Annotated in this window: 53 protein-coding genes and 1 riboswitch (1 of these 54 cut by a window edge); of the genes, 32 read left to right on the top strand and 21 right to left on the bottom strand. The window is 72.8% G+C overall.

The window, feature by feature from the left end:
* A protein-coding gene (locus tag ABTY59_RS09100) for a S8 family serine peptidase (protein ID WP_352018242.1) crosses the window boundary here: on the top strand, window positions 1-344 show its 3' end. Its footprint begins 646 nt before the window's first position; the window shows 344 of its 990 coding nt (coding positions 647-990); its start codon lies off the left edge, out of view; it ends in the stop codon at window positions 342-344.
* Window positions 345-349: 5 nt separating this feature from the next.
* Here the strand turns inward: ABTY59_RS09100 and ABTY59_RS09095 are convergent, their stop codons facing one another.
* Together ABTY59_RS09095 and ABTY59_RS09090 are read right to left on the bottom strand one after the other, a co-directional pair.
* Entirely contained in the window at window positions 350-1,213 is an 864-nt protein-coding gene (locus ABTY59_RS09095; protein WP_352018241.1) for an alpha/beta fold hydrolase, read from the bottom strand.
* A gap of 115 nt (window positions 1,214-1,328) precedes the next feature.
* Window positions 1,329-1,769: a MarR family winged helix-turn-helix transcriptional regulator gene (locus tag ABTY59_RS09090; RefSeq protein ID WP_352018240.1), complete on the bottom strand. Its 441-nt coding sequence runs from the start codon at window positions 1,767-1,769 to the stop codon at window positions 1,329-1,331.
* A gap of 91 nt (window positions 1,770-1,860) precedes the next feature.
* Here ABTY59_RS09090 and ABTY59_RS09085 point away from each other — a divergent pair, with 91 nt between their 5' ends.
* Entirely contained in the window at window positions 1,861-2,208 is a 348-nt protein-coding gene (locus ABTY59_RS09085) for a DoxX family protein (protein WP_352018239.1), read from the top strand.
* A gap of 127 nt (window positions 2,209-2,335) precedes the next feature.
* Window positions 2,336-3,964 carry a ribosomal protection-like ABC-F family protein gene (gene abc-f / locus ABTY59_RS09080; protein WP_352018238.1) on the top strand — a complete coding sequence of 543 codons (1,629 nt, stop codon included), beginning with the start codon at window positions 2,336-2,338 and terminating at the stop codon, window positions 3,962-3,964.
* Here abc-f and cobN read toward each other — a convergent pair.
* Window positions 3,961-7,572 carry a cobaltochelatase subunit CobN gene (gene cobN / locus ABTY59_RS09075; protein WP_352018237.1) on the bottom strand — a complete coding sequence of 1,204 codons (3,612 nt, stop codon included), beginning with the start codon at window positions 7,570-7,572 and terminating at the stop codon, window positions 3,961-3,963. The genes abc-f and cobN overlap by 4 nt on opposite strands.
* A gap of 38 nt (window positions 7,573-7,610) precedes the next feature.
* Window positions 7,611-7,738, bottom strand: a riboswitch (cobalamin riboswitch).
* Between the two features lie 78 nt (window positions 7,739-7,816).
* Here cobN and ABTY59_RS09070 point away from each other — a divergent pair.
* The 4 genes from ABTY59_RS09070 (at window position 7,817) to ABTY59_RS09055 (ending at window position 12,991) form a co-directional block, all read left to right on the top strand.
* Complete coding sequence (locus ABTY59_RS09070) at window positions 7,817-9,043, top strand: ferredoxin-like domain-containing protein (RefSeq protein WP_352018509.1); 1,227 nt, start codon at window positions 7,817-7,819, stop codon at window positions 9,041-9,043.
* Entirely contained in the window at window positions 9,040-9,693 is a 654-nt protein-coding gene (locus ABTY59_RS09065; RefSeq protein WP_352018236.1) for a precorrin-8X methylmutase, read from the top strand. Before ABTY59_RS09070 ends, ABTY59_RS09065 begins: the two co-directional genes overlap by 4 nt.
* Window positions 9,690-11,183: a precorrin-2 C(20)-methyltransferase gene (locus ABTY59_RS09060; RefSeq protein WP_352018235.1), complete on the top strand. Its 1,494-nt coding sequence runs from the start codon at window positions 9,690-9,692 to the stop codon at window positions 11,181-11,183. The genes ABTY59_RS09065 and ABTY59_RS09060 overlap by 4 nt, the downstream gene beginning before the upstream one ends.
* 104 nt (window positions 11,184-11,287) lie before the next feature.
* Entirely contained in the window at window positions 11,288-12,991 is a 1,704-nt protein-coding gene (locus ABTY59_RS09055) for a fibronectin type III domain-containing protein (RefSeq protein WP_352018234.1), read from the top strand.
* On the opposite strand, the gene ABTY59_RS09050 is transcribed toward ABTY59_RS09055, so the two are convergent.
* Entirely contained in the window at window positions 12,960-13,706 is a 747-nt protein-coding gene (locus ABTY59_RS09050; RefSeq protein ID WP_352018233.1) for a cobalt-precorrin-6A reductase, read from the bottom strand. The genes ABTY59_RS09055 and ABTY59_RS09050 overlap by 32 nt on opposite strands.
* Window positions 13,707-13,718: 12 nt before the next feature.
* Here ABTY59_RS09050 and ABTY59_RS09045 point away from each other — a divergent pair, with 12 nt between their 5' ends.
* Together ABTY59_RS09045 and ABTY59_RS09040 are read left to right on the top strand one after the other, a co-directional pair.
* Entirely contained in the window at window positions 13,719-14,837 is a 1,119-nt protein-coding gene (locus tag ABTY59_RS09045; RefSeq protein ID WP_352018232.1) for a cobalt-precorrin-5B (C(1))-methyltransferase, read from the top strand.
* A 41-nt stretch (window positions 14,838-14,878) separates the two neighbouring features.
* A complete protein-coding gene (locus tag ABTY59_RS09040; protein ID WP_352018231.1) occupies window positions 14,879-15,442 on the top strand; it encodes a GNAT family N-acetyltransferase in 564 nt (187 codons plus the stop codon).
* On the opposite strand, the gene ABTY59_RS09035 is transcribed toward ABTY59_RS09040, so the two are convergent.
* Window positions 15,427-16,104, bottom strand: a complete 678-nt coding sequence (locus ABTY59_RS09035) for a hypothetical protein (RefSeq protein WP_352018230.1) — start codon at window positions 16,102-16,104, stop codon at window positions 15,427-15,429. The two genes, ABTY59_RS09040 and ABTY59_RS09035, sit on opposite strands and share 16 nt — an antisense overlap.
* Window positions 16,105-16,201: 97 nt before the next feature.
* Here ABTY59_RS09035 and ABTY59_RS37640 point away from each other — a divergent pair, with 97 nt between their 5' ends.
* Complete coding sequence (locus tag ABTY59_RS37640; RefSeq protein ID WP_099895366.1) at window positions 16,202-16,276, top strand: 50S ribosomal protein bL37; 75 nt, start codon at window positions 16,202-16,204, stop codon at window positions 16,274-16,276.
* 24 nt (window positions 16,277-16,300) lie between these two features.
* Here the strand turns inward: ABTY59_RS37640 and cobM are convergent, their stop codons facing one another.
* Window positions 16,301-17,050 (bottom strand): precorrin-4 C(11)-methyltransferase, encoded by a 750-nt coding sequence (gene cobM, locus ABTY59_RS09030; RefSeq protein ID WP_352018229.1) that lies wholly within the window; start codon window positions 17,048-17,050, stop codon window positions 16,301-16,303.
* On the bottom strand, window positions 17,047-18,270 hold the full coding sequence (cbiE, locus tag ABTY59_RS09025; RefSeq protein WP_352018228.1) for a precorrin-6y C5,15-methyltransferase (decarboxylating) subunit CbiE: 1,224 nt from the start codon (window positions 18,268-18,270) through the stop codon (window positions 17,047-17,049). Before cbiE ends, cobM begins: the two co-directional genes overlap by 4 nt.
* A gap of 114 nt (window positions 18,271-18,384) precedes the next feature.
* On the opposite strand from cbiE, the gene ABTY59_RS09020 reads away from it, so the two are divergent.
* From ABTY59_RS09020 to ABTY59_RS09005, 4 genes are all read left to right on the top strand, one after another.
* On the top strand, window positions 18,385-19,461 hold the full coding sequence (locus ABTY59_RS09020) for an LLM class flavin-dependent oxidoreductase (protein ID WP_352018508.1): 1,077 nt from the start codon (window positions 18,385-18,387) through the stop codon (window positions 19,459-19,461).
* Between the two features lie 4 nt (window positions 19,462-19,465).
* Entirely contained in the window at window positions 19,466-20,089 is a 624-nt protein-coding gene (locus ABTY59_RS09015) for an FMN reductase (protein WP_352018227.1), read from the top strand.
* Between the two features lie 54 nt (window positions 20,090-20,143).
* Window positions 20,144-20,584 (top strand): universal stress protein, encoded by a 441-nt coding sequence (locus tag ABTY59_RS09010; protein ID WP_352018226.1) that lies wholly within the window; start codon window positions 20,144-20,146, stop codon window positions 20,582-20,584.
* A 93-nt stretch (window positions 20,585-20,677) separates the two neighbouring features.
* Window positions 20,678-21,049 (top strand): VOC family protein, encoded by a 372-nt coding sequence (locus tag ABTY59_RS09005; protein WP_352018225.1) that lies wholly within the window; start codon window positions 20,678-20,680, stop codon window positions 21,047-21,049.
* Between the two features lie 7 nt (window positions 21,050-21,056).
* Here ABTY59_RS09005 and ABTY59_RS09000 read toward each other — a convergent pair whose 3' ends face one another.
* The 6 genes from ABTY59_RS09000 to ABTY59_RS08975 all read right to left on the bottom strand — a co-directional run bounded on the left by ABTY59_RS09000 (window position 21,057) and on the right by ABTY59_RS08975 (window position 25,719).
* Window positions 21,057-21,920: an ABC transporter permease gene (locus ABTY59_RS09000; protein ID WP_352018224.1), complete on the bottom strand. Its 864-nt coding sequence runs from the start codon at window positions 21,918-21,920 to the stop codon at window positions 21,057-21,059.
* Entirely contained in the window at window positions 21,917-22,885 is a 969-nt protein-coding gene (locus ABTY59_RS08995) for an ATP-binding cassette domain-containing protein (protein WP_352018223.1), read from the bottom strand. The genes ABTY59_RS09000 and ABTY59_RS08995 overlap by 4 nt, the downstream gene beginning before the upstream one ends.
* A 15-nt stretch (window positions 22,886-22,900) precedes the next feature.
* Window positions 22,901-23,305: a hypothetical protein gene (locus ABTY59_RS08990; protein ID WP_352018222.1), complete on the bottom strand. Its 405-nt coding sequence runs from the start codon at window positions 23,303-23,305 to the stop codon at window positions 22,901-22,903.
* An 85-nt stretch (window positions 23,306-23,390) separates the two neighbouring features.
* Window positions 23,391-23,798, bottom strand: coding sequence for a RidA family protein (locus ABTY59_RS08985; protein ID WP_352018221.1), 408 nt, complete (start codon window positions 23,796-23,798; stop codon window positions 23,391-23,393).
* A 54-nt stretch (window positions 23,799-23,852) separates the two neighbouring features.
* Entirely contained in the window at window positions 23,853-24,332 is a 480-nt protein-coding gene (locus tag ABTY59_RS08980; protein WP_502995345.1) for an RrF2 family transcriptional regulator, read from the bottom strand.
* Between the two features lie 55 nt (window positions 24,333-24,387).
* Entirely contained in the window at window positions 24,388-25,719 is a 1,332-nt protein-coding gene (locus ABTY59_RS08975; protein WP_352018220.1) for an aminotransferase-like domain-containing protein, read from the bottom strand.
* A gap of 74 nt (window positions 25,720-25,793) precedes the next feature.
* On the opposite strand from ABTY59_RS08975, the gene ABTY59_RS08970 reads away from it, so the two are divergent.
* The 8 genes from ABTY59_RS08970 to ABTY59_RS08935 all read left to right on the top strand — a co-directional run bounded on the left by ABTY59_RS08970 (window position 25,794) and on the right by ABTY59_RS08935 (window position 33,504).
* Entirely contained in the window at window positions 25,794-26,591 is a 798-nt protein-coding gene (locus tag ABTY59_RS08970; RefSeq protein WP_352018219.1) for an alpha/beta fold hydrolase, read from the top strand.
* Window positions 26,592-26,628: 37 nt separating this feature from the next.
* Complete coding sequence (locus ABTY59_RS08965) at window positions 26,629-27,057, top strand: DUF7144 family membrane protein (RefSeq protein WP_352018218.1); 429 nt, start codon at window positions 26,629-26,631, stop codon at window positions 27,055-27,057.
* Between the two features lie 10 nt (window positions 27,058-27,067).
* Window positions 27,068-27,496 carry a hypothetical protein gene (locus tag ABTY59_RS08960; protein ID WP_352018217.1) on the top strand — a complete coding sequence of 143 codons (429 nt, stop codon included), beginning with the start codon at window positions 27,068-27,070 and terminating at the stop codon, window positions 27,494-27,496.
* A 5-nt stretch (window positions 27,497-27,501) separates the two neighbouring features.
* Window positions 27,502-28,476, top strand: coding sequence for an endonuclease/exonuclease/phosphatase family protein (locus ABTY59_RS08955; RefSeq protein ID WP_352018216.1), 975 nt, complete (start codon window positions 27,502-27,504; stop codon window positions 28,474-28,476).
* An 18-nt stretch (window positions 28,477-28,494) separates the two neighbouring features.
* On the top strand, window positions 28,495-28,737 hold the full coding sequence (locus ABTY59_RS08950; protein ID WP_352018215.1) for a DUF2630 family protein: 243 nt from the start codon (window positions 28,495-28,497) through the stop codon (window positions 28,735-28,737).
* A gap of 76 nt (window positions 28,738-28,813) precedes the next feature.
* The gene (locus ABTY59_RS08945) at window positions 28,814-30,766 is read left to right on the top strand and encodes an FUSC family protein (protein WP_352018214.1); all 1,953 of its coding nucleotides are present in this window, start codon (window positions 28,814-28,816) and stop codon (window positions 30,764-30,766) included.
* Window positions 30,767-30,982: 216 nt separating this feature from the next.
* Window positions 30,983-32,458, top strand: a complete 1,476-nt coding sequence (locus tag ABTY59_RS08940) for an APC family permease (RefSeq protein ID WP_352018213.1) — start codon at window positions 30,983-30,985, stop codon at window positions 32,456-32,458.
* 56 nt (window positions 32,459-32,514) lie between these two features.
* The gene (locus ABTY59_RS08935) at window positions 32,515-33,504 is read left to right on the top strand and encodes a hypothetical protein (protein ID WP_352018212.1); all 990 of its coding nucleotides are present in this window, start codon (window positions 32,515-32,517) and stop codon (window positions 33,502-33,504) included.
* A 29-nt stretch (window positions 33,505-33,533) separates the two neighbouring features.
* Here the strand turns inward: ABTY59_RS08935 and ABTY59_RS08930 are convergent, their stop codons facing one another.
* Window positions 33,534-35,597, bottom strand: a complete 2,064-nt coding sequence (locus ABTY59_RS08930) for a PhoX family protein (protein ID WP_352018211.1) — start codon at window positions 35,595-35,597, stop codon at window positions 33,534-33,536.
* 257 nt (window positions 35,598-35,854) lie between these two features.
* On the opposite strand from ABTY59_RS08930, the gene ABTY59_RS08925 reads away from it, so the two are divergent.
* Window positions 35,855-37,672 carry a VWA domain-containing protein gene (locus ABTY59_RS08925; RefSeq protein ID WP_352018210.1) on the top strand — a complete coding sequence of 606 codons (1,818 nt, stop codon included), beginning with the start codon at window positions 35,855-35,857 and terminating at the stop codon, window positions 37,670-37,672.
* Here ABTY59_RS08925 and ABTY59_RS08920 read toward each other — a convergent pair.
* Both ABTY59_RS08920 and ABTY59_RS08915 read right to left on the bottom strand, forming a co-directional pair.
* Window positions 37,669-38,757: a sensor histidine kinase gene (locus ABTY59_RS08920; protein ID WP_352018209.1), complete on the bottom strand. Its 1,089-nt coding sequence runs from the start codon at window positions 38,755-38,757 to the stop codon at window positions 37,669-37,671. The two genes, ABTY59_RS08925 and ABTY59_RS08920, sit on opposite strands and share 4 nt — an antisense overlap.
* Entirely contained in the window at window positions 38,754-39,410 is a 657-nt protein-coding gene (locus ABTY59_RS08915) for a response regulator transcription factor (protein WP_352018208.1), read from the bottom strand. Before ABTY59_RS08915 ends, ABTY59_RS08920 begins: the two co-directional genes overlap by 4 nt.
* A 71-nt stretch (window positions 39,411-39,481) precedes the next feature.
* On the opposite strand from ABTY59_RS08915, the gene metG reads away from it, so the two are divergent.
* Entirely contained in the window at window positions 39,482-41,089 is a 1,608-nt protein-coding gene (gene metG / locus ABTY59_RS08910) for a methionine--tRNA ligase (RefSeq protein WP_352018207.1), read from the top strand.
* A gap of 61 nt (window positions 41,090-41,150) precedes the next feature.
* On the opposite strand, the gene ABTY59_RS08905 is transcribed toward metG, so the two are convergent.
* The 4 genes from ABTY59_RS08905 to ABTY59_RS08890 form a co-directional block, all read right to left on the bottom strand.
* Window positions 41,151-41,504, bottom strand: coding sequence for a DoxX family protein (locus ABTY59_RS08905; RefSeq protein ID WP_352018206.1), 354 nt, complete (start codon window positions 41,502-41,504; stop codon window positions 41,151-41,153).
* Window positions 41,505-41,601: 97 nt separating this feature from the next.
* Window positions 41,602-42,168 carry a Uma2 family endonuclease gene (locus ABTY59_RS08900; protein WP_352018205.1) on the bottom strand — a complete coding sequence of 189 codons (567 nt, stop codon included), beginning with the start codon at window positions 42,166-42,168 and terminating at the stop codon, window positions 41,602-41,604.
* A 166-nt stretch (window positions 42,169-42,334) separates the two neighbouring features.
* Complete coding sequence (locus ABTY59_RS08895) at window positions 42,335-42,544, bottom strand: DUF397 domain-containing protein (protein WP_352018204.1); 210 nt, start codon at window positions 42,542-42,544, stop codon at window positions 42,335-42,337.
* A complete protein-coding gene (locus tag ABTY59_RS08890; RefSeq protein WP_352018203.1) occupies window positions 42,541-43,383 on the bottom strand; it encodes a helix-turn-helix domain-containing protein in 843 nt (280 codons plus the stop codon). The genes ABTY59_RS08895 and ABTY59_RS08890 overlap by 4 nt, the downstream gene beginning before the upstream one ends.
* Before the next feature lie 155 nt (window positions 43,384-43,538).
* Between ABTY59_RS08890 and ABTY59_RS08885 the strand changes: the two genes are divergently transcribed.
* The 7 genes from ABTY59_RS08885 to ABTY59_RS08855 all read left to right on the top strand — a co-directional run bounded on the left by ABTY59_RS08885 (window position 43,539) and on the right by ABTY59_RS08855 (window position 52,386).
* The gene (locus tag ABTY59_RS08885) at window positions 43,539-44,018 is read left to right on the top strand and encodes an ATP-binding protein (RefSeq protein WP_352018202.1); all 480 of its coding nucleotides are present in this window, start codon (window positions 43,539-43,541) and stop codon (window positions 44,016-44,018) included.
* Between the two features lie 218 nt (window positions 44,019-44,236).
* Window positions 44,237-45,109, top strand: coding sequence for a helix-turn-helix domain-containing protein (locus ABTY59_RS08880; protein ID WP_352018201.1), 873 nt, complete (start codon window positions 44,237-44,239; stop codon window positions 45,107-45,109).
* Window positions 45,110-45,144: 35 nt separating this feature from the next.
* Window positions 45,145-46,017, top strand: a complete 873-nt coding sequence (locus ABTY59_RS08875) for a hypothetical protein (RefSeq protein WP_352018200.1) — start codon at window positions 45,145-45,147, stop codon at window positions 46,015-46,017.
* A gap of 161 nt (window positions 46,018-46,178) precedes the next feature.
* Window positions 46,179-46,694 carry an SseB family protein gene (locus tag ABTY59_RS08870; protein ID WP_352018199.1) on the top strand — a complete coding sequence of 172 codons (516 nt, stop codon included), beginning with the start codon at window positions 46,179-46,181 and terminating at the stop codon, window positions 46,692-46,694.
* Window positions 46,691-47,335 carry a hypothetical protein gene (locus tag ABTY59_RS08865; protein ID WP_352018198.1) on the top strand — a complete coding sequence of 215 codons (645 nt, stop codon included), beginning with the start codon at window positions 46,691-46,693 and terminating at the stop codon, window positions 47,333-47,335. Before ABTY59_RS08870 ends, ABTY59_RS08865 begins: the two co-directional genes overlap by 4 nt.
* A gap of 3 nt (window positions 47,336-47,338) precedes the next feature.
* Window positions 47,339-51,913, top strand: a complete 4,575-nt coding sequence (locus tag ABTY59_RS08860; protein ID WP_352018197.1) for a putative T7SS-secreted protein — start codon at window positions 47,339-47,341, stop codon at window positions 51,911-51,913.
* Complete coding sequence (locus tag ABTY59_RS08855; RefSeq protein WP_352018196.1) at window positions 51,910-52,386, top strand: barstar family protein; 477 nt, start codon at window positions 51,910-51,912, stop codon at window positions 52,384-52,386. Before ABTY59_RS08860 ends, ABTY59_RS08855 begins: the two co-directional genes overlap by 4 nt.
* Window positions 52,387-52,458: 72 nt before the next feature.
* Here ABTY59_RS08855 and aspS read toward each other — a convergent pair whose 3' ends face one another.
* Window positions 52,459-54,267 (bottom strand): aspartate--tRNA ligase, encoded by a 1,809-nt coding sequence (gene aspS / locus ABTY59_RS08850; protein WP_352018195.1) that lies wholly within the window; start codon window positions 54,265-54,267, stop codon window positions 52,459-52,461.
* A gap of 169 nt (window positions 54,268-54,436) precedes the next feature.
* Between aspS and ABTY59_RS08845 the strand changes: the two genes are divergently transcribed.
* Window positions 54,437-56,554 carry an ATP-binding SpoIIE family protein phosphatase gene (locus ABTY59_RS08845; RefSeq protein WP_352018194.1) on the top strand — a complete coding sequence of 706 codons (2,118 nt, stop codon included), beginning with the start codon at window positions 54,437-54,439 and terminating at the stop codon, window positions 56,552-56,554.
* Window positions 56,555-56,563: the final 9 nt, after the last annotated feature.

The raw sequence follows: 56,563 nt of genomic DNA, 5'->3' as shown, positions 1-56,563 counted from the left end.
ACGAGAGCGGACGGCCGGCCTCCTTCACCAACTTCGGCGCGCGGAACGCCGTCTCGGCCCCGGGCGTGGACATCCTCTCGACGCTCCCGACGTACACGACGAAGGAGACCCTGAAGAACGGCTCGGGGTACGGGAAGCTGTCCGGCACCTCGATGGCCTCGCCGTACGTCTCCGCCGTGGCCGCGCTCCTGCACCACCAGGGCCTGGCCCCGGCCGCGATCATGCAGACGATCCGCGACACGGCCGCGAACCCGGGGCAGCTGCTCAAACTGGGCCTGGGGAACGTCGACGCGGCGGCGGCCGTGAACTCCGCCGCCGCGAAGACCGCCGCCGCCCGGAAGTAGCGGAATCAGGCCAGCGCCGCCCGCAGCGCCTCGGCGAACTCCGCCGGGGCGCCCTGCTGTCCGAACTCGCCGCCCAGGAAGCCGCCGTGGTGGCTCGGGAAGACGGCGAGCGGGGTGCCGAGCCCCTCGGCGACGCCGACCGCGGCGCGCGCGGCGAACGTGCCCTCGGACTCCTTGCCCGCGGCGATCACGATCCGGGTCGGCGCGGCGCGCAGCGCGGTGAAGTCGGGCCGGTAGGACGTGCAGCCGCGCATGTTCTGCCCGAGCAGCGGGTCGCCGCGCGAACCGTCGTCCTCGGCCGGCAGGCCGAACGCGGCCGGGGCGGGGGCGGGCTCCTCCGCCCAGTCCGCCGGGATCTCGCCCTGCCGCATCGTCAGCGCGAGGAACTTCGCCATCGCGGGGCCCCAGCCCTCCCGCAGATAGGTCGCGTGGACGTCCGCGCACATCCCGAGCGCCGCCTCCCGGTCCGGGACGACCTGCGCCGTCGGCGGCTCGTGCGCGACGAGCGTGTGCACCAGGTCGCCGCGGCCTGCCACCAGGGCCAGGGCGTTGACCGCGCCGCCGCTGCTCGCGAAGACGTCGACCGGTCCGGCGCCGAGCGCCTCGATCAGCCGGGCCAGGTCGTTGGCGTGCTCCTCGGGCCGGGTCTCCGCGGCGCCGTCGGTGCGCTCGCTGCGGGCCACCCCGCGCGGGTCGTACGTCACGACGGTCCGGTCGGCGAAGTGGGAGGCGAGGGTGGTGAAGCCGCCGGCGTCCATGGGGGAACCGATCAGCAGCAGGGGCCGCTCGTCGGTCCCGGTGCCGGGGCGCACGTCGTAGCGCAGGGTCGCGCCGACGGTGTCCAGGGTGCGGGTGTCGGTCTCGGCCATGGTGATCTCCTCGGTGGTGGGCCTGTCAGGGGGTGGACCCCCGGCCCCACCGGAACTCATCGGCCGCGACGCGACGATCGCGGCTCACCGGTCCCGCGGAGACGACCTACACGTCCTACTCGCCGCACTCATGGTCGGCAGCGTCCACCACGACCCGGTCCAGGAGGCCCCGCAGCACGGCCTGTTCGGCCTCGGTCAGGTCGCCGAAGAGCTGGCGCTCCGCCTCGCTGACGGCCGCGTCGACCCGTCCCAGGGCGGCCGCGCCGGCCTCGGTGATCTCCACGATGTGACGGCGCCGGTCGGCGGGGTCGCGCCGTCGCTCGGCGAGCCCGTCCGCCTCCAACTCGTTGAGGATCGAGACCAGTTGGCTGGGGTCCACCTCCATCGCCGCGGCCAGGTCCCGCTGGCTCATCGCCCCGGGCGCGAGCTGCATCAGCGTCATCGCGTTCCTCGGGTGCAGTCCCGCGACGCCCAGGGCGGCACGGATGCGCGCGCCGGTGAGCTCGCCGCGGAAGGAGAGGAGGAAACCGAGGCGGTCGGACGGGAGAGCTGCCATGCACCCACCGTAACAGCGGCTCCATTGTGGAGCGAGGACAATCGTTGATATCGTTCAACGATTGAGCCACTCGGACCATTGGAGCCTCCCCATGTTCATCGGCTATGCCGTCGTCGCCGCACTGCTCGCCTTCGCGCTCTCCGCCTCCGCCGTCATGACCTTCACCCGCAACCCGCAGATCGTGGGCAACATGACCAAGCTGGACGTGCCGGAGTCCTGGCTGCCCTGGCTCGCGACCGCGAAGGCGGCCGGCGCGATCGGCCTGCTGGCGGGGCTCGCCGTGCCGGCGATCGGCGGGGCGGCGGCGGTCGGCGTGATCCTCTACTTCGCCGGCGCCGTGATCACCCACCTGCGGGCGAAGGACTACGCGATGGCGCCGGCCGTGGTCCTCACCGTGCTCCCCGTGGCCGCGCTGCTGCTGCGCGTCGCGTCGGCCTGAACCCGGCCCCGAAATCGCGAGACGGAACGTCTTGCGAAGGGGGCGGGGGCGGCGTACCTTCATGCAAGCGAGACGAGACGTCTCGTATCGCTGCTGGGTCCTTGTCCCCGAGGTCAGGAGGTCGCCCTTGTTCCGTGCCCTGTTCACCGACGTCACCAAGCGCTACGACGACCGGTACGTACAGCACCGGACCGTGCTCGACCGGGTCTCCCTCACCGTCCGCCCCGGCGAACGCCTCGGCGTCGTCGGCGACAACGGCTCCGGGAAGTCCACCCTCCTCCGGCTCCTCGCCGGCCAGGAGACCCCCGACGCCGGCACCGTGACCGTCGACGCCCCCGGCGGCCTCGGCCACCTCGCCCAGACCCTCGGCCTCCCCGCGGACGCGACCGTCGGCGACGCCGTCGACCACGCGCTCGCCGACGTCCGGGACCTGGAGCGGGCGATCCGTACGGCCGAGACGGAGCTGGCCGCCACCGGCGACCTCGACGGATACGCCCGACTGCTCGCCGCCTACGAGGCGCGGGGCGGAGCCGGGGCCGACCGGCGCGTCGAGACGGTCCTCCGGCGGCTCGGCGAGCCCGGCCCGCTCGACCGCGCCCGGCCGCTCGGGACCCTCTCCGGCGGTCAGCGCTCACGGCTCGCCCTGGCCGCCGTCCTCGCCGCCGAACCCGAACTGCTGCTGCTCGACGAACCCACCAACGACCTCGACGACGAGGCCGTCGCCTGGCTGGAGGACCGGCTGCGCGCCCACCGGGGCACGGTCGTCGCCGTCTCCCACGACCGGGCCTTCCTCGACCGGGTCGCCACCGGCGTCCTGGAGGTCGACGAGGACCGCCACACCGTGCGCCGGTACGGCGACGGCTACCCCGGCTACCTCGCCGGACGCGCCGCCGAACGGGCCCGCAGACAGCGGGAGCACGAGGAGTGGAAGGCCGAGACCGCCCGCCACCGGACGCTCGCCGACACCCACATCGACCGCTTCTCCGCGATCCCCCGCAAGGCCCCGGCCGCGTTCAGCGGGGCCGGCGCCTTCCGGGCCCGGTCACGCGCGCACGGCGCGATGAGCAGGATCCGGGCCGCCCGCGAGCGGCTCGCCCGACTCACCGACCACCCCGTGCCCGCACCCCCGGAAGCCCTCCGCTTCCACGCGGCGATCGACGGCGAGGGCGCGCCCGTCGACCTCGCCGGCATCCGCGTGGACGGCCGGCTCCGGCTCGACGCCCTGCACCTCGACGCGGGCGAGCGGCTCCTGGTCACCGGGCCGAACGGCGCCGGGAAGAGCACCCTCCTGAAGGTGCTCGCGGGCGAACTCGTCCCGGACGCGGGCACGGTGAAGGCGCCCGCCCGGGTGGGCATGCTCCGTCAGGAGACGGCCCCGCCCACCGACCCCCGTACGGTGAGCGAGGCCTTCGGAGCGGACCGCACGGACGAGCTGCTCGCCCTGGGTCTCTTCTCCGCCGGGGACCTGAAGACCCCGGTCCGGTACCTGTCGACAGGACAGCGCCGGAAACTCGAACTGGCACGCCTCGTCACCGAACCGGCCGATCTGCTCCTCCTCGACGAGCCGACCAACCACCTGGCCCCCGGTCTGGTGGAGGAGATGGAGGCCGCGCTCGCCCGGTACCGGGGCACGCTGATCGTGGTCAGCCACGACCGGCGACTGCGGGAGGGGTACCGGGGCCGGTCCCTGGCACTGGAACCGGCCCTCGTGAAGGCCTGTTCCCCGGACGGGAACCGGCCCTCGTCGGACGCCTAGTCCTCGTCCTCGGGGCCTTCGAGGTCGCCCTCCGTCTCCAGGAACACCTGGCGCAGGGCCGCCAGGGTCTCCGGGTCCGGCTTCTCCCACATGCCGCGCGACTCGGCTTCCAGGAGCCGCTCGGCGATGCCGTGCAGGGCCCACGGGTTGGCCTCCTTCAGGAAGGCCTGGTTCGTCTCGTCGAGGACGTACTCCTGCGTCAGCTTGTCGTACATCCAGTCGGCGACGACACCCGTCGTCGCGTCGTACCCGAAGAGGTAGTCGACGGTCGCCGCCAGCTCGAACGCGCCCTTGTAGCCGTGGCGGCGCATCGCCTCGATCCAGCGCGGGTTGACGACGCGGGCCCGGAAGACCCGGGAGGTCTCCTCGACGAGCGTGCGGGTGCGGACGGTCTCCGGGCGGGTCGAGTCGCCGATGTACGCCTCCGGGGCCGTGCCCGTGAGCGCGCGGACGGTCGCGACCATGCCGCCGTGGTACTGGAAGTAGTCGTCCGAGTCGGCGATGTCGTGCTCGCGGGTGTCCGTGTTCTTCGCGGCCACCGCGATCCGCTTGTACGCGGTCTCCATCTCGGCGCGCGCCGGGCGGCCTTCGAGCCCCCGCCCGTACGCGTACCCGCCCCACACCGTGTACACCTCGGCCAGGTCGGCGTCCGTGCGCCAGTCCCGCGAGTCGATCAGCTGGAGGATGCCCGCGCCGTACGTGCCGGGGCGCGAGCCGAAGATACGGGTGGTGGCGCGCCGCTCGTCGCCGTGCTCGGCGAGGTCGGCCTGCGCGTGCGCCCGGACGTGGTTGTCCTCGGCGGACTCGCCCTCCAGGCCCGCCACGAGCCGCACGGCGTCATCGAGGAGCCCGATGACGTGCGGGAACGCGTCCCGGAAGAAGCCCGAGATGCGCAGCGTCACGTCGACGCGCGGACGGCCGAGCTCGGCGAGCGGGATCGCCTCCAGGCCGTTCACCCGGCGCGAGGCCTCGTCCCACAGCGGACGGACGCCGAGCAGCGCGAGCGCCTCGGCGACGTCGTCGCCGGCCGTGCGCATCGCGCTCGTGCCCCACAGGGAGAGACCGACCGAGGTCGGCCACGCGCCGTTGTCGTCGCGGTAGCGCGTGAGCAGCGAGTCGGCGAGCGCCTGGCCGGTCTCCCAGGCCAGCCGGGACGGCACGGCCTTCGGGTCGACGGAGTAGAAGTTGCGGCCGGTCGGCAGGACGTTGACCAGGCCCCGGAGCGGGGAGCCGGACGGGCCCGCCGGGACGAAGCCGCCGTTCAGGGCGTGCACGGCGTGCGCCAGCTCGTCGGTGGTGGCGGCGAGGCGCGGCACGACCTGCTCGCAGGCGAAGCGCAGCACGGCCTGGACCTCGGAGCCGTACGCGGCGGCGACCGCCGGGACCGCGTCCGCGGACCAGCCCGCCTCCTCCATCGCCTCGACCAGCTCGCGGGCCTTCGCCTCCGCCTCGTCGGCGGTGGTGCGGGTCGCCGCCGACTCGTCCAGGCCGAGGGCCTCGCGCAGACCGGGCAGCGCCTGCGTGCCGCCCCAGATCTGGCGGGCGCGCAGGATGGACAGGACCAGGTTGACCCGGGCCTCGCCCTCCGGGGCGCCGCCGAGGACGTGCAGCCCGTCGCGGATCTGGGCGTCCTTGACCTCGCACAGCCAGCCGTCGACGTGCAGCAGGAAGTCGTCGAAGCCGTCGTCCTCCGGGCGCTCCTCCAGACCGAGGTCGTGGTCGAGCTTGGCGGCCTGGATCAGGGTCCAGATCTGGGCGCGGATCGCGGGCAGCTTCGCCGGGTCCATGGAGGAGATCTGCGCGTACTCGTCGAGCAGCTGCTCCAGGCGCGCGATGTCGCCGTACGAGTCGGCGCGGGCCATCGGCGGCACCAGGTGGTCGACCAGGGTCGCGTGGACGCGCCGCTTGGCCTGGGTGCCCTCGCCCGGGTCGTTGACCAGGAACGGGTAGATCAGCGGGATGTCGCCAAGGGCCGCGTCGGGGCCGCAGGCGGCGGACAGGCCGGCGTTCTTGCCGGGCAGCCACTCCAGGTTGCCGTGCTTGCCCAGGTGGACCATGGCGTCGGCGCCGAAGCCGCCGTCCTCGGCGCGTGCGGCGATCCAGCGGTAGGCGGCCAGGTAGTGGTGGGACGGCGGGAGATCGGGGTCGTGGTAGATCGCGATCGGGTTCTCGCCGAAGCCGCGCGGCGGCTGGATGAGGACCAGCAGGTTCCCGCGCCGCAGGGCGGCGAGGACGATGTCGCCCTCCGGGTTGCGGGACCGGTCGAGGAACATCTCGCCGGGCGCCGGGCCCCAGTGCTCCTCGACCTGCTCGCGGAGCTCGGCGGGCAGCGTCGCGTACCAGCGCTTGTAGTCGGCGGCCGGGATGCGGACCGGGTTCTTCGCGAGCTGCTCCTCGGTCAGCCAGTCCTGGTCGTGGCCGCCGGCCTCGATGAGGGCGTAGATCAGCTCGTCGCCGTCTCCGGAGACGACACCGGGGAGGTCGTCGGCGGGCCCGAAGTCGTACCCCTCCGCCATGAGCCGGCGCAGCAGCGAGACGGCGGAGGCGGGGGTGTCGAGACCGACCGCGTTGCCGATGCGGGAGTGCTTCGTCGGGTACGCGGAGAGGACGAGCGCCAGCCGCTTCTCGGCGTTCGGGATGTGGCGGAGCCGGGCGTGCCGGACGGCGATCCCGGCGACGCGGGCCGCGCGCTCGGCGTCGGCGACGTACGCGGGCAGACCGTCGGCGTCGATCTCCTTGAAGGAGAACGGGACGGTGATGAGGCGGCCGTCGAACTCCGGCACGGCGACCTGGCTCGCGGCGTCCAGCGGGGACAGGCCCTCGTCGTTCTCCTCCCACGCGGACCGGGAGCCGGTCAGGCACAGGGCCTGGAGGATCGGCACGTCGAGCGCGGCGAGCGCACCCGCGTCCCAGGCCTCCTCGTCGCCGCCGGCCTGCGCCTCGGCCGGCTTGGTGCCGCCCGCCGCGAGGACGGTGGTGACGATCGCGTCGGCCGTGCGCAGCGTCTCGACGAGCTCCGCCTCGGGCGCCCGCAGGGACGCCACGTACAGCGGGAGGGCCCGCGCGCCCGCGTCCTCGACCGCCCGGCACAGGGCGTCGACGAAGGCGGTGTTCCCGCTCATGTGGTGGGCGCGGTAGTACAGCACGGCGACGGTCGGGCCGTCGGTGTCCTTCGCGGTCCGCTCCAGCGGGCCCCAGGTGGGCGCGGCGGCCGGGGCCTCGAAGCCGTGGCCGGTGAGCAGGACCGTGTCGGAGAGGAAGCGGGCCAGCTGCTCCAGGTTGGCCGGGCCGCCGTGCGCCAGATAGGCGTGCGCCTCGGTGGCGACGCCGACCGGGACGGTGGAGGCCTCCATCAGCTGGGCGTCGGGGGCCTGTTCGCCGCTGAGCACGACGACCGGCTTCCCGGCGGCCAGGATCGTGTCCAGGCCCTCCTGCCAGGAGCGGACGCCGCCGAGGAGCCGGACGACGACCAGGTCGACGCCGTCGAGCAGGGCCGGGAGGTCGGCGAGGGGGAGCCGGGAGGGATTGGCGAAGCGGTACTCCACCGGCCCTCCGGCCGCGCGGGCGCTGAGCAGGTCGGTGTCGGAGTGCGACAGCAGCAGGAGCATGGCGAGCTCAGGCCTTCCTCGGGGTTGTCCGCGCCCCGGGTGGTCAGATGGACGACGGGAGTTCCTGACTCACCCGCGGGTGCGGGCTCACAGTGGCGGGACCGCGCCGGATTCTCACCGGGCTTCCTCCCCGGGGTCCTGGGACCCCATGCCGATCTGCATCCTAGATCGTGACGTCGGCGGGCCCCAGGGAGCGGCGGGGTCGACCGGATCACACCCGGTGGCCGGGCGGTTCCCCGTGGGTATGCTCGCCGCCATGCCGCCCACCCCGCCCCCGACGCCCGCACCGGGCGACGTTCGCGTACGGGACCGTGGCGACGCCTGCCCCGGGGCGCTGCGCCTGCACCCCGCCGACGACGGACGCCTGGCCCGACTGCGCCTGCCCGCAGGACGCCTGACGCCCCCTCAGGCCGAGGTCCTCGCCCGAGCGGCCGAGACGCTCGGCGACGGGCGCATCAGCATCACCTCGCGCGGCAACGCCGAGCTGCGCGGCCTCTCCGAGGACTGCGGGGCGGACCTCGCGTCCCTGCTGGCCGGGGCGGGCCTGCTGCCCTCCCCCACCCACGAGCGCGTCCGCAACATCGTGGCCTCGCCCGGGGCGGGACTCGACGGACTCGGGCACGCCGACGTGCAGTTGTGGGCCCGCGACCTGGACGCGGCCCTGTGCGCCGAGCCGCGGGCGGCGTCCCTTTCGGGACGGTTCCTGTTCGTCCTGGACGACGGGCGCGGGGACGTCGCCGGGCTCGGCGGCGATGTGAGCTTGATCGCAGGACGGAACGGATCCGTCCGGCTGCTCCTCGGCTCCCGGGCCTTCCTCCTCGCCGCAGCCGACGCCGTCAGGGCCGCCCTCGCCGCCGCCCTCGCGTTCCTGAACGCGAGCGAGGCCGCCGGGACCGGGGCCTGGCGCCCGCACGAGCTGCCCGAGACGCACGTGCCCGACTGGGCCGGGGCGCTCGCGGAGGCCGGCATCACGGCGGAGCCCGTACCCGTACCCGCGCTCGCCGTGTCCCCGCCGCCCGCGCCGGGGCCGCTCGGCGACCGCGCCCTGCACGTCCTCGCCCCGCTCGGCCGGCTCACCGCCGCCCAGCTGCGGGCCCTGACCGACGGAGCCGGCGAACTCCGGCTCACCCCGTGGCGCGGGGTGGTCGCGGTGACGGCCCCCGGGGCGCTCCCGGCCCTGGAGGCCCACGGCCTGATCACCCGCGCCGACGCGCCCGGCGCCCGGGTCACCGCCTGCACCGGACGCCCCGGCTGCGCCAAGTCCCTCGCGGACGTCCGGGCGGACGCCCTCGCCGCGCCCCCGGGCCCGCTGCCCGTGCACTTCTCCGGCTGCGCGCGCCGCTGCGGCCACCCGCGCGGCACCTGGGTCGACGTCCTCGCCACCGGCGACGACAGCTACCTGGTGGACGGCGTCCCCACCTCCCGTACCGCCCTGCCCGAAGCAGTGACCAAGGCCCGCACGACGAGATGAGCGAGAGCACCAGGATGTTCGACTACGAGAAGGACGGGACGGAGATCTACCGCCGGTCCTTTGCCACGATCCGCGCCGAGGCGGACCTCGCGGACCTGCCCGCCGACGTCGCCCAGGTGGCGGTCCGGATGATCCACGCCTGCGGCATGACCGACCTCGTGCAGGACATCGCGTACTCCCCCCGGGTCGTCGCGAACGCCCGCGCCGCCCTCCAGGCCGGCGCGCCCATCCTCTGCGACGCCCAGATGGTCGCCAGCGGCGTCACCCGCAAGCGGCTGCCCGCCGACAACGAGGTCCTCTGCGCCCTGTCCGACCCGGCCGTCCCCGGTCTCGCCGCCGAACTCGGCACCACCCGCTCCGCCGCCGCCCTCGAACTGTGGCGCGACCGCCTCGAAGGGTCCGTCGTCGCCATCGGCAACGCGCCGACCGCCCTCTTCCACCTCCTGGAGATGATCGCGAAGGGCGCCGGGAAGCCGGCCGCCGTCCTCGGCATCCCCGTCGGCTTCATCGGCGCCGCCGAGTCCAAGGACGCCCTGGCCGAGAACACCCTCGGCCTCGACTACCTGGTCGTGCGGGGCCGGCGCGGCGGCAGCGCGATGACGGCCGCCGCGCTCAACGCCCTCGCCCACGAAGCGGAGATCCAGGCATGACGACCGTGACCGGAAAGCTGTACGGGGTCGGCCTCGGCCCCGGCGACCCGAACCTGATGACCGTCGCCGCCGTCAGGGCCATCGCCTCGGCCGACGTCATCGCCTACCACTCGGCCCGCCACGGCCGGTCCATAGCCCGCTCCATCGCCGCCGAGCACATCCGCGAGAACCACGTCGAGGAGCGGCTGATGTACCCGCTCACGGTGGAGACCACGGACCACCCGGGCGGCTACCGGGGCGCGCTGAACGACTTCTACGAGGAGGCCTCGGCCCGCCTCGCCGCCCACCTCGACGCCGGCCGCACCGTCGCCGTGCTCGCCGAGGGCGACCCGCTCTTCTACGGCTCGTACCAGCACATGCACAAGCGGCTCGCCGACCGCTACGACACCACCGTCATCCCCGGCGTGACCTCGGTCAGCGCCGCCGCCGCCCGGCTCGGCGAGCCGCTGTGCGAGGCGGAGGAGGTCCTCACGATCATCCCCGGCACGCTGCCGGAGGACGAGCTGACGGCCCGCCTCGCGGGCACCGACTCGGCGGTCGTGATGAAGCTCGGCCGCACCTTCCCGACCGTGCGGCGGGCGCTGGAGCGGGCGGGCCGCCTGGAGGACGCGCGGTACGTGGAGCGCGCGTTCATGACGGGCGAGCGCACGGAGAGGCTCAGTGACGTGGACCCGTCCTCGGTGCCGTACTTCTCCGTCGCCGTCCTGCCCTCCCGCGTCGACCAGGAGCCCCCCGTACGGGAGACGGGCGAGGTCACCGTCGTCGGCACCGGCCCCGCCGGGGCGCCCTGGCTCACCCCCGAGTCGCGCGGCGCCCTCGTCAACGCCGACGTCCTCGTCGGCTACACGACGTACCTCGACCGCGTCCCGGTCCTCCGCCCCGGGCAGATCCGCCACGGCTCCGACAACAAGGTGGAGTCCGAGCGCGCCGAGTTCGCCCTCGACCTCGCGCGGCGCGGGCACAGGGTGGCGGTCGTCTCCGGCGGCGACCCGGGCGTCTTCGCCATGGCGACCGCCGTCCTGGAGGTCGCCTGCGAACCGGCCTACGCGGACGTGCCCGTACGGGTCCTGCCCGGGGTGACCGCGGCGAACGCGGCCGCCGCCGCCGCGGGCGCCCCCCTCGGCCACGACTACGCGACGATCTCCCTCTCCGACCGCCTCAAGCCCTGGGACGTCATCGAGGCCAGGCTCCGCGCGGCGGCGGCCGCCGACCTGGTCATCGCCCTCTACAACCCGGGCTCCAGGTCCCGCACGCACCAGGTGGCCGCCGCCCGCGACCTCCTCCTGGAACTCCGCGCTCCGGAGACGCCGGTGGTCGTCGCCCGCGACGTCGGCGGCCCGGAACAGTCGGTCCGGATCCTCACCCTGAAGACCCTGGACCCCTCCGAGGTCGACATGCGCACCCTCCTGCTGATCGGCTCCTCGCAGACCCGCACGGCCGAACGGGGCGACGGCCGCACGATCACGTGGACCCCTCGGCGCTACGGCTGAGATCCGAGGTGGGGGCGGGGACAACCCTGCCCCCACCTCGTGAGTCACACAGGCGTTCCCCCGTTTCACCTGCCTCACATCCGGTCCGGAAAGGGCCCCTTCCTGTGCTGACTCGTCACCGGCTGAGCGCGCTGGCCACCACGGCCGCCCTCGCCGCCTCCAGCGGTCTGCTGACCGCCGGCCCGGCCTCAGCGGCCGTCACCTGCGCGTCCCCGGTGTGGAAGGCGGAGTACTTCGCCAACACCACCCTCACCGGCACGCCGAAGCTCACCACCTGCGACCTCGCGATCTCCGAGAACTACGGCCTCGGCGACCCGCCCGGCGTCACGCTGCCGAAGGACAACTTCTCCGTCCGCTGGTCCGTCACCCGGGACTTCGGCTCCGGCGGCCCGTTCACCTTCACCGCCGAGGCGCAGGACGGCATCCGCGTCACCCTCGACGGCGTCCGCAGGATCGACCTGTGGAAGAACGTCTCCACCACCCAGAGGAAGACGGTCGGCCTCGCCGTCCCCGCCGGCCGGCACACCCTCGTCGTGTCCTACGCGACGTGGACGGGCGCGGCGAACGTGAAGTTCGGCTACGCGCCCGTCACCTCGGCGACCTACGACAAGGTCCGCCCGCTGGCACCGGCCGGCGCCTCCGTCGCGTACGACCGCACGCTCGGCAGGGCCACCCTGAAGTGGGCCGCCAACAAGGAGATGGACCTCGCCGGCTACCGCGTCTACCGGCGCCTCGGCACCTCCGCCGCCTGGGCCAGGGTCAGCAGCGCCACCGCCGCGGTCACGACCACCTCGTTCGTGAACTCCCCGCCGCCCACCGGCCAGACGTACCTGTACGAGCTCCGCGCCGTCGACCGGGCCGGCAACGAGTCGCCCGGCGGCGCCGACCTGACCGTGCTGTCCGTGGACAGGACCCCGACCGCCGCCCCCGCCGGCGTCACCGCGACCGACGGCGACGGCGGCGTCGTCCTCGCGTGGCAGCCCGTCGCGGGCGCCGCGACGTACACCGTGCACCGGCAGCGCACCGGCACCGCCGACCCCGTCGCGCAGGTCGCGTCCGGCGTCACCGCCGCCACCTGGAAGGACACCACCGCCGCCGAGCGGACGGGCTACACCTACTGGGTCTCGGCCGTCGACGCCGCCGGCAACACCTCGCCCCGCACCGCCGTCACGACCACGCGCGGCGACCACGCGCCGGGGGCGCCCACGGGCCTGACGGTGGTGGACAGCTCCAACGCGGTACGGCAGCACACCCTGCGCTGGACCGCTCCCGCGGACACCGACGTGGTCTCGTACAGGATCTACCGCAACGGCGGCAGCAGCCCCCTCGGCACCGCCACCGGAACCGCCTACACCGACATGCACGCCGTCTGGCACGGCACGACCTACCGGTACACGGTGACGGCGGTCGACCGGGCAGGCCACGAGTCCCCCGCCTCCGCCGAGGCGGTCATCACGACCGAGGGCGACCTGGTCGCCCCGGCCCCCGTCACCGGCGTCCGGGCCACGCCCCGGGAAGACGGCGTGCTGGTCGAGTGGGACGCGAGCACGGAGCCCGACCTCAAGCGGTACGAGGTCTTCCGGGCCGAGCCGTACGACGACGGCGACGGCGGCGTCGTCTGGCTCGCGCACCGCGTCGAGTACCTCTCCAAGGACGCCACCTCGTTCCTGCATCCGGCCGTGCCGGACGGCGAGACCGTGATGTACGGCGTGATCGCCGTGGACCGGTGGGAGAACCTGCTCGACGTGACGGACCCGGGCCTGGACTGGGCCGAGGTCACCGAGCTCGGGACGCCCCCGGCCGAGTAGCCGCCCAGGCGGCGGCCTCCTCCGGGGAGGTCGCCGTCGTCACGCCGTCCGGGACCGGGGGACGGCGGACCAGCACGACCGGGACGCCCGCCTCGCGGGCCGCCGTCAGCTTGGGGGCGGTCGCCGCGCCGCCGCTGTCCTTCGTCACCACGACGTCGATCCGGTGCCGGGCCAGGAGCTCCCGCTCGCCCTCCAGGGTGAAGGGACCCCGGTCCAGCAGGAGCTCGGTGCGGGCCGGCGCCGCGGTGTCCGGGGCGTCCACCGAGCGGACCAGGAACCACTGCGGGCAGGCCTCGAAGGCCGCCAGGCCCATGCGGCCCGTCGTCAGGAACACCCGGTCGCCGAGACCGTCCAGGCTCCGGGCGGCCTCCTCCAGGGACGCCACCGACCGCCAGTCGTCGCCGTCCACCGGGACCCAGCCGGGACGGCGCAGCGCCAGCAGGGGAACATGGGCGGTGGCGGCCGCCCGGGCCGCGTTGAAGCTGATCCGCTCGGCGAAGGGATGGGTGGCGTCGATGACCGCGTCCACGGCGTGCTCCCGCAGCCACGCGGCGAGCCCCTCCGGTCCGCCGAAGCCGCCGATCCGGACCTCCCCGACGGGCAGCCGCGGGCTCGCCACCCGCCCCGCGAGGGAGCTGGTGACCCGGGCCCGGCCGTGCAGCAGTCCGGCGAGGGCGCGGGCCTCGGTGGTCCCGCCGAGAATGAGTACGTGCACAGGAGCCTCTTCGTGACTTCAGGCGGCGGGCGTGAGGCCCAACTCAAGCACACCGGCCTCCGCCCGGGCTGGACGACCGGTGCCTGCGCGACGGCGGCCACCACCGCCGCGTACACCGCGCTGCTGACCGGCGACTTCCCCGACCCGGTGACGATCACCCTGCCGAAGGGGCAGACGCCGTCCTTCGCGCTGACCGCCGAGGCCCTCACCGACGGCTCGGCGATGGCCGCCGTCGTCAAGGACGCGGGCGACGACCCGGACGTCACGCACGGGGCCGTCATCCGCTCGACGGTACGGCTCCTGCCGGCGGGCTCGGGCGTCGTGTTCCGCGCGGGCGAGGGCGTCGGCACGGTCACCCTCCCGGGCCTCCCCCTGGACGTCGGCGAACCGGCGATCAACCCGGTCCCCCGGCAGCTGATGCGGGAGCACGTGGCGGAGGTCGCCGCCCGGCACGGCGGCGGCGGCGACGTCGAGATCACCGTCTCCGTCGACGGCGGCGCCGAGATCGCCCGCTCCACCTGGAACCCCCGCATCGGCATCCTCGGCGGCCTGTCGATCCTCGGCACGACCGGCGTCGTCGTGCCGTACTCCTGCTCCGCCTGGATCGACTCCATCCGCCGGGGCGTCGACGTGGCCCGCGCGGGCGGCCTCACCCACGTCGCGGGCTGCACGGGCTCGACGTCGGAGCGCACCGTCACGGGCATCTACGACCTGCCGGAGATCGCGCTCCTCGACATGGGCGACTTCGCGGGCGCCGTCCTCAAGTACATCCGCCGCCACCCCGTCGACCGGCTCACGGTCTGCGGCGGCTTCGCCAAGCTCTCCAAGCTGGCCGCCGGCCATCTGGACCTCCACTCGGCCCGCTCCCAGGTCGACAAGTCCTTCCTCGCCGGCCTGGCCCGCACCGGCGGCGCGTCCGAGGCCCTGGCCGCGGAGATCGCCGCCGCCAACACGGGCCTCGCCGCCCTCCGCCTCTGCGAGGCCGCCGCCGTCCCCCTCGGCGACCTGGTCGCCACCCGTGCCCGCGACGAGGCCCTGGCCGTGCTGCGCGGCGCGCCGGTCACGGTGGACGTGATCTGCATCGACCGCGCGGGGACGGTCGTGGGCCGGTCGTCGCCGGCGGGGCCGTAATCCGCATGACAGCGCCGTGAGCACCCGCCGAGAATCCGGGGATGAGCGACTTCTCGCACAAGCCGACCCTCACCGGTGACCTGGTGGTCCTCCGGCCCGTCACCGAGGCCGACGTCCCCGCGCTGCTGCCCCTGTTCGAGGACGCGGAGATCACCCGGCTCACCGGCGGCCACACGCGGTTCGACGAGGCGGCCCTCCTGACCTGGTACGGCTCCCGGGGCGCGCGGGACGACCGGCTCGACCTCGCCGTCGTCGAGCGGGCGACCGGCCGGGTCGTCGGCGAGGCCGTCCTCAACGAGTGGGACCCCGGCAACGAGAGCTGCGCCTTCCGGATCGCCTTCGTCCCGGACGCCGTCGGCCGGGGCCTGGGCACGGAGGCGACCCGGCTGATCGTCGGACACGGCTTCGAGGCGCTCGGCCTGTACCGGATCTGGCTGGAGGTGTACGCCTTCAACCCCCGCGCCCGCCGCGCCTACGAGAAGGCGGGCTTCCGCCCGGAGGGCGTCCTGCGGGGCGCTCTGCTGTGGGAGGGGGAGCGGGTGGACGCGACGGTGATGTCGGTGCTGGCGCCGGAGTGGGCGGGCGGACGTCAGGCCGTCGGGTAGCCGGTCTCCGCCAGGTCCTCCGCCAGGTCGGCGAGGGTCACGTCCGGGTTGAGGGCCGCCACCACCTGCGGGGTCAGCGGGCGCAGGGCCAGGACGTGGCGTACGGCGTCCCGGTCGACCGGGCGCCCGTAGTAGTCCTCGGCGAACGCGGTGTACGCCTCCGCGGAGCGGTCGACGAGCAGGCGCAGGAAGCGGCCGGAGCCGTCGGGGTCCTCGTGGCCGTCCAGGTCGGGGAAGTCGACGGGGCCCGTGTGCCAGGCCTCGTCCTTCGTCTCGCGCCACAGACAGGCGGTGGTCACGTGCACCCCGTCCTCGTCGGTGAACGCGGGCTCCGTCAGGTACTCCCGGAAGGCCTCCGGGACGCCGTCGAGGACCCCGGGCCAGGTCTGCCCGTCCGCGAGCGGCCCGAAGGGGCTCAGCGGCGACTCGTGGTCGAAGACGCGGGCGAACGCCCCGGCGGGGGAGAGGACGATCGTGTACTCACCGCCCGAGCCGTCCCGCATCGACGCCAGCTGCTCGGTCCGGGACCAGTGCGCGTCGAAGGAGTAGTACCGGCTCTCCCACTCCGGGCTCAGGACGGCGTCCAGCATCGCGAGCCCCCGGGAGTGGTCGCGCAGTTCCTCGATGCCCGGCAGCGCCCGGGCCACGTCGTAGACGGTCACGGGGCCATTCAAGCCCCTGGCACCGAGGTGCGGCACCACGGCCCCGCTCCTAGGCTGGCCCCGGCAGGGTTCCCCGTCCCGAGCGAGAGGAAGTCCCATGGCGAAGCGCGGCAACAAGAAGCGGGCCCGCAAGAAGAAGAAGGCCAACCACGGCAAGCGGCCCAACGCCTGAGGCGCCGGGCCCCGGACGGGGCCGTCAGCAGGTGTGGCGGTCCCGCGCCGGGTCGTACAGGTGGCTGTCGCGGAACTCCGACGCCGCCAGCGTGCGGCCCACGATGATGACCGCCGTCTTGGTGATGCCCGCGGCCTTCACCTGCTCCGCGATGTCGTCGAGGGTGCCGCGCAGGACCACCTCGTCCGGGCGGCTGGCCATCGCGACGACCGCCGCCGGACAGTCCGCGCCGTAGTGCGGGACGAGTTCGGAGACGATGCGGTCGACGTACCGCGCCCCCAGGTGCAGGACGAGCAGGGCGCCGCTGCGGCCGAGAGTCGCGAGGTCCTCGCCCTCCGGCATCGGGGTGGCCTGCTGGGCGATGCGGGTGAGGATCACCGTCTGGCCGACCGTGGGCACGGTGAGCTCCCGCTTCAGCGCGGCGGCCGCCGCCGCGAACGCCGGGACGCCCGGCACGACCTCGTACGGGATGCCCACCGCGTCCAGGCGCCGCATCTGCTCCGCGACCGCGCTGAAGACCGACGGGTCGCCGGAGTGCAGCCGGGCCACGTCCTGGCCCGCCTCGTGGGCCGCGACGATCTCGGCGACGATCCGGTCCAGGTCGAGCCGAGCCGTGTCGACGAGCTTCGCGTCCGGCGGGCACTCGGCGAGGAGTTCGGTGGGGACGAGGGAGCCGGCGTAGAGGCAGACCCCGCACGTGGCGAGGGTCCGCGCGCCGCGCACGGTGATGAGGTCGGCCGCGCCGGGGCCCGCGCCGATGAAGTAGACGGTCATGAGTCGTGAGAACCCTTCGTTACGGACCATTGCGTGACGGGCATGGCCTGGCGCCAGCCGGTGAAGCCGCCGACGGGCACGGCGGTGGAGACGGCCAGCCGGACCAGTTCGCCGCCGTGGCGGCCGTACCACCGGGCGAGCAGCGCCTCGGACTCCAGCGTCACGGTGTTGGCGACGAGCCGGCCGCCGGGCGGCAGCGCGTCCCAGCAGGTGTCGAGCAGGCCGGGGGCGGTGAGGCCGCCGCCGACGAAGACCGCGGCCGGGGCGGGCAGACCGGTCAGCGCTTCGGGGGCCGGGCCCGTGACGACGCGCAGGCCCGGCACGCCCAGGGCGTCGGCGTTGCGCGCGATGCGGGCGGCCCGCTCGGGGGACTTCTCGACGGCGATCGCCCGGCAGGTGCGGTGGGCGCGCATCCATTCGACGCCGATGGAGCCGGAGCCGCCGCCGACGTCCCAGAGCAGTTCGCCGGGGGCGGGGGCGAGGGCGGCGAGGGTGGCGGCGCGCACGTACCGCTTGGTGAGCTGGCCGTCGTGCTCGTACGCCTCGTCGGGGAGACCGGGCGTCGTGCCGAGCCGGAGCGCGTCCGGGTCGCGCACGCAGTCGAGGGCGAGGACGTGGAGGGCGTCGGCGCGCTCGTACGGCCAGTCGGCGGCGGTGGCGTCGAGAATCCGCTCGGCGGGGCCGCCGAGCTGCTCCAGCACCCGGATCCGGGTGCCGCCCCAGCCGCGCTCGCGCAGCAGCGCCGCGACCCGCGCGGGGCTGTCGGGGCCCTCGCCGAGCAGGAGGAGCCGGCGCCCGTCGTGGAGGGCGGCGGTGAGTGCGTCGAGCGGCCGGGCGACGAGGGAGACGGTCTCGGTGGCCTCCAGGGGCCAGCCGAGGCGGGCGCAGGCGTACGAGACGGAGGACGGGTGCGGCCGGACGTCGAGGCGGTCCGGGCCGACGAGCTCGGCGAGGGTCCTGCCGATGCCGTGGAAGAGGGGGTCGCCGCTGGCGAGGACGGCGACGCGGCGCCCTTCGTGGGCGGCGAGCAGGCCGGGGACGGCGGGGCGGAGCGGGGAGGGCCAGGTGACGCGCTCGCCGGGGCAGTCGGCGGGGGGCAGCAGGCCGAGCTGGCGGGGGGCGCCGATGAGGACCTCGGCGGCGCGCAGGACGCGGCGGGAGCTCTCGGGGAGTCCGTCCCAGCCGTCCGCGCCGATTCCGACGACCGATATCGCATTCACGTCCGGGACTCTACGGGAGTGCTGGTCGGGGGCCGGAATAGAGGAGGGGGTCGCGCCGTTGGAGCAGATAGTTTAAGCTTCAACCACTAACCAGGAACGCGAGAGGTGAGCACGATGCAGTTCGGGATCTTCACCGTCGGCGACGTGACGACCGACCCCACCACCGGCCGCACCCCCACCGAGCACGAGCGCATCAAGGACACCGTCGCGATCGCGCTCAAGGCCGAGGAGGTCGGACTCGACGTCTTCGCGACCGGCGAGCACCACAACCCGCCGTTCGTCCCGTCCTCCCCGACCACGCTCCTCGGGCACATAGCCGCCCGCACGGAGAAGCTGATCCTGTCCACCTCGACCACCCTGATCACCACCAACGACCCGGTGAAGATCGCCGAGGACTACGCGACCCTCCAGCACCTCGCCGACGGCCGCGTGGACCTGATGATGGGCCGCGGCAACACCGGCCCGGTCTACCCGTGGTTCGGCCAGGACATCCGCCAGGGCATCCCGCTCGCCATCGAGAACTACGCACTCCTCCACAAGCTGTGGAGGGAGGACGTGGTCGACTGGGAGGGCAAGTTCCGCAGCGCGCTCCAGGGCTTCACGTCCACCCCGCGCCCGCTCGACGGCGTCCCGCCCTTCGTCTGGCACGGCTCCATCCGCTCCCCCGAGATCGCCGAACAGGCCGCCTACTACGGCGACGGCTTCTTCGCGAACCACATCTTCTGGCCCAAGCAGCACACCGAGAAGATGGTCCGGCTCTACCGCCAGCGGTACGCGCACTACGGCCACGGCACCCCCGAGCAGGCCATCGTCGGCCTCGGCGGCCAGGTCTTCCTGCGGAAGAACTCGCAGGACGCGGTACGGGAGTTCCGCCCGTACTTCGACAACGCGCCGGTCTACGGCCACGGTCCGAGCCTGGAGGAGTTCAGCCGCGAGACCCCGCTGACCGTCGGCTCCCCGCAGGAGGTCATCGAACGCACCCTGTCCTTCCGCGAGTACGTCGGCGACTACCAGCGCCAGCTCTTCCTCGTCGACCACGCCGGACTGCCCCTCAAGACGGTCCTGGAACAGCTCGACATCCTCGGCGAGGAGGTCGTCCCGGTGCTGCGCAAGGAGTTCGCGAACCTGCGGCCCGCCGGCGTACCGGAGACCGCCCCGCTCCACCCCGCCGTCGCCACGAAGGAGAACTGACGCCATGCAGACGCTGAAGCTGGTCGCCGTGTCCGCCGGACTCAGCGCGCCCTCCTCCACCCGGCTGCTCGCCGACCGGCTGCTCCAGGCGGCCCGGTACCGGCTGGCCGAGCAGGAGTACGCCGTCGACGTCCAGGTCGTCGAGCTGCGGGACCTGGCCGTCGACATCGCGAAGAACTTCGTCACCGGCTTCCCGTCGGCCGCGCTCCAGGAGGCGATCGACACGGTGACGTCGGCGGACGGCGTCATCGCGGTGACCCCCGTCTTCACCGCCTCCTACAGCGGACTCTTCAAGTCCTTCTTCGACCTGATCGACCCGGCCGCGCTGACCGGCACGCCCGTCCTCATCGGCGCGACCGGCGGGACCGCCCGCCACTCGCTCGTCCTCGACCACGCCCTGCGGCCGCTCTTCGCCTATCTGCGGGCCCTCGTCGTCCCCACCGCCGTCTACGCGGCCTCGGAGGACTGGGGCACGGGCGGCGACGCGTACACGGACGGACTGCCGGCCCGGATCACCCGGGCGGGCCAGGAGTTCGCGGACACGGTCGCCGCACGGCCCGCCCGCCGCGACGACGAGGAGGAGATCGTCCCCTTCGAGAAGCAGTTGGCCGATCTGCGGCTGGATTGACCTGTTTGTTACGTTGGCCGGACGAGGTTCCCGACAGCGAAACGGAGGTCGGCGATGGCCGGCGGCAGGATCGTGGTGGGCGTGGACGGATCGGCACCCTCCCTGAGGGCGCTGCGGTGGGCGGCCGCGCAGGCCGCCCTCACCGGGGACTCGCTCCAGGCGGTGATCAGCTGGGAGTACCCGGCGACCTGGGCGAACGTGATGCCCGGCGTCCCCCTGCAGTTCGACCCCGAGGACCTCGCCCGGCAGGTCCTCGACCAGTCCCTGAGCACCACCCTGTCGGAGCGGGAGGCCGCCGCCGCCACCCGCACGGTCGTCAGCGGCAACGCCACACAGGCCCTCGTCGACGCCTCCGAGGGCGCGGACCTGCTGGTGGTGGGCGACCGCGGCTACAGCGGCTTCAAGGCCGCGGTCCTCGGCTCGGTCTCCACCCACGTCACCCAGCACGCGCCGTGTCCCGTCGTGGTCGTGCGCGGCGGCCCGGCGGACGACTGACGACTGACGGCGGGCCGCTGACCGCCGACGTGCCGACGACCGCCGCCCGGCTCACGCCGTGCGCCGGGCGGCGTCCCGGCGCATGATGCCGTCATGGACATCAAGCTGGAACTGGTCGCCGTCCCCGTCACCGACGTCGACCGCGCCAAGGCCTTCTACGAGAAGGTCGGCTTCCACGCCGACCACGACGTGCCCGTGAACGACGACATCCGGTTCGTGCAGATGACCCCGCCGGGCTCGGCCTGCTCGATCGCCCTCGGCAAGGGCCTCACCGAGATGGCCCCGGGCTCCCTGGACAACATGCAGGTCGTCGTCACCGACATCGAGGAGGCCCACCGCGAGCTCAGCGCACGGGGGATCGCGGTCAGCGACATCTCCGACCTGCCGTGGGGGTCGTTCGTCTTCTTCGCCGACCCGGACGGCAACCGCTGGGCGGTGCAGCAGACCACCACGCGCGGGAAGTAGCGGCCCGTCACCTGCGGTTGTAGAGCCGCATGGTGACCGCCCCGAAGACGAGCACCAGCAGCGCCGACCAACCGAGCGACCAGGCGATGTCCGCGGCCGGCCAGTCGCCCGCCATCAGTTCGCGTACGGCCGTCGCCAGATGGGTCACCGGGCTGTTGTTGACGAAGGCCTGGAGCCAGCCCGGCATCGTCTTCGGGTCGACGAAGACGTTCGACAGGAACGTCAGCGGGAAGATCACCATCATCGAGACGCCCATGACGGACTTCTCGCTGCGCAGCAGCAGACCGAACATGGTCCAGATCCACGAGAACGCGAACGAGAAGACCAGGAGCAGTGCGACCCCGAGCAGCACGCCCGCGATCCCGCCGTCCGGCCGGTAGCCGATGACCATGCCGACGGTCAGCATCACGGCCGAGGCGATCAGATAGCGGACGACGTCGCCGAGGAGATAGCCGACCATCGGCGCGGGCCGCCAGATCGGCAGGGTGCGGAAGCGGTCGAAGACGCCCTTCTCGATGTCGGTGTTGACCGAGACCCCGGTGTACATCGTGATCATCACGACGCTCATCACCAGGATGCCGGGCAGCAGGAACTGGATGTAGGACGAGACGGAGCCGGCCAGCGCCCCTCCGAAGAGGTACGTGTACATCAGCACCATCATGATCGGGAACGCCGTCACGTCGAACAGCTGCTCCGGCACGTGCTTGATCTTCAGCATGGCCCGCCAGCCGAAGGTCATCGAGGCGGAGAGGGCGCTGGGGCGCGGCGGCCGGGAGTGGCCCACGAGCAGCGCCGCGAGTTCGTCCGCCTTCGGGGCGACGAAGTCGAGCGTGTCGGCCGCCCGGACGTCCTTGCCGGTGGAGACGGTCATGCCGTCGTCCCCTTCCTGTCCGTCAGCGCCAGGAAGACCTCGTCGAGGCTGGGCTGCCCCAGCGCGAAGTCGTCGACGACGATCCCGGCCCGTGCCAGCTCCGCCAGCGCCCGCGCGGCCTGCTCGGCGGCGCCCAGGTCCGTCCCGTGGCCGTCGACGGTGGCGGTGAGCGCGACCGGGTCCGCGTCCAGCTGGACGCCGGCGTTCAGGGCGCCCGCGAGGACCCGCTCGGCGTCGGACCGCCGCTCGGGGTCCCGGAGGCGCACGTGCACGGAGCCGGAGCCGACGGAGGCCTTCAGCTCGCCCTTCGTGCCCTCCGCGATCACCTTGCCGTGGTCGATGACGGCGATCCGGGAGGCCAGCTGGTCGGCCTCGTCCAGGTACTGGGTGGTCAGCAGGACGGTGGTGCCCTGGGCGACCACCGCGCGGACGATGTCCCAGACCTGGTTGCGGCTGCGCGGATCGAGCCCGGTGGTCGGCTCGTCGAGGAACAGCAGGTCGGGAGTGTTGAGGATGGACGCGGCGATGTCGATGCGGCGCCGCATGCCGCCCGAGTAGTTCTTGACCTGCCGGTCGGCGGCCTCCGCGAGCCCGAACGCGGCGAGCAGCTGCTCGGAACGCTCCCGGGCGCCGGGCCGGGTGTGGCCGAGCAGCCGGCCGAGCAGGACGAGGTTCTCGGTGCCGGTCAGGTCCTCGTCGACGGAGGCGTACTGCCCGGTGAGGCTGACCCGGCCCCGCACGGCGTCGGCGTCCTCGACGACGTCCCTGCCGAAGACGCTGGCCCGCCCTCCGTCGGGGCGCAGGAGGGTGGCCAGCATCTTGACGGCGGTGGTCTTGCCGGCGCCGTTCGGCCCGAGGACCCCGTAGACGGTGCCGGACGGCACGCGGAGGTCGATGCCATCGACGGCGCGGTTGCTCCCGAAGACCTTGACCAGGCCCTCGGTCTCGATGGCGAGGCCGGTCATGCCGTGGATCCCCGGTCAGTACGGGGCCGGGTGGCCCTGCGCGTCCTCGTGCGTGTAGAAGAGGTAGTAGGCCGCCGCGCCCGACACCGCTCCGCTCATCAGCCCCAGCCCGCTCGACGAGAGCACGCTCGCCCCGGCCAGGCTGTACAGGAAGCCGACGGCGATCCCCACCAGCGCTCCCCACGCCGCCGCGCGCGGTTCGCGCGGGAGGACGTGGCCGTAGTGCCGGAGGGCGTAGATGGCGACGGCGAGGACGATGGCCGAGGCGAGTCCGAGCCAGAGCTGTCCCAGGGTGGTCGGGCCTCCGTGGCGGGCGTTGGTCGCCGCGTAGAGGCCGTAGAGGACGCCGATCGTGACCGGGGCGCCCCAGCCGTGCAAGCTGATCCGGCGCCCGGTGGGCACCGCTGCGTGTGCGGCCATGATCAGGAGCTCCCGTCTCTCGCCCCCCTGGTTCCCGGTCCCGCACCCTCAAGGGCACACCCGCTCCCGGCGCCCCGCAAGTGGATCAGGCGGCGGGCCGCACCGCGACGGCGTCGATCTCGAAGAGCATGCCCGGCAGGGCGAGCGCGGCGACGCCGCTGAGGGTCTGCGCGGGGAGCCGTTCGCCGAAGTGGGCGTGGAGGGCCTTGCCGAGGACCTCCAGCTTGGCGAGGTCGTGGTCGACGACGTACGAGCCGAGGCGGACGACGTGTTCGAGGCCGAGGCCGACGCCTTCGAGGGCGTGCCGCAGGTGGGCGAGGGAGAGCTCGACCTGGGCGGCGAAGTCGCCGGGGACGGGCGCGCCGGTGGTGTCGGAGGCGTACTGGCCGGCGATGAAGACGAGCTCGCCGGGGGCGGAGGCGGCGTGGCTGTAGCCGAAGGGGGCGGGGTCGTGGAGGGTGTCGGGGTTGGTGAGGACGCGCTGGTCGGTCATGAGGTGCTTCCTTCCCATACGTTCATGGATATGTGATGTCCGGAATCGATCGCGTCAGACGCCGGCGAACCAGCTCCGCAGCCGGTCGGGCGCCGTCGGCGCCTGGAGCTCCGCCCGCTGCCGGACGTCGTCCAGGGTCTGGGCGGCGAGTTCGCGCCGCCAGGCCAGCTCGGCCCGGCCCATCGCGCCGGCGACGGCACACTCGGCGGCGTACGTCCGCGCGGGTCCCGCACCGGGGCCGTGCTGCCGGATCTCGGTGCAGCGGAACGCCTCCTCGGGACCCTCGATCGCGGTGTAGACGTCCATCAGCGTGATCCGGTCCAGTCCCCGCGCCAGGCGGAAGCCGCCCTTGGGGCCGGAGACGGAGGTGACGATCCCGGCGCGGGCGAGCGCCTGGAGCCGCTTGTTGAGGTAGGCGGCGGGCAGGTCGTGGTAGGCGGCGAGGCGCGCGGCGGAGACCGCGCGCTCCGGTCCGATCCAGGCCAGGTTCAGGCAGCTGTGCAGCGCCCACTCCACGCCTTCGCTCATCTTCATGGTTCTGGACTCTACATATCCAGGATAAGGAACATCAAGGGATTCCCGGAGTCACTCACGGCCCTTCCGCCGCCACCTCCGCCAGCCGCGCCAGCGCCTCGTCGAGCACCGCGCGGGGCGGTGACGCGAGGCCCAGCCTGACGGCGTCCGGGGCCGTGCCCCGGCCCACCGCGAAGGCGCTGCCCGGGGTGACCGCCACGCCCGCGCGTGCGGCGGCCGCCGCCGTGAAGGTCTCCGCGCGCCAGGGCGCCGGCAGCTCCCACCAGCAGTAGTACGCGTGCGGGGAGGTCCGGAGGGTGTGGTCCCCGAGCCGGCGCAGGAGCAGGGCGTGCCGGGCGCCGGTGTCCGCCCGCTTGGCGGCGACGGCCTCGGCGACCGTGCCGTCCCCGGCCCAGCGGGTGGCGGCGGCGAGGGCGAGCCCGCCGACGGTCCAGGCCCCGGAGCGCAGGGCGTCGGCCAGCGGCGCCCGGAGCCTGCCCGGCGCGACGAGGTACCCGACGGTCAGACCGGGTGCCAGCCGCTTGGAGAGGCTGTCGACCAGCACGACCCGCTCCGGCGCGTGCGCGGCGAGCGGCGCGGGCGCGCCGGGGTGGAGGAAGGCCCAGGTGGTGTCCTCGACGGCGGTCAGGTCCAGGCGCCGGAGCAGCTCGGCGAGCTCGGCCCGCCGCCCCTCCCCTGCGGTGGTGGAGAGCGGGTTGTGCAGGGTGGGCTGGAGGTAGACGGCGGCGAGCGGCGCGGCCCGGTGGGCGGCTTCCAGCGCCTGGGGCCGTACCCCTTCCGCGTCGAGGGCGAGCGGGACGAGCCGGATGCCGAGTCGTTCCGCGACCGCCTTGACCAGCGGGTACGTGAGGGCTTCGACGCCCAGGCGGCCGCCGGGCGGGACGAGGGCGGAGAGCGCGGCGGCGACGGCCTGGCGGGCGTTTCCGGCGAAGAGGACGCCGTCCGGGTCGGGCGCCCAGCCGGGCCGGGCGAGGACGGCGGCCGCGGCCTCGCGGGCCGCGGCCGTACCGGTCGCGGCGGCCGGCCGGGACACGGCCTCGGCGAGCACGTCGGGCCGGGCGAACGCCGCGAGCGCGCGGGCCATCAGCTCGGACTGGCCGGCCGCCTCGGGGTAGTTGAGCTGGAGGTCGACGGGTGCGGCGCCGGTCGCCTCGGCGAGCGCGGGCCCGGGCAGCGGGGGCGCGGCCCGGACGAACGTGCCGCGCCCGACCTCGCCGACGACCAGGCCCCGGCGGGCCAGCTCCCCGTACACACGGATCGCCGTCGAGTTCGCGATCCCGTGCCGCCGGGCGAAGACCCGCTGCGGCGGCAGCCGGTCGCCGGGGCGCAAGCGCCCGTCTCGTACGGCCGCCTCGACCCGGTCCGCGATCCTGCGGTACTCGTCCACGCCCCGCCACCCCCATTGCACCGAGAGCAAAGATCTTATTGCACCGAGGAGTTGCGGCTGCCTAGCCTGCGGTCATGCCCGTCGCCGAAACCCTCGCCACCAGCACCTTCTACGAGGACCGGGGCACCGGCCCCGCCCTCCTCCTCGTCCACGGCCACCCCTTCGACCACACCATGTGGCAGCCGCAGATCGACCGCTTCTCCCGCACCCACCGCGTCATCGCCCCCGACCTGCGCGGCTACGGCGCCACCCCCCTGGGCGCGACCACCGGCGCCACCCTCCTCGGCGACTTCGCCGAGGACCTCGTCGCGCTCCTCGACGCACTGGACATCGAGGAATGCGTCCTCGCCGGCCTCTCCATGGGCGGCCAGATCGCCATGGAACTCGTCCGCCGCCACCCCGGACGGGTCCGGGGCCTCGTCCTCGCCGACACCTTCCCCGCCGCCGAGACCGAGGACGGGAAGAAGACCCGCAACGCCATGGCCGACCGGCTCCTGCGGGAGGGCATGCGGGGGTACGCCGACGACGTGCTGGACCGGATGGTCGCCCCGTACAACACGCACGCCGCACCGCACGTCCACCGCATGATGACCGCCACCGACCCGGCCGCCGCCGCTGCCGCCCTGCGCGGCCGGGCCGAGCGCCCCGACTACCGGGAGACGCTCGCCGCCCTCGCGGTCCCCGCACTCGTCGTCGTCGGCCGGGACGACACGTACACCCCGGTGGCGGACGCCGAGGAGATGCACGCCCTGCTCCCGCACTCCACGCTCACCGTGATCGAACGGGCCGCGCACCTGCCCAACCTGGAACGGCCCGAGGAGTTCGACGCGGCCCTCGACGCCTTCCTGCGCTCACTCGTTCGGCCCAGCTGAAAGTTCGCAATCGTACGAACGCTCCCACGATGGGGCCATGAGCCAGAACACCGCACCCCGCAAGCCGAGCAGCTCCTCCGGCGCCTGGGCCGCCGGCGGCACCCTCTTCGCCGGCGTCCTCATGCTGGTCACCGGCTTCATGGACATCTTCCAGGGCATCGCCGGCATCGCCGAGGACGACATCTACACCCGCGTCGGCGACTACGTCTTCAAGTTCAACCTCACCACCTGGGGCTGGATCCACCTCATCCTCGGCATCATCGTCGCCATCGCCGGCTTCGGGATCCTCAAGGGCGCCGAGTGGGGCCGGATCGCCGGTATCTCCCTGGCCTCCCTCAACGTCCTCTTCCAGTTCCTCTTCCTGCCCTACCAGCCCTGGTGGGCGCTCTTCTCCATGGCCATCTCGGTCTTCGTGATCTGGGCGCTGGCCACGGACGAGGCCTACGGCACCGACGAGAAGCTCTGAGGCGCGGCCGATGAGACGCACACCGGGAACCGCTCTCGCCGCCACCGCCCTCCTCGTCGCGCTCACCGGCTGCGACGCCGCGCAGGACACGGCCGGCGACATCGTCTCCTCCGCCACGGCGGCCGTCGCCTCGGCCGCCCAGGAGAAGATGAACGAGATCAAGGACGGGGTGAACGCGAGCGGCGACGTCAGCGCGGGGCCGACCTCCACCGACGGCGACCGCACGGTCGCCACGATCACCGCGACCAACCCCAAGGACAAGAACGCCGACTACACGATCATGGTCAACTTCCGTGACGGCGACGGCAATCTGCTCGACGCCGTCGTCCTGAACATCGACGGGGTCGAGCCCGGGAAGTCCAAGACCGGCACGGCACGCAGCAACCGCACCCTCTCGGGCGCCACCAAGGCGGAGATCGCGCAGGCCCTGCGACACTGAGGCACGTGGACGAACCGCCGCACCTCCGGCCCGGGCGCCGAACCGCCGCCTGGGCCGGAGGTCTGCTCCTGGCCGTCCCCGCCGTCGTCACCTGCTGCCGGCTCCTGGACACGGACGCGGTCACGCCCGTCCCCCAGCTCCTCTCCTTCCTCCCCTGGCTCACCGTCCCCGCCGGGCTCGCGGTGCTGCTCGCCGCGTTCGCGCGCCGCCGCGGCCTCGCCCTCCTGGCCGCCGCCGTCCTCGCCGGCACCCTCTGGACGCTCCTGCCCTACGGACCGGACACCACCACCGCGCGCGGACCCGTCGCCGCCCGCGTCCGCGTCCTCGCCGCCAACGTCGAGTACGGCCGCGCCACCGAGGCGCTGATCGCCACCATCCGGCGCGAACGCCCCCAGCTGGTCTACGTCTCCGAGTGCGACCGCGCGTGCGGGCGCGCCGTCACCGGCGCGTTCGCCGCCGAACTCCCCCACCACGCCTCCGTCGACGCCGACGGCTCCCTCGGCTCCGTCCTCCTCAGCGCCCACCCGCTGCGCGACCGGGCCACCGTCCCCGGGGCCATGGGCATGCCCGGCGCCACCACCGACATCGGCGGCCGCGCCGTCCGCGTCCAGCTCGCCCACCCGCTGCCGCCGATGCCCGGCCGCGTGCACCGGTGGAAACGGGAACTGGGAGCGCTGCGCGACGAAGCCGCCCGGCGCGCCCCCGCCCCCCTCCTCCTCGCCGGGGACTTCAACGCCTCCCAGGACCACGCCGCCCTCCGCGCCGTCCTCGACGCGGGCCGCCTCCACGACGCCGCCCGCCTGGCCGGATCCGCCCGCACCCCCACCTGGCCGCTGGGCAGCCCCCTCCCCCCGTACGTCCAGATCGACCACGTCCTGGTCAGCGACGACTTCGCCGTCCGGGACGTCCGCTTCCTCGACCTCGCCGGCACCGACCACCGGGCCGTCCTCGCCGATCTCGACCTGCACACCGGGCGCTGATCCGCCACGCTGGAAGGCATGGACAACGAGGAGATCCTGGACGACATCGGCGCCCTCGTCGAGGAGGAACGCGCCCTGCGGGATCGCGCGGGCACCGGCGGCCTCCCGCCCGAGGAGCGCGCCCGCCTCGCCGACCTCGAAGTGCGGCTCGACCAGTGCTGGGACCTGCTGCGACAGCGGCGCGCGAAGGCGGAGTTCGGGGAGGATCCGGACGAGGCGGCCCTCCGGCCGCCCTCGGAGGTCGAGGCCTACCGCAACTAGAAGCTCTCCTGCCGATCAGGCCGGACGCCCCCGACGCCCCGCCCCCGCGCGGGCGGGCACGTCGTACGTTGGGCGCATGGCACGTCCCGCAGGCCCCGTACGGATCACCCCGCCCGCCTGGCTCACCGCCGGTCTCAAGCCCGCCCCCACGCCCGTTCCCTGGGCCGCCGTGCTGCGCGCCGCCGTCGCCCTGTCGGTGCCCCTCGCGGTCGGGCTCGCCGCGGACCGGCCGGCGTACGGGGCGCTCGTGTCGATGGGCGCGCTGTCCGGCGTCATCGGCGACACCGCCGACGCCTACCGGATGCGGGTCTACAACATCGCCGTGCCGCAGCTGTTCGGCGCCCTCGGGGTGACCCTCGGAACCCTCGTCTTCGGGCAGGGCTGGGCCGCCGTCGCCGTCCTCACCCTCGTCGCCCTCCTCTCCGGGATGATCTCCTCGATCGGCGCGGTCGCCTCCGTGTCGGGGCTGCTCCTCCTCCTGAACGCCGTCGTCGGCGCCGGCCTGCCCATGCCCGACCCGTGGTGGACGGCGCCCGTGCTCCTCACCCTCGGCGGCCTGTTCGTCCTCGTGCTCACCCTCCTCGGCTGGCCGATGCGCCGCGCCGCCCCCGAGCGGGAGGCCGTCGCCGCGACCTACCGCACCGTCGCCGAGCTGTACGAGGCCACCGGCACCGCCGCGTACGACGAGAAGCGGCAGGCCGTCACCGCCTCCCTCAACCAGTCCTACGACCTGGTGCTCGCCCGCCGGGCCCGCCAGCACGGCCGCGCGGGCTCCCTGGTGCGGATCCTCGCGCAGCTCAACGTGGTCATCCCGCTCGTCGAGGCCGCGCCCGCGGCCCATCTGCGGGCCCAGCTCCTCGGACCGCTGTCCCCCACGATCCCGGCGGCCGTGCGGGAGCTCGCGGACGCCGTCGCGGAGGGCCGCACCGGGACACCCGTGCTGGACCTGCCGACGCCCGAGCGGCCCGCCGAGAAGGCCGTGGACCACGCCCTGCGGCACGCGGCGGCCGTCGTCCACCAGGTCGACGCCGACCCGTACAACGTCGACGACCGGCTCGGGCGGCCCGCCGCGCTCCGGGTCCGCGCCCGCCGGGCCACCCGCGCCGTCCTGTTCTCCGAGGCGTCCTGGCGGTACGGCCTGCGGCTCGCGCTCTGCGTGGGCCTCGCGCAGGCCTTCGTCTCCCTGATCCCCGTACCCCGCTCGTACTGGGTCGCGCTCACCGTCACCTTCGTCATGAAGCCCGACTTCGGCTCCGTCTTCTCCCGGGCCGTGCTCCGCGCCGCCGGGACCGCCGCCGGGCTCGTCCTCGCCGCCCTGGTCCTCTCCGAGGTACCGCGCGGCTGGTGGGACGTGCCGGTCATGGCCCTCCTCGCGGCGCTGATCCCCGCCTTCTCCGCGAAGGGGTACGCCTTCCAGACCGCGGCCATCACCCCGGTCATCCTGCTGCTCTCCGACACCCTCAACCACCAGGGCTTCGACCTGGTCCTGCCGCGCCTCTACGACTCGCTCATCGGCTGCGGGATCGCCCTGGTCGCCGGCTATCTGCTCTGGCCCGAGTCCTGGCACGCCCGCATCGGCGACCGGCTCGCGGACGCGGTCGCCGACACCGCCGCGTACGTGGCGCTGGCCTTCGGCGCCGAGGAGGACCACAGCGGCAGGCTCCGGGCCCGCCGGAAGCTGTACCGGGACCTGTCGACCGTCCGCTCCGAATTCCAGCGCGCCCTGACCGAACCGCCGCCGACCGGCACCCGGGCCGCCGCCTGGTGGCCGCTCGTCGTCGCCGTGGAGCGGATCGTGGACGCGACGACCGCCGCCCGCATCCGGGTCGACCACGGCGCCCCCGCGCCCGACCCCGCCGAGGCCGCCGCCGTGGAGAGGGAGTTGCGGGAGCTCGCCGACGGACTGCGCGGCACCGACACCCTCGTGGAGGTGCGCGCGGAACTCCCCGGTGACGAGAGCGGAGTCCTGGCGCCGCTCCGTCAGGAGGTCGGCGCGGCCCGCGCCATCGCCGGTCCCGACCTGCGGTAAACCCCCCTCCGGGGGCGCACGGGAGGACTTACCGGCGGTCACGGAACGGAACCTTCCCCACCGCCGTTACCGGAAGCCACCCGGGCGACTACGATGCGCTCGATTCACCGTGATCCGCGCCCGCCGCCGTCGGCAACCGGCCCGGCGGACCGGCCGGTTCGCCCTGCCCCGCCGTGCCCCCGTCCTGCCTCAGCCCCGCGCCCCCGAGGACCCGCCATGCGCACCACCACGAACAGAGGCCTCCAGCCCAACGTCCTCGGCACCTTCGACACGATCGTGATGGCCGTCGCCGGCAGCGCCCCCGCCTATTCGCTGGCCGCCACCACCGCCGTCCTCTTCGGCGCGGTCGGCCTCGCCGGGCCCGCCGCCCTGCTCTACTGCGCGATACCCATGCTCGGCATCGTCCTCGCGTACGCCCGGCTCGGCCGCATCGACGTCAACGCCGGCGCCGGATACTCCTGGGTGGGCCGCACCCTCCATCCCTTCCTCGGCTTCCTGTCCGGCTGGGCGCTCGTCTTCGCCGCCACCGTGTTCATGGTCGCCGGTTCGCTGCCCGCCGGCTCCCTCACGCTGTCCCTCGTCGACGCGGACCTCGCCGCGAACACCCCGCTCGCCGCGGCCGTCGGCGCCGGCTGGTTCCTGATGATGCTGCTCGTCGTCCTGGGCGGCGCACGGCTCACCGTCCGGGCCCAACTCGTGATGTCCGGCGTCGAGATGCTCATCCTGCTCGGCTTCGTCCTCGCCGCCGTCGCGCACCGGGGCCGCGCCACGGCCTTCGACTGGTCCTGGTTCTCCCTCGACCGCTTCCACGGCCCCGAGGGGTTCGCCGCAGGGGCGCTGATCGCCGCGTTCTACTACTGGGGCTGGGACGTCACCAGCAACCTCAGCGAGGAGACCCGCGACAGCCGCCGCACCGCGGGACTCGCCGCGCTCGTCGGCGTCGGCTTCGTCTTCCTCCTCTTCGAGGCCTTCACCGTCGCCGTCAACGTGCTGCTGAGCGCCGAGGAGATCCGCGCCGCGGGACCCAACGTCCTCGCCGTCCTCGGCCAGGAGATCTGGCCCGGCGTCGGCGGGAAACTGCTCGTCGTCGCCGTCGTCCTGTCGACCGTCGCCACCCTGGAGACCACCCTCCTCCAGGTCACCCGCTCGCTCTTCGCGATGGGCCGCGACCGGACACTGCCCGCCGCGCTCGGGCTCGTGCACCGCCGCTGGAACACCCCGTGGGTCGCGATCGCCGCCGTCGGCGGCGCCGCGCTCCTCATGTTCTGCGCGGCCGCGGCCGCCGGCTCCGTGCAGCAGATCCTCAGCGACGCCGTCGCCGCGATCGGGCTCCAGATCGCCTTCTACTACGGCCTCGCGGGCATCGCCGCCGTCGTCGCGTACAAGGCGGTCCTGTTCCGCTCCGTACGCAACCTGGTCCTCGGGGGCCTGTGGCCGCTGCTCGGCTCCGCGTTCATGCTCTGGGCCTTCGCCGAGTCCCTCGGCGAACTCTCCAGGACCGCCCTCGCCATCGGACTCGGCGGACTGCTCATCGGCGTGGTCCCCCTGCTCGTGTACTGGCGCAAGGGCAGCGACTACTACCGCCCGGCCCGCCTGGACGCCGTCCGGGCCCTCGCGGCGGCGGAGGGCTCGGCCCCCGCCACGCGCCCGCGTACCGGACCCCGCGACAAGAGCTACGCGACGGACTTCTGACCCCACCCGCGCACGCAGCGACTTCTGACGGCAGCCGAACCCGAAGGAGGCCCCCGATGGCCGTACGCCGCCGCTCCGCGCGCCCGGCGCGACCGGAGCGCTTCGCGCCCGACTTCGACCCGGACTTCGGGGACCGGGCGCTCACCGAGGCGCGTCACGACATCGTCATCGGCCGCTGGCAGGGCGTACGGGACCTGCTCGCCGCCACCGGCACGGACTGGGCGCGCCGCACCCACCGGCTGAGGCTCCTCTCGCACGCCGCCGCCGGCAGCTCCACCGTCGAGACCTGGCGGGCCGCCGAGCCCGGCAACCCCGACGCGGCCGTGCTGCGGGCGGCGACCGAAGTGGTACGGGTCTTCGACGCGGCCATCGCGGCCGGCCGGGGCGCCACCATCGAACGGGGCCGGATCGACGCCGCCGTCGACGCGTGCCGGGGCGCCGCCGAGGCCGCCCCCGCCGACCCGATGCCGTGGGTGTCGCTGCTCTCGGTGGCGCGCCTGTACGAGGGCGGGGTGCCACGGCGTGAACTGCGGCACTGGTTCGACGAGTTGCGGCGCCGCGACCCGTACAACACCGAAGGGCACATCCAGGTGCTGCGCTACTGGTCGGCGCGGTGGCACGGCACGCACGGCAGCATGTACGACTTCGCGCGCGACGCGGCGGGCGTGGCACCGCCCGGTTCCCCGCTGCCGGTCCTCGTGCAGGTGGCGCGGGTCGAGGAGTACCGGTACATCGCGGACGGGGCGCTCGGCCGGGGTCCGGTGCGCGGCTTCGACCAGCACTGGAAGCACGAGCTCGCGGTGACGGAGCTGCGCCGCACCCACGCGCGCTGGATCGGCGGCCGCGACCCGGGGCACCCGGTGGCGCCGGAGGAGATCGGCGACCTCAACTTCCTCGCGCACGCGGCCTGCTACGCGGGACAGGTGGAGATCGCCCGGCAGCTGATGGGGATGCTCGGCCGACGGGCGGCCTGGGTGCCGTGGGCGTACACGGGCGACCCGGACGAGCAGTTCACCCGGTTCAGGGAGGGCCTGGGAGTGGAGTGATCCCCGCTCCCGGGCCCCCCTTCACGGCATCAGACGCCGATGTCGCGGCCGTCCGTGCGCCACACGGAGACGACCGACGGGCGGACGATCTTGCCGGGGCCGTCGGGCCAGACCGAGGCGGGCTTCTCGACGGAGGCGCCGTCGATCTCGCCCGGGTGCTGCACGGACACCAGGACACGGCGGTCCTGGACGAGCGGGCCGCAGGTCTCGGCACCGGTCGGCACGGTCAGGAACTGCTTGAGCTCACCGCGCCGCTCGCCGCGGGTGGCGACGCCGAACAGGCCGTCGTGCGAGCCGAGCTGGTTGCCGTCGGTGGAGATCCACAGGTTGCCGTGCGGGTCGAAGGCCACGTTGTCCGGGCAGGAGATCGGGGAGACCTTCTCCTTGGGGAAACCGGCGAAGTAGGTGGCCGGGTCGTTCGGGTCGCCGGCGACCAGGAACAGACGCCAGGCGAAGCCGTCGGCGGACGGGTCGTCCCAGTGCTCGGCGAGCTCCAGGATCTGCCCGTGCTTGTTGAGGTTGCGCGGGTTCGCCTCGTCGGCGGGCGCCTTGCCGGCCTTGCCGCGGTCGGTGTTGTTGGTGAGCGCGACGTAGACGCGACCGCTGCGCGGGGACGGCTCGACGTCCTCGGGCCGGTCCATCTTGGTGGCGCCGACCTTGTCACCGGCCAGGCGGGTGAAGACGTACACCTCCTCGGCGGTCATGCCGGGGACGTGCGAGACGGCGCCGTCGGGGCCGGCCGTGGCGAGCGGGATCCACACGCCGGAACCGTCGAACTCGCCATCGTTCGGGAGCTTGCCGGTGCCGTCGATCTCGGCGGCGGGCGAGTCGCCGGTCAGCTTGGCGACGTACAGGGTGCCCTCGTCGAGCAGGGTGAGGTTGTGCTCGTGGGCGGACCGCGAGTTCCCCTTCTTCATCCGCTTGCTCGACACGAACTTGTAGAAGTAGTCGAAGCGCTCGTCGTCACCCATGTAGACGGCCGGACGGCCGTCCTCGGTGAGCCGGGGCTGCGCGGCCTCGTGCTTGAAGCGACCGAGCGCGGTGCGCTTGCGGGGCGTCGACTCCGGGTCGTACGGGTCGAGCTCGACGACCCAGCCGAAGCGGTGCACCTCGTTGGGCTCCTGCGTGAGGTCGAAGCGCTTGTCGAAGCGCTCCCACTTCCGCTCGGTGGCACCGGTGCCCACGCCGTACCGCTTGTCGGTGGCGCTCGAACCGTTGGCGAAGTACTGGTTGAAGTTCTCCTCGCCGTGCAGCGTGGTGCCCCACGGGGTGGTGCCGCCGGCGCAGTTGTTGAGCGTGCCGAGGACCTTGCGGCCCGTCGGGTCGACGGAGGTCTTCAGCAGCGCGCTGCCGGCCGCCGGGCCGGTGACCCGGAACTCGCTCGTCGTGTGCAGACGCCGGTTGAGGCGGTGCCGGGTGACGGGCGTGAGCTTGCCCGTACGGTGCTCCTCCTGGACCACGACGACGGACAGGCCGTGCGCGGCCCACGCGACCTCGACCTGCTCGCGGGTCGGGTTGGCGGCGTCGTACCCGCGGAACATGAGCACCTCGTCGGTGTACTCATGGTTGGCGACCAGGACCTGCCGGTCGTGCTCCCCGTGCAGCGGCAGCAGGGACAGGAAGTCGTTGTTGTAGCCGAACTGGCCGGCCTGCGCCTTCGCGGTCTGGTTCTCCGAGTCGAAGGCCGGGGCGCCGCGGAGGATGGGCTCGCCCCAGCGGATGACCACGTTCTGGCCGTAGCCCGCGGGGACGGTGACCTTGTCCTCGTTGTTGGGCGCGACGGGCGCGAAGCGGAGACCGCGGGCGCCGTCGGTGGGCAGCGGCTTGTGCGGCTTGCGCGCGTCGGCCTCGGCGACCGGGGCGTTGCCGAGGACGACGGCACCACCGGCGGCGGACGCGACCGTCACGACGGCGGCCGCGCGGAGGGCGGAACGGCGGGAGAGCACACCGGCTATGACGTCGCCGACGTACTCGTTGTCGCTGGTGTTGGGCACCTCGTGGAAGCAGGCGTCACCACAGCGGAACCGGCAGGTGAGGGCGGAACGGCCGCCTCCGTGCGGGTTCGTGCTCAGCAGCGGCAGCAGTTTGCGCACTTCGTCCTCCTCCGGCGCACCACTGCGCCGACATGGTGTCGGGTTCGTCGGCGGCGACGCTATGTGCGCACATCTGCACAGGGGCGGCGCCGGAGTGAACACCGCATGAATGCGCGGCAACCGGGGGCGACCGGGTCATCGGAGGGGGACGGGGTGGCCGCTAACCTTACGTGTCCGCCCTGGCCAGGGATGAACGTCCCGAAACGCCCAGTCCGGACATTCACACTGCACCCCCACTCATGCGAAAGGGTTCGCCCATGGGTATTCGGAGCATGCTGCGCAAGGTGTTCGGCCGGGACCGCGAGGACTCCCCGGCAACCTCCGTCCCGCCCCAGACGCGTGAGACCCCGGAGGCGACAGCGACGACGCCGGAACCGGGCGAGTCGACGGAGGTCGCGTCCACGGCCCCGACGACGGCCACGGCCACGGCCACGCCGGAGACGGAGGCGCGCCGCGCGGCGGACGACCTGGTGGCGGCGGCCTTCGACAACCCCCAGATCCCGAAGGCCCGCACGGCGGAGCCGGAGGCGGCCGAGCCGGAGGGTGCGGCTTCGGCGACCGAGCCGGTCGCCGAGGAGCCGACCGCGGTGGTCACGGCGGAGCCGGAGGCCGAGGCCCCCGCCCCGGCGCAGCCGGAGACGCCCGACGCCGAGCCCGCTCCCCAGGAGCAGGAGGCACCGGAGCCGACCGCGGACACCCCGGCCCCGGTGCAGGCCGAGGCCGAGTCGCCCGCCCCGGCGGAGCCGGAGACGGACGCGCCCGAAGCCGCTGCGGAGCAGCAGGCCACGGCGACCGAGCCGGAGGCGACCGTCGCCGACGACACCACCGCGGCGGAGCCGGAGGCGGACGCGGCCGAGCCGCAGGCCGAGGTGGAGGCGACCGCGCCCGCCGCCGAGGCGACCGACGCGGCGGCGCAGCCCACGGCCCCGGCCGAGCCGGAGACGACCCCCGTCGCGGACGCACCCGAAACCGCTGCGGAGCAGCAGGACCCGGCGGCCGTCGCCGCCGACGACACCGCCCCGGCGAAGCCGGAGGCGGACGCGGCCGAGCCGCAGGCCGAGGTGACCGTCCCGGCGGAGCCCGAGGCCGAGGTGGCCGTCCCGGCGGAGCCCGAGGCCGAGGCGACCGTCCCGGCGGAGCCCGAGGCCGAGGTGACCGTCCCGGCGGAGCCCGAGGCCGAGGTGACCGTCCCGGCGGAGCCCGAGGCCGAGGCGACCGTCCCGGCGGAGCCCGAGGCCGAGGCGACCGTCCCGGCGGAGCCCGAGGCCGAGGTGGCCGTCCCGGCGGAGCCCGAGGCCGAGGTGGCCGTCCCGGCCCAGTCCGCTCCGGAGGAGCAGCAGGCGGAGGAGCCCGTCGTCGCGGCGGCCGTCGCCGCCGACGACACCGCACCGGCCACCGAGCCCGCCGCAGGCGTCCCCGCCCTCCCCCTCGCCGCCGTCAAGGCCGCCGCCCCGCACCTCGCGGACGCGTACAAGGCCGCCGGGGCGCAGCTCAAGAAGCAGGGGCTGGCGGGCGCGCGGGCCGCCGTGTACCTCGTGGTGGACCGGTCCGGCTCGATGCGCGGGTACTTCAAGGACGGTTCGGTCCAGCGCCTCGCCGAGCAGGTCACCGCGCTGGCGGCGCACCTCGACGAGACGGCCACCGTCACGACGGTGTTCTTCTCGACGGACATCGACGGCACCGTCGACCTGACCCCCGCCGACCTCACGCCCACCCGCGTCGACGAGGTCAACGCCACGCTCGGCCGCCTGGGCCGGACGAACTACCACCGCGCCGTCGAGGAGGTCCTCGCGCACCACGAGAAGGCCGACCCGGCGCGCCCGGCGCTCGTCGTGTTCCAGACGGACGGCGCCCCGGAGTCGAGGACGGCCGCCACGCAGGCGCTCGCGGAGGCCGCCGACCGCCCGCTGCACTGGCGGTTCGTGGCCTGGGGCGAGGAGGACGGCAAGGCCTTCGACTACCTCCGCAAGCTCGACGGCACCCCCCGTACGGCGACGTACTTCGCGGGTGTGGCCCCGGTCGAGACGGCGCACGCGGCCTTCTACCGGGGTCTGCTCTCCGGCCTGGAGTTCTAGACGGCGGCGGGGGTGGCGGTGACCGGCAGGGTCACCGTCACCACCAGCCCGCCGCCCTCCTCCGCGCCCCGCGCCTCGGCGCGTACCGCTCCGCCGTGCGCGACGGCGATGGACCGCACGATGGACAGCCCGAGCCCCGCGCCGGGCCCCATCCGGTCCCGTCCCTCCCCGCGCCGGAAGGGTTCGAAGAGCCCGTCGACGTCGCCGTCCGGGACGACCGGCCCGGTGTTGACGACGGTGAGGACGCCGGGTGCCTCGACCCGTACGCGGACCTCACCGCCCGGCACGTTGTACGCGACCGCGTTCGCGACGAGGTTCCGTACGAGCTGGGCGAGCAGCACCCGGCTGCCCCGTACGACACCGCCGTCGCCCGCCACGTACGCGCCCGCGTACTCCTCCTCGACGACGTCCCCGAGCCGTACGTCCTCCCGTGCGGCGAGGCCGCGCTCGCTGCGCGCGAGGAGCAGCAGCCCGTCGATGAGGCGCTCGCTGCGCCGGTTGGCGTCGAGGAGCACCTGCCGGACCTCGCAGTCCTCGTCGAGCCCGATCTGGATCGCGGCGCGCTGGGTGGCGAGGGGGGTGCGCAGCTCGTGGGAGGCGTTGGCGATGAAGCGGCGCTGGCTGTCGAAGGCGGTCTCCAGGCGTCCGAGCAGCGCGTCGATCGTGTCGCCGAGCTCCTTGAGCTCGTCGTCGGGCCCGCGCACGTCGAGCCTCGCCTCCAGGCCGGAGAGGCTCCGGGCGCGGGCGGTCATCTCGTGGACGGGCCGCAGGACGCGCCCGGCGGTCCACCACCCCACCACGACCGCACCGCAGGCGATGACGAGCAGGGACATGCAGGACCACATGAGCATCTGCTCGCCGGCGGCCCGGCTGACGTCGTCGCCGATCCGGTACGCCTCGACGACGGCGACGTCGTCGGCGCGGGCGACGATGGCGTCGGTGTCGGCGTCCGTACCGGCTCTGACCAGCAGGTTCACCACGAGCAGCAGGACGGCGCCGAGGACCAGGAAGACCGCGCCGTAGACGAGCGCGATGCGGGTGCGGATGGAGGACCCGGCGCCGAGGAGGGACTCGGGCCCGCTCACAGCACGTACCCCACGCCCTGCACGGTCCGGATCAGGGCCGGCTCCCCCAGCTTCCCGCGCAGCTTGCTCATGCAGACGCGCACGGCCCCGGTGAAGGGGTCGGCGTGGGCGTCCCAGGCGCGTTCGAGCAGCTCCTCGGCGGAGACGGCGGCGCCGTCGGCCTCCAGGAGGAGCTGGAGGACGGAGAACTCCTTGGGCGAGAGGTCGAGGTCCCGCCCGTCGCGGGCGGCGGTGCGCCGGACGGTGTCCATGACGAGGCCGTCGCGGGCGAGGATCGGCGGCAGGGCGGGGCGGGCGGAGCGCCGCCGGAGGGCGCGGACGCGGGAGACCAGCTCGGGGAAGTCGAAGGGCTTGCCGAGGTAGTCGTCGGCGCCGAGGTCGAGGCCCTGGACGCGGTCCTCGACGGCGGAGGAGGCGGTGAGCATGAGGATCCGGGTGGGGGAGCCGGCGGCGAGGAGCCGCCGGGCGACGTCGTCGCCGTGGACGCGGGGCAGGTCGCGGTCGAGGACGAGGACGTCGTACTCGTACAGCGCGAGCCGCTCCAGGGCGTCGTCGCCCGCGTGGACGGCGTCGACGGCGAACCCGGCGCGGCGGAGTCCGGTGGCGAGGAGCGCGGCGAGGTCCGCCTCGTCCTCGGCTACGAGTACACGCATGCCGCTCATCATCCACACCCCCGCCGTTATCGATGTGAGTGGATCTTCGTCGGGCCGTTAGGATTTCGACCATGGCGGCCACTGGATCCGAGAAGCAGGGGGCGAAGGCGTTCTACGTCACGACCCCCATTTACTACGTCAACGACGCTCCTCACCTGGGCCACGCCTACACGACCGTCGCAGGCGACGTGCTCACGCGCTGGCACCGTCAGCGCGGCGAGAAGGTGTGGTACCTCACCGGCACGGACGAGCACGGTCAGAAGATCATGCGCACGGCCGAGGCGAACGACGTCACGCCCCAGGCCTGGTGCGACAAGCTCGTCGAGGAGGCGTGGAAGCCCCTCTGGGAGCACCTGAACATCGCGAACGACGACTTCATCCGCACGACGCAGAAGCGTCACACGGACCGCGTCCAGGAGTTCGTGCAGGACCTGTACGACAAGGACGAGATCTACAAGGGCGGGTACGAAGGCCCGTACTGCGTGGGCTGTGAGGAGTACAAGCTCCCGGGCGACCTCATCGAGGCCGAGGACGGCACGAAGCTGTGCCCGATCCACAAGAAGCCGGTGGAGATCCTCAAGGAGGAGAACTACTTCTTCAAGCTGAGCGAGTACGGCCCGAAGCTCCTGGAGTTCTACGAGGCGAACCCGGGCTTCATCCAGCCGGAGTCGGCGCGCAACGAGGTCGTGAACTTCGTCAAGCAGGGCCTGCAGGACCTGTCGATCTCGCGCTCGACGTTCGACTGGGGCATCCCGATCCCGTGGGACGAGAAGCACGTCATCTACGTGTGGGTCGACGCGCTCCTGAACTACGCGACGGCCGTCGGCTACAACGAGAACCCGGCGAAGTTCGAGGAGACCTTCCCGGCGAACGTGCACCTGGTCGGCAAGGACATCCTGCGCTTCCACGCGGTGATCTGGCCGGCGATGCTGATGGCGCAGGGCCTCCCGGTGCCGGGCAAGGTGGCCGCGAACGGCTGGCTGATGGTCGGCGGCGAGAAGATGTCGAAGTCGAACCTGACGGGCATCAAGCCGCAGGACCTGACCTCGCACTTCGGCGTGGACGCGTACCGCTGGTACTTCCTGCGGGCGATCGCCTTCGGTTCGGACGGCTCGTTCTCGTGGGAGGACTTCACCGCCCGCTACACGTCCGAGCTGGCGAACGACTACGGCAACCTCGCCTCGCGCGTCGCGGCCATGGTCGGCAAGTACTTCGACGGCGCCCTGCCGGCCTCGACGGCCGACGGCGACGCGGAGAAGGCGATCCACGAGGGCCTGGCGAAGGCCGTCGCGACGGCCGACGCGAAGATCGGCGAGGAGCTGGACTTCCAGGGCGGCATCCTGGCGATCTTCGACTTCGTGAAGCAGGTCAACGGCTACATCACGGAGCAGGAGCCGTGGAAGGTCGCGAAGGACGACTCGCCGGAGGGCAAGGCCCGCCTGGCGACGATCCTCTACACGGCCGCGGAGTCCCTCCGCGCCGTCGCCGTCCTCCTGAACCCGATCATGCCGGAGACCTCGCAGGCGCTGTGGGAGTCCCTGGGCGCCGAGGCGTCCCTGGGCGCCCTGGCGGCCCAGCCGGTCCAGTCCTCGGGCGAGTGGGGGCAGCTCCCGGCGGGCGCGACGGTGACGAAGGGCGCGGTGCTGTTCCCGCGCCTTGAGGACCCGAAGAAGGACTGACGCAACGGCGAAGGCCGCCGTCCCCCTCTGCGGGGGGCGGCGGCCTTTTCGCTGCCCACGGTCACCAGGTCAGGGCGAGGGCGGCGACGGCGGGCGCCATGTAGACCAGCGGGAAGGGGGCGTGGCCGTAGGCGCGGGCCCGCAGGACGGTGATCACGGCACCGGTGAAGTACAGGATGAGGCCGATCGCGGCGAGGGTGCCGATGACGGGGACCCAGAACCCGACGACGAGGCCGACGGCCCCGGCGGCCTTGGCGGCCCCGAGCCAGTTCCACATGGCCCGCGGAACGCCGTACTCGGCGAGGGGCTCGACGACGAACTTGGCCTTGAAGAAGATCGACGCCCCGGAGAACCCGGCCATGAACGCGGCGACGGCGGTGACGACGATGGCGGTGGTGGACATCTCGGCGAACATCTCGGCTCCTTCGGCCTTCCCGTATCCGCCTCGTTCGAGCCGGACACTGCACTGACGGAGGCGAGACGGGAAGTGTGACGGCCCGCGCGAAGAAGTTTCAGCGCACCCAGTTCTTCAAGGGCTCCGTGTCCAGCTCCATCCCCACCGGCTCGGGCAGGGTGACGGTCTTGCCGAAGGGCACGGTCGCCACCATCTCGTACCGCTCCCCGTCGGGCTGGGAGTGGACCTTGACCTCGCAGGTGGTCCTGTCGACGAGCAGGTACACGGGGATACCGGCCTGGGCGTAGGCACGCGGCTTCTCGACACGGTCGCGCTGCCCGGTGTCCGTGTCGCCGGACGTGACCTCGACGGTCATGAGGACACCGTCGGGACTGGCCCACTCCCCCTGTCCGACGAAGGTGTCGCTCGGCGCGAGGCAACCGTCGGGGCGGGCGTTCCCCCTGCGGTACTTCTCGACCCTCAGCCCTTGATCGGGATAGAGCCACCAGCCGGCGTCGCGCTGGATGCACAGACGGGTGAGCCACTCGATGATCCGCCCGTGATCGCCGTCCGGCAACGCCTTCTCCCCGATCTTCCCGTTGATGAATTCGAGGCGCAGAGATTCGTCCACACGTTCGCCGAGACGGGCGAGTTCCTCGAACCCCTCCTGAGTCAGGACGCTCACGGCAGGCTCCTCCTGGATCGGCGGTGCCTTCCACGGTACGTGTTCACCAGCCTGCGCGGCCGGGTTCGTCGCTGTCGCCATGCCGACACCGTGGCATATGCCAAGAGCCCGGGATCGTGAGATCCGGGCTCTTCACACGTGTGGGTTACGGGGCGGGGTGGCGGGGTCAGCCGGCCGTCGCGTACGCCACGAACCCGACCCACGCGGAGGGCGCGAGCGCGAGCTGCGGCCCGCCGACGTCCTTGGAGTCGCGGACGTGGACGGTGCCGGGGGCGGCGGCGACCTCCACGCAGGAGTCACCCTCGCTGCCGCTGCTGTAGCTGCTCTTGAACCACACCAGGTCGGAGGCGTCCCCGGCGGGGGTGTTGTGCGTCATGTCGCTCCTAGCAGTCCCTGGATGACGTCGGTGGACTCACGGGGCGTGAGGGCCTGAGTCCGGATGATGCCATAGCGCAATTCCAGGATACGGAGCTGCCGGAGGTCGGTCACCGGCCTTCCGCTGGCCACCGCCGGCGACCGGCCGACCGCGGAGCCGTCCTCGAACTTCAGCACCTCGATGCCCCCGTCCACGCCCGCGTGTTCCTCCCGTGTCATCGGCATCATCTGCAACTCCACCTGCCGCAACTCGGCGATCTCCAGCAGGTGTTCCAGCTGGCGCCGGAGCACCTCCCGCCCGCCCAGCGGCCGGCGCAGGGTCCACTCCTCCAGGACGAAGCTGAGTTCCGGCGCGGGATCCCGCTCGAACACCACCTTGCGGGCGACGCGGGCGGCCATGTACCGCTCCACCTCGTCCCGCGTGTAGGCGGGACGTCGCATCAGAAGCAGCCCGCGGGCGTACTCGGGCGTCTGGAGCAGCCCGTGCACGTTGAGCGGGTCGTACAGCTGCATCTCGACCGCCCGGGCCTCCGCCTTCGCCAGGTCCCTCAGCTTCTTCGGGTAACGGACCTTGGCCACGTCCTCCTTCATGGCCGAGATCAGCCCGTTCGCCTCCAGCACCGCGTCCGACCTGTCCAGGAACTCCGGACGGGGAATCCGCTTCCCGCCCTCGATCTTGTAGATCATGTCCTCGCCGTAGCCGACCGCGACGGCGAAGTCGGCGGCCCGCAGGCCCACCGCCTCCCGCCGCAGCCTCAACTGCCGCCCCACGGTGGCGATGACGGCGACACCCCAGTCGTCGTCCGGGTCCACCTCCCAGCTGGGTTCCTCCACCGACATGGCGCACCTCTCCGTCTGTCCTGTCCGGCCGCGACGCCCCTACCCGTCGCAGGTGTTCGGACAGTCCGGACAGCGGTGGACAAGCGTCGGACAGTCACCCTACGTACCGGTGGAGTCACTTCCGACGCTAGCCAGTCACGGCCACGCTCGGTGACGTGAATCAGAAGAACACCACCCAAGTACCCCTCTCACCAGGCCACTTCGGCATCCTGCTCTCACCCACCCCCCGAGGCGCGCGGCTCGCCCGGCTGCTCGCCGTGGAGTGGCTGCGGGACCGCGAGCTGCCGTACGGCGTGACCGAGGCGGCCCCGCAGGTCGTGGCCGAGCTGGCGGCGAACGCGGCGACGCACGGCCGGGTCGGCGGCCGGGACTTCCGTCTGGTGCTGCGGACGTCACGGCAGGGCCTCCGGATCGAGGTCACGGACACCCGTGGGGAGGCCGTTCCACGACTCCGTACGCCCGCGCCCGACGAGGAGGGCGGTCGCGGAATGCTGCTGGTGGCGGCGCTCGCGGACCGGTGGGGCACGGCGCTCGGTCCCGTGCCGCAGAAGACGGTGTGGGCCGAGTTCGACGTCACCGGCTCACCGGGGTCCAAGCCGCTGGTCGCCGGTGGTGCGGTCGGTCTCCATAAGTAACCCGGGAGAGAAAGAAACCCCACCAAGCCCCACCCTTTCCCTCCCGGAAGCGGGCTCTCACTCACACGGGTGAAGAACGCCAACTCAGCTGGCTAAGTGGTGGGTTGTTTGATCTACGCTCTGCCCAACAGAGCCGAACGCAGACATGCGTCGGCCCTCGCCGGGACGGCCATCCCAGTGCGAGGGCCTGACCACCAAGGAAGAGAACGACTTCCCCGATGGATAGCCAGAACCCTAGCGCCCAGGCGCCCACCGCGTCCCGCGACGAGCCCAAGAACCACCCTTCCCGGGGGACTTCGGCCGGAGTGGTGCACGACAACAGCCACCACACCACTCACTTCACGGTGATCGGCAACCACCTCGCCCAGCACGAGGCGCTCTCGCTGACGGCGATCGGCCTCGCCACCCACATCCAGTCGCTGCCCGCCGGATCCCCCGTGGACATCCGATCGCTCGCCCGCCGCTTCCCGGAAGGCACGACGCGGATCGCCGCCGCCCTGCGCGAACTGGAAGCCCACGGCTACGTGCGGCGCAACAGGGAACGCACGGCGGCGGGCCACGTCGTGACCCGCACGGTCTCGTGCAACCGCCCGGGGACCGTGCGCCCCCGGCGCGCGAGCGGGAACGCGGAGGCGCCCCCTCCGAGGCCCGAACCGGAACCGCCCCCGCGAAGGGCGGAGAAGCCGAAGGCCAGGCGCCGGGCCCTGCCGTCCGTGCCGCAGCCCGTGTACGCGACCCCCGACCTCCTGCTGACGGCCGTCGGGGTCCTCTCCGGCCTGCGCCGCGCGGACCCCCGCCTGCTGATCTCCGCCACCGACGCCGAGCACCTCGCGCCGGGGGTCGTCGCCTGGCTGGAGCGCGACGTCCCACCGGAAGCCGTCCACCGCGCCCTCACGACCGGGCTGCCGACGGAACCCCTGCACCGCCCGGCCTCCCTCCTGGCCCACCGCCTCGACGCCGGCCTCCCGCCGCTCCCGCCGTTCCGTCCTCGGACCCCGGCCGTCGTGCACCCGATGCAGAACTGCGACAGCTGCGACCACGGCCACCGAGCCCCGAAACCGGGGCTCTGCAGGGGCTGCGAAAGCACCTGACGCCACGCACGTACCGGCCGAAACCGAGGAACCTCATGGTCAGCTCGCCCCGCGAAGCGATGCACCGCATCCTCCAGCACGACCCCCACCCCTTCCGTCGCCTGTCGGACCTGCTGGAGCCGGCCCTTCCGGCCACCGTCGAGGCGATCGCCCTGACCACCGACGTCACCGAAGCACGCCCCGTCGTCACCCATATGCGGCTCAACGGCGCAAGAGACAGCTCGCTTCTCCTCGCCGTCGCAGTACAGCGGAAGAAAGACCCGACGAAACCTGCGGCCTGGGCGTACTCCACCGCGTACCTGTGGGCGAAGTACGGGTTGCCGACCGTCCTGCTGGTCGTGTGCCAGGACCGCGCCACGGCCGAGTGGGCGGGACAGCCCGTGACTCTCGGGCCGGCCGACACGCCCACCCTCGCCCTGCAGCCGATGGCTGTGGGCCCACACAACATGCCCGTCATCACCGACCCGGCCGAGGCTCGCGGGGACCTGGCCTTGGCCACGTTGTCGGCGATCACGCACGCGGGTGATCCGGACATCGGTGCCGTGCTGAAGGCACTGTCCACCGCGCTGCGGGACGTTCCCGAGAACGTCGCCGACCCGATCATCGAATTCACCGCACAGGGTCTCGGCAATCGCCAGGCCGAGGAACTCTGGAGGAACCTGGTGGCCACAGACCTCTCCTTCTACACGTCGTACCTCTCCGAGGAGCTCCGCGCGGAGGGCCGGGCAGAAGGCCGGGCCCAGGGCAGCGCCGACGCCCTGCTGATGGTCATGAGGCAGCGCGGCCTCGACGTGCCCTTCGACATCCGCGACCGCATCACGAGCTGCAGGGATCCGCTCACACTGCGCCGCTGGGTCGCGCGGGCCGTCATCGCCATCTCCACCGAGGAGATCTTCACCACCGAGTAACTCCCCGCCCCCGGGCGCCGACCTGACAAAGACGGACCGCGTCGCACGGGCCGACCACCCTGCTGTCCCCAGAGGCAGACAGCGGGGTCAGGCCTTTCGAGGCGACCTGCTCGGACTTATGTTCGTTGCTCGCGTGAACACACGCATGACAGCATGCGCGCGTGACGGAGACCGGGGACGACATGGCCAAGCCTCAACGGTTGTCGAAGCTGATGGAGTTGGCGGACGCGCCCGTTGCGACGGCGCCACAGGAACCGGACCCGCAGCCTCGGACTCAGACTCAGCCTCGGACTCGGAGGACTGAGCCCGCTGGCGAAGTGGCCGTGGCCCGCAGAGAGTTTGCGCGGTTGCTCGGTGAATTCCGGCGCACTGCCGCCCTCGTGCCGTTCGACGACCACGGAAGCCTGTGGACCGCCGACTTCGACGGGGTCCGGTGGATCTGCGCGTTCTCCGATGAGGAGGCGCTGGCCCGGTTCGCGGTCGCGCGAGGGGACGCGGCGCGCGAGTGGACGTACCAGGCAATCCTCGGCGCCCGGCTTCTCGACGTGATGGTCCCGATGCTGCCGGGTCCCGGCGGGGTCGCGCTGGACGCGGGCAGTCCCGGCGGCATGCTGTTTCCGCCGGTCGCGGGGGTCGTCCCCGCACCGGTGGCCATCGATCTCGGGGGTGGACGGTGACGGGTGACGATCCGAACCTGGCGGTGTCGGAGGCGGCGCTCCAGCAGATAGTCCGGGGCATCGACAAGGCGCACGGCGAGCTGAAGGATCTCACGGTCGGCCAACAGGCGGTCACCGGGCGAGGTTTCTCGGAACTCGCCCTCTCCGGGATCCAGTTGGGGAACCAGGGTCTCGCCGCGCAGTTCGAGACCTTCTGCGACCGCTGGGGCTGGGGCGTACGGGACCTCATGCAGAAGGCGAACCTGTTCACGGCGGCCCTGGGGGCGTCGGCGGGCGCTTTCGGCGAGCAGGAGGAGTACGTCAAGGGCAGTTTCAAGATCGCGACGAACGCCTTCAACGGCAACCCGCACCTGTCCGAGGACGAGGTGAAGAAGAAGAGCTGGGACGAGATCGGCTCGCAGACCCCGTACGACGGAGCCGACTGGGACCCCGAGTCGTTCCGCCGCGCCCAGGACGAGGTCGAGAAGACCTGGCGGGACACCGGCTACGACGTTCAGGACGGTCTGCTCGACTCGATGCGGAATTCGGGAGCCCTGAGCCCCGAGCAGCGCGATCAACTCGACCGGGAGATGCGCGAGCGGCTCGATCCGTCCCAAGAGGCGGTTCGGCGAGCACAGGAACCGAACTGGGGGGACCGCTGACCCATGCCGAACTGGGGGGCTTTCGTCGACGGCGGCAAGCGGCTGATCGGCAAGGGCATCGACGTCACCACGGACGTCATCGGCGGCGGGCTCGAGTACGCGGGCGCGGAGGGCGTCGCGGACAAGGTGGAGGACTGGGGCGACCGGACCGCGTCCTCGCTCGGGGCGGAGGTGGCGGAGGCGCGGCTCGGACAGTCCGAGGAGCCCGACGAGCTGGTCCACGGCAACACGGTCGAGATCACGGCGACGGTGAAGAACCTCCGCGACTTCGCATCGGCCTTCGACAGCGTCGCACGTGGCTTGAAGGCCGTGGAGGACACCGGCCGGTGGAAGGGGGAGGCGGCGAAGGCCTTCCAGGAGAAGTTCCAGGCCCTCCCGACGACGTGGCTGCGTGCGGCAGACGCCTTCGGGGCAGCCGCGGGGGCCCTGGAGTCGTACGGCACCACGGTCGCCTGGGCGCAGGGCAAGGCCCGCGAGGCGATCGCCCTGTACAAGGAGGGCGACGCCTCCTCCAGGGCGGCTCAGGCCGCCTACGAGAAAGAGGTCACCACCTACGAGGCGTCCCTCACCGGTCCCGACCCGCGTACCCGGCCCGTGCCCGGCGCCGATCCCGGCGACGCGCAGCGGGCCCGCGCCGAGGAACTGCTCGCCGACGCCCGCCGCCAGCGGAACGAGGCCGCCGAGACGGCGCGGCAGGCGATCGCGGCCGCACTCGCCCACGCGCCGGCCGAGCCGTCGCTCGGGGAGCGGCTCAAGCTCGACGCGACCGACTACGTCCTGGGTATGGGGGCCGAGCAGATGCACATGGCCGGCGGTGCCGTGAAGGGCGTCGCAGGCCTCGTCACCTTCGTCCGCTCGGTCAATCCCCAGGATCCGTACAACCTCACCCACCCTGCCGAGTACTACCAGAACGTCAACATGACCCTGGCCGGTCTCGCCTCGACGGCCGCCCATCCCGACCGGGCCCTCCAGGGCGCCTGGGATGCGGCGAAGAGCGACCCCAGCGAGTTCGGCGGCCGCATGCTGCCGGAGCTCTTCGGCACGAAGGGCCTGGGCGGCGCGAAGGCCCTGGAGCGTGTGGCGGATGTCGCCGACGACGCCAGGAGCGTGGGAAAGGGGCGCGCCGGACACACGGAGGCTCCGGAGGCCACGAGCCGCCCTCATGAGGACAAGAAGTGCGCCGGCGACCCCATCGACATGGCCACGGGCCGCATGGTGCTGCCGCAGACGGACATCGTTTTGCCTGCCGCCCTGCCCCTGCTCCTGAACCGCACGTTCGAGTCCTCCTACCGGGCCGGCCGCTGGTTCGGCCCGTCCTGGGCGAGCACGCTGGACCAGCGGCTGGAGATCGACGCCGAGGGCGTCGTCCTCCTCTGCGAAGACACGAGCCTGCTCGCGTACCCGCATCCCGCCCCGGGCGTTCCCGTGCTGCCCACGCACGGCAGCCGTCGCTGGGCGCTCGATCGTGCCGGGGACACGTACACGGTCACGGACCCGGCCACGGGCCGCGTCCTGCATTTCACCGTCCATGGCGGCGGCCTGGCCCTCCTCAGCCAGATCGACGACCGCAACGGCAACCAGATCGCCTTCGAGTACGACGAAGCGGGCGCTCCGGTGTCCGTCGTCCACCACGGCGGCTACCACCTGAAGCTCACGACGAGCGAGGGCCGGGTGACCGCCCTGCACCTCTCGGACCAGGAGGTCCTGCGCTACGGCTACACGGACGGCCACCTCACCGAGGTCGTGAACTCCTCCGGCCGTCCCTTGCGCTTCGGATACGACGAACACAGCCGCATCACCTCGTGGACCGACACCAACGGAAGCCGCTTCGACTACGTCTACGACGACCGGGACCGCTGCACATACCAGTCGGGCGTGAACGGGCACCTGGAAGCCACGTTCACCTGGGACGACGTGGACGCGGCAACCGGACTGCGCGTCACCACCCTCACCGACGCCCTGGGGCACACCGAGTGCCACCTGATCAACGACCGCAGCCAGGTCGTGGCCGGGATCGACGCGCTGGGGGCGGTCACCCGCTACGCGTACGATCGCCACAACCGACTGCTCACGCGGACGGACCCACTGGGCCACGTCAGCCGCACCACCTACGACGAGCACGGCCGTCCGACCGTGCTCGAGCGTCCGGACGGGCGGCAGAGCCGAGCCGAGTACGACGACCGCGGATTCCCGATACGCATCACGGGCACGGACGGCAACGTCACCCGCCAGACCTTCGACGCGCGCGGCAACCGAACGTCGGTGACGACCCCCTCGGGTGCCCGGACGGAGTTCGCGTACGACGAGTCGGGCCGGCTGACGTCGGTGACGGACCCGCTGGGCGCCACGACGAGACTGGAAGTGGACCGGCGGGGCCTCCCCGTCGAGATCACCGATCCGCTGGGCGCGGTCACCCGCTACGCCTACGACGCCTTCGGCCGTACGGTCCGGGTCACGGACCCCCTGGGAGCAGTGACGCGACTGGAGTGGACCGTCGAGGGACGCCCGTCCCGGCGCACCGCGCCCGACGGCACGGTGGAGTCCTGGACGTACGACGGCGAGGGCAACTGCCTGAGCCACACGGACGCGCTGGGCGGCACGACGAACTTCACGTACACCGACTTCGACCTGCTGACGTCCCGCACGGGCCCAGACGGAGTCCGCTACGAGTTCTCCCACGACGCGAACCTGCGGCTGACCCGGGTGACCGCCCCACAGGGCCTGACGTGGGACTACGCGTACGACGAGGCGGGCCGACTGCTCACCGAGACGGACTTCGACGACCGGACGCTGACCTACACGTACGACGCAACGGGCAGGCTGGGCTCTCGGACGAACGGTCTCGGCCAGACGATCGGGTTGGAACGCGACGACCTCGGCCGGATCGTCCGCAAGGACGTCGAAGGCGCGGTCAGCACGTACGAGTACGACGTCTTCGACCAACTGGCCACGGCCACCGGTCCGGACGCCACGCTGGAGCGCCTCCGGGACCGCTACGGCCGCCTGGTCTCCGAGACGGTGAACGGCCGCACGCTCTCGTTCACGCACGACACGATGGGCCGGCGCACGGGGAGGACGACCCCGGGCGGATCGGCGAGCACGTGGTCGTACGACGCGGCGGGCCGTCGTACGGAACTGACATCCTCGAGGAGGACGCTGACCTTCACGCACGACGCCGTCGGCCGTGAAGTCTCACGTCAGATAGGCGACTTCGCCACATTGGACTTCTCGTTCGACACCATGGGCCGCCTCACGGACCAGGTGGTCACCGGAGGTTCGGGCCGAAGCCTCCAGCACCGCGCGTACGCCTATCGCGCGGACGGCGGCCTCGTGGGCATCACGGACTCCTTCTCGGGCACCCGTGGCTTCGACCTGGACCGGGCGGGCCGCGTCACAGCCGTCCACGCCCACGGCTGGACGGAGCGGTACGTCTACGACGCCGCCGGCAACCAGACCGAAGCGTCGTGGCCGTCCAAGCACCCGGCCCACACCGCGACAGGAGCACGCACCTACCACGGCACGCGCATCACCAGCGCGGGATCAGTCCGCTACGAGCACGACGATCAGGGCCGCATGGTCCTCCGCCAAAAGACCCGTCTCTCCCGGAAGCCGGACACCTGGCGCTACGCGTGGGACGCGGAAGACCGCCTGACCTCGGTGACGACACCGGACGGCACGGTGTGGCGGTACGGGTACGACCCCCTGGGCCGCCGCATATCGAAGCAGTCCCCCTTCGAGACGGTCCACTTCGCCTGGGACGGCGCGACCCTCTGCGAACAGACGACGGCCGACGTCACCCTCACGTGGGACCACGCGGGCCTGCGCCCCCTGACCCAGACGGAACGCCGCACGGACACGGACGACGAACGCTTCTTCGCGATCGTCACCGACCTGATCGGCACGCCGACGGAACTGGTCGACGAGTCGGGCGCTTTGGCCTGGCGCACCCGGACGACCCTCTGGGGCACCACCACCTGGAACCGGTCGGCCACGGCCTACACGCCTCTGCGCTTCCCCGGCCAGTACTTCGACCCCGAATCGGGACTCCACTACAACTACTTCCGCTACTACGACCCGGACGCAGCGCGCTACCTCAGCCAGGATCCTCTGGGTCTCGGCCCCGACCCGAACCCGGCGTCCTACGTTCACAATCCGCATAGGTGGGGTGATCCCCTAGGACTGGCGCCCTGCGAGGAATTCGCTCCGGGAACCACCCTGGGAGACGTCGGCAAGATCCACGGCTGGGTTCCCGATTCCATTCCCAAGGAGGCCATGGAAGTCCTCGACGACGTGAAAAAGTACAATATCGGCTGGGGAGGAGGACCGGGGTTCCACGGTCCGAAATGGTGGACGGAACCTTTCGAGAACGACGGACGGAAGAACGCCTACCAACTCCCCACCCACGACCCTTCAGGAAAACCGATCACCTACCAGGAATATGGCACCTATCCGTCGCCGGACAACCCGGAGCCGGGCGGAGAACGCTGGGTGTTCGGCAGTGATGGATCTTCCTACTACACTCCGACCCACTATCAGACATACATCGTCGGAGAAAGTCCCGGATGGGCGGAGCAATGACAGAAGAGTCGCCTGATATTCACGTTGCCCCCTGGCTGCATATCGTCACACCAGGTGGTGGCGTACCCCTGAGCGAGCTCCTGCCGACGTCCGGCAGTGTCTACGTTGCCCGCCTGCAGGGCCGGGACATGCCCGACGAGGTGTCGGTGTTCCAGAATTTCCAGGAGAAGCTCAAGTTCCCGAACTATTTCGGCTGGAACTGGGACGCTTTTCGTGACTGCCTTCGCGACCTTCAGTGGCTCTCCTCGGATCATCACGTAGTGATCATCGAATCCGCCGAGCACGTACTGTCCGAGGACGAGGACGCCCGCAGGATTCTCTTCACCGCTCTGTGGCATTCCGGCAGGAGATGGTCCTATGTGAAACGCCCTGAGGGAGTCACACTCAGCAAGCTTTCCATCGTCCTGGCGTGCGAACAGGATGCGGCAGTGGGCCTCTCGGAGTTCTTCCGGGATTTCGAGGAACACGCCTGATGTCAGGGCGACGCGAAGGGCCCGGAACCTCATTGAGGTTCCGGGCCCTGCGTCAGGCGTCAGCCGTCAGAACTACCGCGCCGCGTCCGGGTGGACCGCGTCCGTGATGTCCGTGGTCTTCTTCTCGACCGGCTTGCGGAGCTGGATGTTCAGCTCGCGCAGGCGGGACTCGTCCAGCTCCGTCGGGGCGCCCATCAGGAGGTCCTGGGCGTTGCCGTTGAGCGGGAAGGCGATGGTCTCGCGGATGTTGGGCTCGTCGGCGAGGAGCATGACGATGCGGTCGACGCCCGGGGCGATGCCGCCGTGCGGCGGGGCGCCGTACTCGAAGGCGCGGAGCATGCCGGCGAACTCGGACTCGACGGTCTCGCGGCTGTAGCCGGCGATCTCGAAGGCCTTGAACATGATCTCGGGCTCGTGGTTCCGGATGGCGCCGGAGGAGAGCTCGATGCCGTTGCAGACGATGTCGTACTGCCAGCCGAGGACGTCCAGCGGGTCCTGGGTCTCCAGGGCCTCAAGCCCGCCCTGCGGCATGGAGAACGGGTTGTGCGAGAAGTCGATCTTGCCGGTCTCCTCGTCCCGCTCGTACATCGGGAAGTCGACGATCCACGCGAAGCGGAAGACGTTCTCCTCGAACCGGCCGGCGCGCTTGGCGGCCTCGACCCGGACCGGGCCCATGATCTTGGAGACCTCGTCGAACTCGCCCGCGCCGAAGAAGATCGCGTGGCCGGGCTCCAGGCCGAGGCGCTCGGTGAGGACCTTGACGTTCTCCTCGGTGAGGAACTTGGCGATGGGGCCGGTGAGGGCGTTCTCCTCGCCGACGCGGACCCAGGCCAGGCCCTTCGCGCCGAGCGAGACCGCGAAGTCGCCGAGCTGGTCGAAGAACTTGCGCGGCTGGTCGCCGGTGTCCGGGACGGCGAGCGCGCGGACGTGCTTGCCGGCGAAGGCCTTGAACTCCGACGCCTCGAAGACGTCGGAGATGTCGACGAGTTCGAGGTCGGTGCGCAGGTCCGGCTTGTCGTTGCCGTACTTCAGCATCGACTCGCGGAACGGGATGCGCGGGAAGGGCGAGGTGACGTGGCGGCCGCCGCCGAACTCCTCGAAGAGCTCCGTCATGAGCTTCTCGATGGGCTGGAAGACGTCCTCCTGCTCGACGAACGACATCTCGACGTCGAGCTGGTAGAACTCGCCCGGCGAGCGGTCGGCGCGGGCGTCCTCGTCGCGGAAGCAGGGCGCGATCTGGAAGTAGCGGTCGAAGCCGGAGATCATCAGCAGCTGCTTGAACTGCTGCGGCGCCTGCGGCAGCGCGTAGAACTTGCCCGGGTTCAGACGGGACGGGACGACGAAGTCGCGGGCGCCCTCGGGGGAGGTCGCGGCGAGGATCGGGGTCGCCATCTCGTTGAAGCCGAGGGCCACCATCTTGGAGCGGATGGAGGCGATGACGGCGGAGCGCAGCATGATGTTGCGGTGCATGCGCTCGCGGCGCAGGTCGAGGAAGCGGTACTCCAGGCGCCGCTCCTCGTTGACGCCGTCGTCGGCGTTGATGGTGAAGGGGATCTGCTTGGCGGCACCCAGGACCTCGACCTCGGCGGCCTCGATCTCGATCTCGCCGGTCGCGAGCTCCGGGTTGACGTTGTCGGCGCCGCGGGAGACGACCTTGCCGTCGACGCGGACGACGGTCTCCTTGGTCAGCTTGTCGAGGACCTCGGCGGCGGCCGTACCGGGCCGGGCGACGAGCTGCGTGATGCCGTAGTGGTCGCGCAGATCGATGAAGAGGATGCCGCCCAGGTCGCGCCGATTGTGCAGCCAGCCGCTCAGCCGGACGTCGGTGCCGACGTCAGAGGCGCGGAGCTCGCCGCAGGTGTGGGACCTGTACCGATGCATCGTCGTTCATCCAGTCTTCGGGATCGTGGGGTCGGCGGCTGCCTCGTGGCCCGTGTCACAGATGTCACAGGACACGAGGGCAGACCCACCCAGAGTACCGGCCGGGCCAAGATCGGATTTCGAATACTCTCGGTGGCGACCTGGTGTCCGATATTCATAAAGTGGGGCAATGCGCACCGAGGACGTCCTGGCCGCGATCGCGACCGGCCTGTGGCGCTGGGACAACGCGTCCGGGATCGTCTCGCTCGACGCCGAGGCCGCCCGGCTGCTCGGGCTGCCCGCCGAGCCGGTGCGGCTCTCCGAGGCGGCCGTGCGGTCCCGTTTCCATCCGGTCGACTGGAACGAGATCGACGGGGTGGTCAACCTCGCCGTCGCCGAGGGCACCCTCGCCGAGGCCCGGCTGCGGATCATGGACGAGCACGGGCGGGTGATCCGTACCGTACGGAGCAGGTCGAAGCCGCTCATCGAGGGGAACGACTACCAGCTGGTCGGCACGCTCCAGGAGGTCGCCGAGCAGCTGCCGGGCACCGCCGCCCGCACCCCCATCACCGGCGACTGGCGCCGCTCGCGGGAGGCCTTCCTGCTCGACGCGGGGCGGGCGCTCGCCGAGGCGCGGTCGACGGCCGAGGTGCTGCGGGTGGCCGCCTCCCTGTCCATGCCCGGCTTCTCGCCGGACGGGCTCGCCGTCTTCGGGGTGGCGGGCGAGCGGCTGACGGTCATCGGCCACCACGGGCACAGCGAGGGCGACGAGGGCCCGTTCACGTCGATGTCGCTGGACACCGACTATCCGGCGGCCGAGGTCGCGCGGACCGGGCGGGCGATCTATCTGCCGACGCCCGAGGAGTACCTGCGGCGCTTCCCCATGACCTGGCCGCTCGCCCAGCGTTTCGGGCGCCGTTCCTGGGCCTTCGTGCCGCTGGTCGTCGCCGGCCGGACGATGGGGGCCTGGATGGCGGCCTTCAAGCACCCGGTGGCGTTCACGCCCGACGAGCGGTCGGTGCTGACGACGGTCGCGCGGATGCTCGCGCAGGCCCTCGCACGCGCGGGCGTGGCCGAGTCCGAGCGGGAGCTGTCGCTGGGGCTCCAGCGGACGATGATGCCGGTCCTCGGCCCCGGCATCCCCGGCATCCAGGTCGCCGCGCGGTACGTGCCGACCGGCGGCGGGCTCCAGGTCGGCGGCGACTGGTACGACATGATCCGGCTGCCCGGCGGCACCTCCCGTGCCGGCGGGCGCGGCGCGGGCCGGATCGCCCTGGTCATCGGCGACGTCCAGGGGCACGACGTGCGGGCGGCCGGTCTGATGGGGCAGCTGCGGATCGCCCTGCGCGCGTACGCCTCCGAGGGCCACCGGCCGGACGCGGTGCTCTCGCGCGCCTCCCGCTTCCTGTACGGGATCACCGACGGGGACGACGGGGAGGGCGGCGGGCCCCGCTTCGCGACCTGTCTCTACCTGGAGGTCGACCTGGAGTCGGGCACGGTCGACATCGCGCGCGCCGGGCATCCGGATCCGGCGGTGCGGATGAACGACGGAACGGTTCTGCTCCGGCCGACGGCCGGCGGGCTGCCGCTCGGCATCGACCCCGACACCGACTACCCCACCACCCGGCTCACCCTGGACCCCGGCGAGACCCTGATGATCTGCACCGACGGCCTCCTGGAGACCGGCGGGCACGACCTGGACAGCGGCTGGGAGCGGGTACGGGAGCTGCTGGAGTCCCACGACGGCGAGGACCTGGAGGTGCTCGCCGACGCCCTCGTGGAGGCCGTCCACGGGCCCGGCTCGCACCACACGACGGGCCCGCTCGCCGACCGCCGCGAGGACGACATCGCGGTCCTGCTGCTCTCCCGCCGGCCCGCCGGCACCGTACGGGAGGCGCCGCGCCGCACCCTGATGACGATCGCCCAGGCGGAGCCGGAGCGGATCGCCGAGGCCCGTGAGCAGGTCCGGCAGCTGCTGCACGACTGGTCGGACGAGGACCAGCGGGACTCGGCGGTCCTGATGGTCTCCGAGATGGTCACGAACGTCCTGGTGCACACCGACGGCGACGCGCTCCTGGTGGCGGAGGTCGCGTGCGGCGAGAAGTCGCGGCGGGTGCGGGTGGAGGTCTCCGACGGGAGCGACGAGCTGCCGCACAAGCGGCACCCGGGCGAGATGGCGTCGAGCGGGCGCGGCCTGGTCCTGATGGAGATGCTGGCGGACGCGTGGGGCGTCGACCCGCGGGGCGAGGGCAAGGCGATCTGGTTCGAGCTGAACGAGACGCCCACCGGGGACGGCCGCCGCGCGTAGACGGCCGCC

The sequence above is a fragment of the Streptomyces sp. NPDC096079 genome, assembly GCF_040303145.1.
In the GTDB taxonomy this organism is placed as follows: domain Bacteria; phylum Actinomycetota; class Actinomycetes; order Streptomycetales; family Streptomycetaceae; genus Streptomyces.
Note: the sequence above shows the minus strand (reverse complement) of the source record. Positions and strands in the feature narration are given on the sequence as shown.

Coding starts and splice junctions, on each gene's coding strand:
- ABTY59_RS09095 (WP_352018241.1), bottom strand. CDS start 1,213: ATGGCCGAGACCGACACCCGCACCCTGGACACCGTCGGCGCGACCCTG.
- ABTY59_RS09090 (WP_352018240.1), bottom strand. CDS start 1,769: ATGGCAGCTCTCCCGTCCGACCGCCTCGGTTTCCTCCTCTCCTTCCGC.
- ABTY59_RS09085 (WP_352018239.1), top strand. CDS start 1,861: ATGTTCATCGGCTATGCCGTCGTCGCCGCACTGCTCGCCTTCGCGCTC.
- cobN (WP_352018237.1), bottom strand. CDS start 7,572: ATGCTCCTGCTGCTGTCGCACTCCGACACCGACCTGCTCAGCGCCCGC.
- ABTY59_RS09070 (WP_352018509.1), top strand. CDS start 7,817: ATGCTCGCCGCCATGCCGCCCACCCCGCCCCCGACGCCCGCACCGGGC.
- ABTY59_RS09065 (WP_352018236.1), top strand. CDS start 9,040: ATGAGCGAGAGCACCAGGATGTTCGACTACGAGAAGGACGGGACGGAG.
- ABTY59_RS09060 (WP_352018235.1), top strand. CDS start 9,690: ATGACGACCGTGACCGGAAAGCTGTACGGGGTCGGCCTCGGCCCCGGC.
- ABTY59_RS09040 (WP_352018231.1), top strand. CDS start 14,879: ATGAGCGACTTCTCGCACAAGCCGACCCTCACCGGTGACCTGGTGGTC.
- cobM (WP_352018229.1), bottom strand. CDS start 17,050: ATGACCGTCTACTTCATCGGCGCGGGCCCCGGCGCGGCCGACCTCATC.
- ABTY59_RS09020 (WP_352018508.1), top strand. CDS start 18,385: ATGCAGTTCGGGATCTTCACCGTCGGCGACGTGACGACCGACCCCACC.
- ABTY59_RS09015 (WP_352018227.1), top strand. CDS start 19,466: ATGCAGACGCTGAAGCTGGTCGCCGTGTCCGCCGGACTCAGCGCGCCC.
- ABTY59_RS09010 (WP_352018226.1), top strand. CDS start 20,144: ATGGCCGGCGGCAGGATCGTGGTGGGCGTGGACGGATCGGCACCCTCC.
- ABTY59_RS09005 (WP_352018225.1), top strand. CDS start 20,678: ATGGACATCAAGCTGGAACTGGTCGCCGTCCCCGTCACCGACGTCGAC.
- ABTY59_RS09000 (WP_352018224.1), bottom strand. CDS start 21,920: ATGACCGTCTCCACCGGCAAGGACGTCCGGGCGGCCGACACGCTCGAC.
- ABTY59_RS08995 (WP_352018223.1), bottom strand. CDS start 22,885: ATGACCGGCCTCGCCATCGAGACCGAGGGCCTGGTCAAGGTCTTCGGG.
- ABTY59_RS08990 (WP_352018222.1), bottom strand. CDS start 23,305: ATGGCCGCACACGCAGCGGTGCCCACCGGGCGCCGGATCAGCTTGCAC.
- ABTY59_RS08985 (WP_352018221.1), bottom strand. CDS start 23,798: ATGACCGACCAGCGCGTCCTCACCAACCCCGACACCCTCCACGACCCC.
- ABTY59_RS08980 (WP_502995345.1), bottom strand. CDS start 24,332: ATGAAGATGAGCGAAGGCGTGGAGTGGGCGCTGCACAGCTGCCTGAAC.
- ABTY59_RS08970 (WP_352018219.1), top strand. CDS start 25,794: ATGCCCGTCGCCGAAACCCTCGCCACCAGCACCTTCTACGAGGACCGG.
- ABTY59_RS08965 (WP_352018218.1), top strand. CDS start 26,629: ATGAGCCAGAACACCGCACCCCGCAAGCCGAGCAGCTCCTCCGGCGCC.
- ABTY59_RS08960 (WP_352018217.1), top strand. CDS start 27,068: ATGAGACGCACACCGGGAACCGCTCTCGCCGCCACCGCCCTCCTCGTC.
- ABTY59_RS08950 (WP_352018215.1), top strand. CDS start 28,495: ATGGACAACGAGGAGATCCTGGACGACATCGGCGCCCTCGTCGAGGAG.
- ABTY59_RS08945 (WP_352018214.1), top strand. CDS start 28,814: ATGGCACGTCCCGCAGGCCCCGTACGGATCACCCCGCCCGCCTGGCTC.
- ABTY59_RS08940 (WP_352018213.1), top strand. CDS start 30,983: ATGCGCACCACCACGAACAGAGGCCTCCAGCCCAACGTCCTCGGCACC.
- ABTY59_RS08935 (WP_352018212.1), top strand. CDS start 32,515: ATGGCCGTACGCCGCCGCTCCGCGCGCCCGGCGCGACCGGAGCGCTTC.
- ABTY59_RS08925 (WP_352018210.1), top strand. CDS start 35,855: ATGGGTATTCGGAGCATGCTGCGCAAGGTGTTCGGCCGGGACCGCGAG.
- ABTY59_RS08915 (WP_352018208.1), bottom strand. CDS start 39,410: ATGCGTGTACTCGTAGCCGAGGACGAGGCGGACCTCGCCGCGCTCCTC.
- metG (WP_352018207.1), top strand. CDS start 39,482: ATGGCGGCCACTGGATCCGAGAAGCAGGGGGCGAAGGCGTTCTACGTC.
- ABTY59_RS08905 (WP_352018206.1), bottom strand. CDS start 41,504: ATGTTCGCCGAGATGTCCACCACCGCCATCGTCGTCACCGCCGTCGCC.
- ABTY59_RS08895 (WP_352018204.1), bottom strand. CDS start 42,544: ATGACGCACAACACCCCCGCCGGGGACGCCTCCGACCTGGTGTGGTTC.
- ABTY59_RS08890 (WP_352018203.1), bottom strand. CDS start 43,383: ATGTCGGTGGAGGAACCCAGCTGGGAGGTGGACCCGGACGACGACTGG.
- ABTY59_RS08880 (WP_352018201.1), top strand. CDS start 44,237: ATGGATAGCCAGAACCCTAGCGCCCAGGCGCCCACCGCGTCCCGCGAC.
- ABTY59_RS08875 (WP_352018200.1), top strand. CDS start 45,145: ATGGTCAGCTCGCCCCGCGAAGCGATGCACCGCATCCTCCAGCACGAC.
- ABTY59_RS08860 (WP_352018197.1), top strand. CDS start 47,339: ATGCCGAACTGGGGGGCTTTCGTCGACGGCGGCAAGCGGCTGATCGGC.
- ABTY59_RS08855 (WP_352018196.1), top strand. CDS start 51,910: ATGACAGAAGAGTCGCCTGATATTCACGTTGCCCCCTGGCTGCATATC.
- aspS (WP_352018195.1), bottom strand. CDS start 54,267: ATGCATCGGTACAGGTCCCACACCTGCGGCGAGCTCCGCGCCTCTGAC.
- ABTY59_RS08845 (WP_352018194.1), top strand. CDS start 54,437: ATGCGCACCGAGGACGTCCTGGCCGCGATCGCGACCGGCCTGTGGCGC.